The organism is Neobacillus sp. MER 74, from assembly GCF_023714155.1.
Window position 1 is genome coordinate 173,015 of record NZ_JAMAUV010000007.1, and the last position, 57,671, is coordinate 230,685.

A 57,671-nucleotide genomic window follows, 5' to 3' on the forward strand; every position below is an offset into this window, starting at 1 on the left:
CATTATTTTTCATCTAATTCTCCTTATTCTTATAAGTCATGAAACCTTCCCATCAATATCGTATGATAGTAATTTCCATCAGATAGGATCTTGTCCTTTTTTAAAATACCTTCCACTTCAAAACCAAATTTTTCATAGAGTTTAATGGCTTTATCATTGGTTTCGAGAACAGCCAACGATATTTTCTTAACTCCGTTTAAGTCCGCCCATTGGACAGATTCTTGTAATAAGTTTTTCCCGATTGCATATCCCCAGAATTCTCTTAAAACACAGACACCAAATTCCACTTTATGTGCAAATCTTTTCAATTTGCTTCCTTCGCATCTGGAAAAACCTACAATTCTCTCATTTACCTCAACAACTAAAAATATATTTCTCTTACTTTCTGTATCTTCTTTAATTATCTGTTTGAAACCTGATTCATCAATAAACGCTTCGCCTTTTTCTCTATCCAAATTCTCTGTTTCCCCATCGATCTGCAATCGAACTTCTGACAAGCTCATAGCGTCCGTCTCATTTGCAGACCTAATGATATAGCGTAAATTATTCACAACAAATTCCGTCGGTTCTACTCTCATAACGATCCCCACCTTTTAATAGGACCATATCCTCATAATTGGAGGGTCCTTCTCTCCTATGTTATAGCACATACGTTTAGTAAAAGAAATGGTTGATTTTCTTAATCCAAAAAGACAAGCCTTGAGAGTCATAAATTGCACATATGCAGCCTTTTCCCTGTATATAATGCAATAAGGCAATTATTGGGAAACGCAAAGGAGGTTGCCCCAATAGATGAATTCCCCATTAACGGAGCAGCAAATGCTGACCATCATTAGAAATGGTCTGAAGAAATCTCAAAATCCTAAACAGATTATTATCATTGGTGCAGGGATGGCTGGACTCGTCGCGGCCTCTTTATTAAAGGAAGCTGGTCATAGTGTTACCATTTTGGAAGCAAATGATAGAGTGGGCGGACGTGTTTATACAATAAGAACGCCTTTTAGCGAGAACTTATATTTTAATGCCGGACCGATGCGTATTCCCGAAAAACATCAATTAACCATTGAATATATTAAAAAATTTAAGTTGCCTACCAATCTATTTATAAACCGAACTCCAAATGACATCCTCTACGCTAATGGCATTAAAACAAGGCTTCAATTGTACGAGAAGGATCCCAGCATTTTAAAATACCCCGTTACTCCAAATGAAAAAGGAAAATCAGCGGAAGAACTTTTGTTATCTGTCGTCCAACCAATCATCGATTTTATAAACAAAGATCCAAAAAAGAATTGGCCTCTTATAGAAAAACAATATAGAAATCTATCGTTAGGCTCTTTCTTAGACTATTATTTTTCTGTCGGTGCAAATGATATGATTGGTGTGCTTATTGACTTGGAAGCTTATATGGGGATGACCTTTGTAGAGATATTACGAGAACTCATCATCTTAAACGGAACGAAGAATTTTTATGAAATAACGGGTGGAATGGATCTATTGCCTAAAGCCTTTCAACCACAATTATACGAAAATATTTTGTTTAACCAAAAATTAATGAAAATATCTCAACATCAAAACAGTGTAACCATTCATTGTAAGCACCAGAAGACCGATCGGAGCTTAAGCATGACTGGTGACCTTGCCATCGTGACTATTCCATTTTCAACGCTCCGGTTTGTGCAAGTCGAGCCCTATGAATCCTTCTCCTATTATAAAAGGACAGCGATTCGTGAACTCAATTATATGGGCTCCTCTAAGATTGCCATCGAGTTTAAAAGTAGATTTTGGGAGAAAGCAGGGCAATTAGGTGGTAAATCAATCACCGATCTTCCCATTCGATTTTCCTATTATCCAAGCTATGGTATTGGTTCAAAAGGACCTGCGGTTGTTATTGCGAGTTATACTTGGGCAGATGAGGCTTTAACCTTGGAGAGTCTATCTGAAAGAGAGATGATCCAAATTGCACTAAAGAACTTGGCTGAAATATTTGGGAATCAGGTTTATTCAGAATTCGTAACGGGAGCTGCTTTTAGCTGGAGTAAAAACCCATATTCTTGCGGAGGTTTTACCTCTTTTGAACCGGGTCAGGACGTTGAGCTATATCCGTATATTTCTACACCCGAGGGAAGAGTACACTTTGCTGGTGAACATACTGGCCTTACCCACGGCTGGATTCAAGGGGCAATTGAATCCGGGATCCGTGTGGCAAATGAAGTGAATGACATACCTAAGTAATTTTATATAAAAGGCTGCGAGGCAGCCTCTTCTATTCCTAATAATGATAAGTCTTATTTTAGCGTTTTTGTCATAATAAAATCTATTTGTTCCTCATCACCCATATAAAAAGAGTGGGCGCCCGTTTGAACAAACCCCATTTTCTTATAAAAAGCAATGGCATTTTCGTTTTTTTCCCATACGCCCAGCCAGATTTTCTTTTTATTACCTTCGATTGCTATTTCCATAGCTTTATTTATCAGATATTTTCCAAGCCCGTGTTTTTGAAATTTGATCCTTATATAAATCCTCTCGATTTCAAGTGATTCATCCCCCATTTCCTCAGACTGAGCCTCATTGGTATTGATTTTTAAATATCCAGCGACCTCTTTATTAAAATATACAAAAAAGAATTCAGAAGAAAGATTGGATAATTCTTTTTCTAATTGATTTAAGTTGAATGCCCTTTCTAAATAGGCTTTCATATTTTCGGGTGAGTTCTGGTCTTTAAATGTTTCATTAAATGTTTCGTAACTAATTTCTTGTAGTGTATGTAAATCTTCAAGGGTACACTTCTTTATGATTATAGTCATTTTAATTTTGCCACTCCTTTATTAACTAATAATTTCTCTTGTTCCCCTTTTTTACAAATTCCCAGTCTACTTCAATATTTTTTCGAACTCTTTGAAGAAGAGTAAACATGGTTTCTACTTCCCTTTCGGAAAAGCCCTCTAATGCTACCATGTTGGAATAATCATTTTCTCTTCTTATGAAAGGATAAACATAATTCCCTTTTTCCGTTGGAAAGAGTTTTTTTATTTTCTTGTTTTGTTGGTCCTCTTGTTTTTCTATAAAACCACTCATTTCAAGTTTTTTTATCGCACGAGCTGCAGTTGTTCTGTCTACCTTTATCATTTCAGCTAACTTCTCTTGAATGATTCCTGGATATTCACATATTCGAACAAGGTACAAATACTGCCCTTTTGTCAGGTCATATTCTTTAAATTCTATATTACTTATCGAATCCAAGGCCCTTGCGATCATTCCAATTTCGCGTAGAATTTCTTTCATGATTTTCTCCCTTCTTCATTTTTTGTTGCAATTACTACAAAAAGCAATGTAAATAAAATGTAACCTAATTTTATTGCATTTACAACAATTAAATAAATTTAAACAAATACAAAATCTGACAATGTTCGACGGTTACATTTGTTAGAATAGTTGTATAAATGTAATCAAACTGTAATCTATGACATAAATACATAGTTTAAGAGAATGAAATATTTAAAGCTTGGATATCATCAGATGTAGGAGGGAACTTTATGGAAAGCACAGCAGTAACTAAAGAAATGGACTTAAAACGCGAAAATTCAGTAAAGTGGTTCGCAAACTGGAGGTTTATTACCGGAAGTCTTCTCTTCATGATCATACTTTTGATTGCAGCAGTCTGGTACTATCAAGCAAACCATTTTAATTCAAATATCAAGATTAATGGGATAAACGTGGGTGGAATGACCGCTGATCAGGCATTAAAGAAATTAAAAACTACTATATTGAAAAATACCGTCTATGTCGGTAATCAACAAGTTTTCGATGGAAAAGATACAAAAATGGGATTTATGAAAAGTGACCTGCCCCAAGTCAAAAAAATACTAAAGGGCCAGTGGACGTTTTTTCCTTCTTCAAAAGCGTATAATTATTCCTTATGGCCTAGTAAACAAGATCAATATCGAAACCAAACGTTGAAAAAGCAAGTGGAAGAAAAGCTGTTAGCCATGAATCAAACGTTAAAAAAGCCAAAAGATGCGGAGGTTCGTTTAGTAAAAGGTCAAATTGTTGTCACTAACAGTGTTAGCGGAGATCAGTATGATGTCCCTAGTCTTTTGAAGGACTTTGAAAAACACAATTATGTTAGTGAAATCTATCTCAATCCAGTCTACATACAGCCCATTAAAGAATACAGCGAGTTTATAAAAAATCAACACAAAATGCTAGAAGAATTCCTTGTGCAGACCGTTGATTATAAAGTACAGAACAAAGTTTTTAAGTTATCCGCAAAAGAATTAATTAAAAATGCATCTATTACAAAAGATTTGCAGATTAAGATTAAAGATGAGGGTGAGGTTAAGAAAAAGATTGCTGAAATAAACCATTCTCAGTCCACACTAAACAAGGATTTCACATTCAAGACCCATTCAGGTTCGGTCATATCAGTTAAAGGGAAAGGCTATGGATGGGCCATAAATGTTGATAAAGAAATCCCCCGTATTGTGAAAGCTTTTGAAAGTGGGAAGAAATCAGTTTCCGCCTCGAATATTTACGGAAATGGATGGAAGGGTGAAGGCTACGGATATGACACTGTCAAGAACAATGGGATTGGCAATACGTATGCTGAAGTCTCCATAGCAGCGCAGCGAATTTGGATATACAAAAATGGGAAGTTAGTCGTCACAACGAATGTGGTTACAGGCAATCATAGTACCCAACATGATACATCACCAGGAGTGTGGTATATCCTTTATAAGCAAACACCTGCTGTCCTAACGGGCAGAGAAAACGGAAAAATTACGTATCAGACACCGGTTCAATATTGGGCCCCTTTTACGAATGACGGGCAGGGATTCCACGATGCCAACTGGAGGTCAAACTTTGGTGGTAATATCTATAAAAGCAATGGATCGCATGGCTGTGTCAACACCCCGCCTAGCGTTATGAAAACGGTGTATGACAATCTCAGCACTTATGATCCGGTTGTCGTTTATTGAGGTATTAGTAAAGACTGAAGGAACAGCCCTAGAATGATGTATGGCCCTTTTACGTCTTTGCTTAAAATCCTATATAAAAAGGAGAAACATTCCATCATGTTTCTCCTTTTTTAACGTATTATTTTAAGGGGTTTCATCGCTTTTGTACTCTAAAATATCTCCAGGTTGACAATCCAACGCTTTACATATTGCTTCTAGCGTGGAAAAACGAACCGCTTTTGCTTTCCCATTTTTTAGAATGGAAAGGTTCGCCATTGTAATCCCTACCCTTTCCGAAAGTTCTGTTACGCTCATTTTCCTTTTCGCAAGCATCACATCAATATTGATTATTATCGCCATTGTTCTCACCTCAGACCGTTAAATCATTTTCTGATTTTATATCAATCGCTTCTTGCAAAAGCTTCTGGAGAACAGCTGCAAAAACTGCAATCACAAGTGAAGCAAAGGGAACAATCAATCCGACAAAGATGACACCTGGGGCGTCGTCTTTATCCGCAAAGAGATAGAATAGCGGTAAAACGAGCACATGCAAGATACTGATTGTGATGGCACATTGTTTGATTTTCTTTAATGCATTTACAGACAATTCGGAGAAAGCCTCATTTTTGTCAATATGGCGTAACAGTTTGAATGCTTGGTACAAAGCAAAGTAAAAAGGAATCGCTGATGCATAAAAAATAATGGAAACGAAATATTTTATAGAAGAAAAATCAGGCAGCAATTTTGCTGAAAGATCTCCAAGTTCAGGTACCAAAAAGATGCACAATGCAAGAACTGGGATTCCTATAAAAATAACAGCCACTTTTAAAAAGAGTGTCGTAACTTGTTTCATAAAAGCACCTCACATAATTAATTATAATCTGATTTTAAAACATTATTTATCGTTTATCAATAAAAACTTATTGGTTTTAATTATATAGTTGTTGTTATAAGTATATTCTTTTATTTTTAAATAGTAAAAAGCATTCCTTCTTTGCAAAGAAATGCTTTTTTACTTGTATCGAGTTAATTTTATTATTTAATGTTTGTAGTTGTTTTGCGATTTCGGCCCTTTGTCTTAGGCTTTATAAGTTTGACTCACTTCAACTTTTACATTTTGTTTTTTTATTACAATCACAAATAGGCTGGCTAACAAGCAAAACATTCCTGCTAGAACAAAGGCCCATGTATACGATGTGAAGATATTATAGATAATCCCCGCTCCACCGGCTGCCACAGCAGAACCTAATTGATGGGCAGCAAAGATCCAGCCATAAACCACGACACTTTTTTCAATCCCAAAAATTTGCCGTGAAATGTTAATCGTTGGTGGTACAGTTGCGATCCAATCTAATCCATAAAAAACGGAAAAAATAATAAGTAGAGTAATAGAACCTTTGGATAGTGCTAAGGGAAGTAAGACGAGTGAAGCCCCTCTTAAACTGTAATACCAAAACAGCAGCCACCGGTTATCAAACCGATCCGATAGCCATCCAGAAAGAGTGGTTCCAATTAAATCAAAAATCCCCATAAACGAAAGCATCGAAGCCGCTGTAACTGCCGTAAATCCAAAGCCGATACAATAAGAAATAAAATGAGTACCAATTAATCCACTTGTTGAAAGGCCGCAAATAAAGAAACTGCCTGCAAGTAACCAAAATTCCTTCACTTTTACTGCTTCAAACAAGGTCCGAAAGGCAATAATGATTGGATTATTCTTTTCGACGATTTGCTGTACTGACGGTTCTTTTTCTAATCCATAACGGAGCAGACCTATTTCTTTTGGTGAATTCTTCATAAAGAGTAGGATGATAATCAACATAATGAGGCTCAGAATAAGAATAAAACCAATGGCCCATTTCCAGGAAGATTCTTCGATAATAATCGCTAACAGCGGTAGAAGGATTAGTTGTCCTGTCGCTGTACTCGCAGTCAAAATGCCAACTGCAAGTCCCCTTCTTTTTTCAAACCAATGATTGGCAACATAAGGGCTTAATATCGTTAAGAACAGCCCCGACCCTAAGCCAATGATTACTCCCCAAATGATCATTAATTGCCAAGGTTTCGTCATAAAAAGAGTGAGCAAAACTCCAACCATTAGTGTGGACATCGCCAAAACCATCATTTTCTTTAAACCAATTTCCTCTAACAGCGCCGCCATAAAAGGGCCAGAAAACCCATATAGCAGCAGGTTAAGGGCAAACGCCATCGAGATTAGTGAACGATCCCATCCGAAGGCATTTTCCAAAGGGACAATCAATACCCCTGAGGAGGATCGAACAATTCCTGCTACGATAATAGAAAAAAAGGTGATCAATAAAATAAACCAACTATAATGTATCCGTTTCAATTATTTTTATCCTCCGCTTGTTGGGAATTTTCAGAATAAGTTTATAATAACATACCTGTCAACAGTAATAGTTCATCCATAATTCCCTCCAAGTGTCCATGACAGTGCACCTTTTTTTAGTAGAAAGCTTTTGAAATGAAAAGCCCGATTTCCGCTTCAATTATGAAGCAAAATCGGGCTTGTTTTTTTTTGCAGTGGGAATCAATTTTTACTTCTTAGAATCTCATTCACGGTGGTTCTCATGGAATAAATAACGGTTTTCTTGTAATGTGCAGCAATAAAAAGAACTCGGATTTGTTCGGACCGCGATAGTTGTTTAAAACGAGGTTCTTGCTTTAAAAATGAGCGGACGATTGACCAGCTGGCCGGCATTAAAGGAAAGTCATCCAGGGGTTGTTTGTGACGGAATCGATGAAACCACGAAAACATTCCAGTGGAACTACTGCTTTTATCGACTATACAGGGAGCGTAAATATTTTTTGTATGTTTTTTAAGGGATTCGAATCGATCTTGCCCGCTAACAATAATATAATTGCCATCTTTGCGATTTTTTTTAACAACCAACACAAACATGCAATCCCACATGACTCTCTGCAGTCTCTTAAGATGCTCTGTAATTTTCATCGATAAATCTGGCTTGATTTTGGTTAGAGGAATATACTGGATCGTGAATTTCATACTCGGCCCCTCCTATGTTTTCATTTTCCTTCCCTCAGTTTCTTATAGCAGGTGCGTTATACTAGTGAAATCCGTTTTTAAGATCCCTATTTAAAAATGTATGATGAAGGGCGCATGTCACATACGAAGTAAGTAAAAAACAATTCAAGAGGTTTCCGGTTATTATAAGTCATGTGTTAGGCCCCGAGTTGATAAATAGACGGAAAATTTCCGCTTAATTTGTAATTATCATTAAAAAAGGCTTAATTAGGCGGAGAGATTCCGCTTATTTTCTCATAAAATTTGAAAATGTGAGATTTTTCTTTACATAACCGGAAAAACTCCGCTTATTTACCCCGAAACGAGCTCCATTCTCCATTTAACCGGAAATTCTCCGCTTATTTCTTCTGCTGGTTAACTATTAAAGAATCAAGTGGTCTTTTCTCTACAGCTCTTCTCCCCGAGTCTCAATAATATGCTTATACCAATGGAATGAAAGCTTTTTCTTTCGGTTTAAGTGATCCTTATGATCCACGTAAATAAATCCGTATTGCTTTTTGTACCCATTTAACCAGCTCAAAAGATCAATCACAGACCAGGCATAATACCCTTTCAGATGGATGCCTTCTTTAATCGCACGCTTAAGGACTTTTAAATGTTCCTCAATATATTTTATCCGTGGCACATCAACAATTTCACCCTCGATGATCGGATCTTCATCACCCAGGCCATTTTCAGTGACATACATTTTAATATCTCCATAACGATCTTTTAGCATATGCAGTCCGTCTAAAAATCCTTGCGGCGAGATTTCCCAGCCCCATTTTGTATAGGTTTTATCCTCCATCTTCACAGTTCGATAGAAATAATCAAAAGACGGGTTTCCTGGTGCTAAAGTAGAGGTTTCTCGTGAGTGTTCCAACGATGATGCAGTTTCATGATTTTTTTCCACTCGGATTGGCTGATAGTAATTAAGTCCAATAAAATCATTTTTACTTGCATTTCTTTTTAACGCATTTAGCTCTTCTTCTGTCCAGATTGGTGTCCAGCCCTTCTCCTCTAACTGCTCAACCACATAGGACGGATATTCTCCTTTTAAAATAGGGTCATAGTACCAAAAAGTTTCATATTCATTGGCATGTCTTGCTGCTAATAAATTCTCAGATTGATTATCCACACTGAAGCCAGGTAAGAACACATGGGTAATCCCGATTTCTCCGTACTGATTTAGTTCCTTATAAACTTCAACCGCTTTCGCATGGGCATAAAACACATAATGGGTTGCTTGGAAGTATTTTTTCTCATCGTTTTGAATTCCAGGTGGATGTGCTCCTTTTAAATAGCCTAATCCTGTAAACATCACTGTTTCATTAAAGGTAATCCAATGTTTTACACGATCCCCGAATACCTGATAACACACTTCTGCATACTTCACAAAAGCTTCTGCTGTTCGTTTATTCGTCCATCCTCCATCTTCTTCGAGCGTCAATGGCAAATCCCAATGATACAGGGTAACAAAAGGAACGATTCCATACTTTAAACATTCATTAATGATATTATTATAAAATTCCAAGCCCTTTTCATTAACGTCGCCGTCCCCTGTTGGTAATATCCTCGCCCAAGAAATCGAAAACCGGTACGATTCAAGCCCCATCTCTGCCATTAATTTAATATCTTCTTTGTAACGATGATAATGATCAATCGCTACATCTCCGTTCGTCCCCTCATAAGTTTTCCCTGGAATCTTCGAAAAGACATCCCAATTGGTAACACCTTTCCCATCTTCATTCCATGCACCTTCTATTTGATACGAAGCAGAGGCAGCTCCGAATAAAAAATCATGTGGAAACTTCATTTTATACCCTCCTTTCCTCAAAAATATGACTACAGAAATCTGATAAAACACAAAGATAGTATCTACTGTAATGGAATACTTTAATGCAATTTCATTCTAATTAATTGCTGATTAAGCTATTGTAATTTACTTTGAATGGTAGAGCTCAATTAGGAAATATTAAATTTGTATAATTAACAGAAAAGTGGAGGTCATAGTATGGCAAGAAAAAAAGACAAGTTTGCCGTATATTTGGGAAATATTGCGACGAATTTAAAAGAAAGTGCAAACTATTTCGCTGATTATAAACTGAAAAATGTGAGTGACCTGAAGATTTTTTCCGAAAAAATGAAGGATTATGAAAACAAGGGGGATTCTTTAGTCCATGAGGTGATCAAAGATTTACATAATGCTTTTATCACCGTTATCGAACGTGAGGATATTTTAACACTGACAATGAGCATGGATGATGTTTTAGATGGCTTAGAACATACTGCTGCCTTGTTTGAAATGTATTCAATTATTAATGCTGATGATTATATGCTTCGGTTTGTTGAAGCCATCCAAAGCTGTACGGTTGAAATTGAAACAGCTGTTGAAATGTTGGCATCAAAGAAATTACAAAACATGAGGGAGCATGCCATTACCATAAAAGATTTGGAATCGAAATGCGATGCTATATTACGAGAATCCATTACACATTTGTTTGCAAATGAAAAAGATCCGATTCGTATTATTCAATATAAAGAAATCTATGAAGAACTTGAAAACATTGCAGACTTCTGTCAAGTCGTCGCCAATACATTGGAAAGTATTATCATGAAAAATGCATAATCACCTTCCTGATAAAACTTAGTAAATTCAAGTCAGTCCATTTTGGAGGAATAAATGACGATTATCGTTATCATCCTTATACTTGCGTTAATCTTCGAATTCATTAATGGTTTCCATGATACCGCTAACGCCATTGCGATGTCAGTTTCTACAAAGGCCCTATCACCAAGATTTGCTGTTTTTTATGCAGGCGCCTTAAACTTTGTCGGTGCTTTAACTTCACAAGCGGTTGCTAAATCAATAGGCGGAAAGATTGCCGATCCTTTTCAAATTGATAATGGATTGTTAATCGTCATTGCTGCACTGATTGCCGCGATTTTTTGGAACCTTTTAACCTGGTACTATGGGATTCCTTCTTCATCTTCCCATACGTTAATCGGTTCAGTGGCAGGTGCAGTTATATTTGGATCCGGTTTTGATGCAATAAACTGGGAAGGATTCACCGATATTATTAAAGCCCTAATCATTTCGCCCTTTTTAGCATTTGGTGTTGGATTTATCATCATGAAAATATTAGCGATTATCTTTAAGAATGCCAATCCATATCGGGCAACGAGAGGTTTTCGGGGATTCCAAATCATCGCCTCTGGGCTAGCGGCATTTTCTCACGGAGGAAACGATGGCCAAAAAACGATGGGGATCATTGTCTTCGCTTTGGTGGCAGGCGGATTCCAATCGACATTGGATGTCCCGTTTTGGGTACAAGTCCTCTGTGCTGGTACTATCGGTCTTGGTACCATGATTGGTGGAATGCGGATTATTAAAACCGTTGCTAAAAAAATCTTCAAAGTAAAACCAATCAATGGATTTGCCGCAGATTTAACCTCATTTGCCGTTTTACAAGGGGCAACCATGTTTGGACTCCCCGTATCAACGACACATGTGTCTTCATCTGCGATATTAGGCGTGGGATCGTCCAAGCGGTTTAAGGGTGTGAACTGGGGAGTCGCGATACGAATTGTTACAACGTGGGTGATTACATTGCCTATATCAGCATTGATAGCCGGGTTGGTAATGATGGTATTAAAACTTTTCATATAAGAATATATCAATTATTGTAAACATAAAAAGAGAGGCCAAAAACAATTAAAAATCAGTTGTTTTTGACTCTCTTTTTTAAAGTTTAAGGAGCCTGTCCCTATAAAGCTACAATGTTTCTGTTTCTAGTCGAAATCCTTCCACGATGACATCTTCATCGATTTCCAACAATAAGCATCGTTTTCCTTGATACATAATATATTTTATGTTTTTAAGGTCTTTTGGGTCGATAGATAAATTTGCCACATTTGTATCGATCTTTATCTTTTTAGGAATTAAATTGCTCGCTTTGAACTCATGGGTTTCGTCTGCCAGCACATCTTTAAAGGCGTGTTCCACTTGGGCAGTATCTACGTTTTCGACCCCGCTTACTTCTAAGATGCGTCCAATGTCTTTATAATCCAACATAGGGGCTGCACTTTCTTCGTTTTCTTCATTCTCTTGGATCACTTTATCAATTTCCTCATAAACATTGGAAATGACTTTGGAATCCACTTGATCCCCAATTACTTTTTTTAAAATTAGTTCAAAACCATCTTTATCTTCGTCTGCCGTGATGATTTCCTCACAATTAAGGACCTGTTCAATAAACGTAAAATCCGGTTCATTGGCTTTCCCCGCACAATAAAGAATATGGTTTACGTCTGAAGAATTGTCATTAAAAGCAGGGAAAAGAAAGCCAGACATTGGAGATTGCAAATTAATGATTGGATCAAAGACCGTATTCGATTTAAATTCTTTCTCGACATAATCAAATAGCAAGGCCTTTTTCGGCTGATCCGTTCTATTAAGACTGCAAAGAATAAACTGGTTGGAATAGACTTCGTCATCCCCGCCTTCTTCTGATTCTGAATCCCGCTTCCTCGTCGGTTTACGATATTCTCCGCGGATAAACGTCACGACCGTATCAAATTCATACACCGTATGAGCAAACATTTTTCCAACCATAGCGAACATGTATTCCAGCCAATCTTCGGTTGTGTCAGCCTGTAACCCATCATAGAGAATCGACTGAGTGCTGTCTTCAGCATCACGCTGGAATTTTAGCTCGAACAGTTTGGAATCAAGTTGACCGGTCAAAACCTTTTTAAAATTTCCTAAAAACAATTCTTGTGTTTCCAGTTCTAACATTTGAAACGGTTGACAAACGTGATGATAAATCTCACCTGATTCTTTCTGAACATAGACATTGTAGATTTCATGAATGGCCAAGAGATCATTATTTAATTTAAATTGCTTGCGAATAGCAGCGACGTCGTTTTTATTCATCTATCTCAACTCCCATCCCTGATTATACTGTGCAGACACAAAAATAGAAATACATACAACTTCATGGGTTAACGATTTTGGAAAATTAATGAATGAAATCACCAATAGACTTGAATATCATTAATTCCAGAAACATTAACGTTTAAAAATAAAGTAAAAGAAAACGCACATTTTGGACCAGCCAAATGTGCGTTCTTTATTTAAAGCCGTATTATTTTTTTTGCAGTGTTGCAATATACTTTTTAACCACTTCATAAACATAATCCTGATTAGCCTCAGCTGTATTGGGGTTGTATGCTCCGCCATTTGTTTTATTATTAGAAAGAACGCGAATACCCAAGAATGCGACATCATACGCATCAGCAATTTGTGCTGCAGCCGCACCTTCCATTTCCTCTACAGATGTACCATAATTTGTATGGAACCATTTAATCCGATCGACTTCATTGTTCCAGACATCTGCTGAACCGATAGTCCCTTCAACCACTTTGCCTTTGGTGTATTTATCTTTAACGGCATTTGCTGCTGCAAGAAGCTTCTCGTCGCCATAGTAGTAACGAACTTTTTCTGCATTCGGATCGGACCCGCTTCCTTCAGAAGCCATCAAGTCCATAGGCTTCCAAATCGATGGATCCATACCTTCGTTTTCTGCCATATTTCCTGTTTTTAACGAACCAATATTTGTTGTTCTCTTTCCTAATACAATATCAAATACGTTCAAACTTGGGTCATGCCCACCTGAAGTCCCTTGATTAATAATCGCGATTGGGTTGTATTTTTCAATGGCTAATGCTGTTGCAGCCGCTGTATTTTCCATTCCTTTACCTGTTTTAGCAACGATAACTGGATAATTGTTCACCTTTCCTTTGTAAAAGACAAACGTTCCCGACTTTTCTACTTTCACTTTTTCTAATTTTTGTGCAAACTTTTCGGCTTCAATAGGCATCGGGCCTTGAATGAGGATAGGTCTCGCTGCCCCTTCTACTTTTTCTTCTACTAGTAAAGTAGAATTACGGAATGCAAAGAGCGATAAGAATAATACAGCAATAACAGCTAATGGAACGAACTTCTTTAAGCTTTTGTTTTTCATAAAAACCTCTCCCATTTCTTTTGATGTTTGATCCACTCGGGTAGCCTTGTCCAAAGAAAAAGGTCTAGAAATGTAGATTGATATCTACCTTCTAGACCTACGAAAGTCAAAGTATTGATAATATAGCAACAAAAATAAATCTTTGCTAAATTAATGAATGGCCGAGGCACAAAAAAACGCCTAATCGAAGCCGAATACTTTAACTCGTAGTCTAGTTCTTTCAATGGGAACCAGGTAGAGACACTCAGACCATATTTCCGAGTTTATACGAGTAAGGATATGTCAGTTATTACTTTTTTAATATAACAAACTTAATATGGATTGACAACAAAAAGGTGAATATTTTCAAATAAAAATATGTCAATGTTCGTGTTTTCTGGATTATTAATAAAAAAAAGAGGCTAAACATATAAATAATCAACGAAAAATCAAAAGTCGTGTTCACGAAGACAAAATCCTATATACCAATTTTGCCCTCGTGAATACTCTCTCTAATTCCTTGAGGCTAAAATTTCTTGCATCTTCCGTGAAACGAGCGGATAAAAGTTTTGAATAGCACTGGCAGTGGAATTCCCGCCGAAAAATCCAGTTCCCGGGCACGTTTTTACATTATAATTTGGACCCCTGTCCAGCACTCGTTCCTTTGTTCGTAGATTCCACCAATGATGATAAGTAATACTGTCAATGGACGGCGTCAGGCCGAATTTAATCGACAGGGCCGCTGAAATATACACAATCGTTTCCTTCTGTGCCTCTGTCATCACATCATGACCTTTATCGAAGTTGCCAACATTTTCAATTGCGATTCCTGTGGCATTCGCCCTTGGCCCTATGGTACCTTCGGGGGCTATGTTAAAGGGTCTAGAAACGGCTATTTTCCCATCCGGAAAGGTGGTAATATTTTGAGCAATATTACTCCAGCCCATTTTTCGCTTGTGGAAATTTTCCATTCCCATCAACATCTGAAAATGATTGGACCCATTAAATTGCTTGTAGGACGGCTGCCAGGTGTGATGCTGTTGGATGAGCGTCACTTTCCTCTTAATCTGTGCATGAAATAACCAATCCCTAAATTCCTCCCGTGTCATCAAAATATGCTGCCCTTGCATCGTCATTTTTTTAGGAGGGATCTTTAATATTTGCCCAATAAACAGTCGTTCAGTAGAAAGTCGATTTTTGGCTTTAATAAGATGGACGGAAGAATGGAATGCCGACGCTATTCCTCTCAGTGTATCCCCAGCCACCACTTCATACGTGATTGGAACCCACAATTTTTGGCCAACCAATACTGAATTCGACTGCAATCCATTGGACCTTTTTAAGTCATTGACGGAGGTTCCAAATTGATCAGCGATTCGCGGCAACGAATCGCCTTGCTTTACAACATATATATTTCTTGGCTTATACTCAGTGGCATGGGCAGGAAGACTAGTAAATAGGATGATAAACAACAAACTGCATACAATCACCAAATGTTTTCTCATGTTTGATATCCCTTCACTCTATTTCTGCATTCATAGTTTGCAGAATAGCGTGGAGATTATTCTTCGCTGATTAGAAAGTAGTTCTGTTTACTTCGGATTCACTTCTTTACCAGTCTTAATATCTAATACTTTTGTAGGATCTTGTGGGGATGGAATGACTTTACTTTTAGGTGCCTTTTTATGATGTTCCACCCAGTCCACGAGTAAGTCAAAAGCTTGGTGGGCATACGGAAGCAATGGCTGCAGCTCTTTATTCGGATCCGTTGGATTGTTCCAGACCAAGCTGTCGACATGGTTTCCTTTTTCAACGGTATAGAGTCTGTGTAATTTGCCCTTTCCGACTTTGTTTACTAGCTTGTCGTAAGCATCCGCATGGATGGACGGAAAAATTAACGAGTCCCAGGAACCAGTTATACTAATCAACGGCACATCAATATCACCCGTATTTTCAATTGCTTTTACATTTTGTTTGACTGCGCTTGGGCGTAACATATAATTGTAATCTTTAAAAATGTTATCGTAAGTTCGATCACGAGTACCATCCAGCTTATAATTCAAATAGTTTCTCCAGTCAATTTGGTTAGGTGCGATTGGGTCAAGTTCATCCCGATAAATATTTAAGGTGAGGAACCAGTAGACTTGATCATGATAACTCCAAAGTTTTTCAGAACCTCTAGGTAATCCAGCTTTATACATTTCTTTCATTGCCGTTTGCTTTTCTTTACCTGTACCGTAAAGGGCTTTCTCCGCATGATTAACGACTGGGGTTAATGAACTAATTAAATTCGGATCCTTCGCACGCCATAACACGCCTTCCCAATCCACTCCGCCATCATATAGTGCAGGTTCCCCGGTCTTATCTGGACCGTCGTGTTCCAGTGCATAACGGACGACATAACCGCCATTTGAAATTCCCATCGCATAGGTAGGCACTTTGTGTTTTTTTGTTATCAATTTGCTTGCTGGATTTTTCCGATCTTTCTCTTTAATCAGTTGATCCCGATAATTTTCAATTAAGTATTTTTGCGCTGCAATGGTCAATTGGCGAAAGCGCTGATTCCATTCAGAAACGCTGTCATCCTCTGCAGCTAATGCGTTCTTTGCTTTGGCGAATGGATCGTTAGTGTCCATTTCCCCTTGTGTCCCTTTATCTGTTGCCGCAAACGCATAACCCTTTTCTAAAACATAATCACTAAACAGTAAATCGGTCGCCGTTTCATTTCGAGTTGCAGGGATTCCCCCTACAACTAATTTCCCATTCCAGTTGTCTGGTACACGAATGACAAATTTGGCATCGTCAAACATACCGTTGACTTGAACGCCGCTTACTGACGCAGGGTTGTACATGCGATGCCAACCTGTTCCCTCTTCCTTATTCCCCCAATTATAAGGAGCGAGCCCTATATTCCCAAAGACAGTGGCTGCAGCATATTGAGACGGATTTTTTGTTGTTAACCAGTTTCCGTTTGTCCCATCATATTCGCTCACCGTAACTTCTTGTGCCCCCGGTACCACTGGAGAATACGATGCGGAAACATTTTTTTGCAAATATGTCTGAGGAACAAGCGGAAACATTAATGCAGAGGCAGCAGCTATCGCTAAGAGTTTACGTTTCACCAAAAAATCCCCTCCGATTCATAATTCTGATTTTGATTTACACAGATACAGAGTTAACGAGCAATTCCGGACAAATTGTAAATGAAGCTTCTGTTTTTCCCTTAACTTCCTCAAGGCTAACTCCTTCTTGGGTTTCCACTAAGACCATTCCTTCAGGCGTAAAATCAAAGACAGCTAACTCAGTGATTAAGCGATGAACAACCCCTTTCCCTGTTAAAGGCAGGGTGCAATCTTCTTTAATTTTAGACTCGCCATATTTATTGACATGTTCCATAATCACAACAATGCGCTTTGCCCCATTGACAAGGTCCATCGCTCCGCCCATACCCTTTACCATTTTCCCTGGGATCATCCAGTTGGCAAGATCACCGTTTTCTGAAACCTCCATACCGCCAAGAATGGCTAAATCAATATGGCCGCCGCGGATCATAGCAAAGGACTCGGCACTATCAAAATAAGAGGCGCCATTCACTGCTGTAACTGTTTCTTTCCCAGCGTTGATTAAATCAGGATCCACTTGTTCCTCATCCGGATAGGGTCCGATCCCCAAAAGACCATTTTCCGATTGAAGCAAAACGCTGTATTCAGCAGGTATTTCATTTGCTAAAAGCGTTGGTATTCCAATACCCAAATTGACATTCATCCCATCTTTTATTTCCTGCACCGCCCGCTTGATAATCCTTTGACGTACATCCATTGAAAATTCTCCTCCTTATGCTTGAATAACCGTCAGTCTCTCAATTCTCTTTTCATAACCTTCCCCTGCTAAAAGTCGCTGAACATACACGCTTGGTGTATGAATGTGATCGGGATTTAACTCACCAGCACCGACAATTTCTTCTACTTCTGCAATCGTGATTTTTCCAGCCATTGCTGCCAACGGATTAAAATTTCTAGCTGTTTTGTGGTAAACTAAATTCCCTAGCGAATCTGCTCTCCACGCCTTTACTAAGGAAAAGTCGCCAACAATAGCTTTTTCAAGGATATAGGTTTTTCCGTCAAAATTTTTGTGTTCCTTTCCTTCGGCGATCGGAGTTCCCACCCCTGTCGCAGTATAAAATCCAGGAATACCGGCCCCGCCTGCACGGATTCGTTCTGCCAGGGTACCTTGTGGCACGAGTTCCACTTCTAATTCCCCGCTTAAAAATTGCCGTTCAAAAATCTTGTTCTCGCCCACATAGGAAGAAATCATTTTTTTAATTTGTTTATTCGCCAGTAATAATCCGAGACCCCAGTCATCGACACCACAATTATTACTGACAATTGTTAAGTCTTTAACTCCTTTATCTCTTAAAGCCAGAATCGCCTTTTCAGGGATCCCACATAGACCGAATCCTCCGACAATAATCGTGGCTCCGTCATGGATATCCTCGATGGCTTGATCAAACGAATCCATTATTTTCCCATTCTTCATGCTCGTTTCTCCTTTTTTATAGAATCATACCTGCTGAACATTCCAATAAGGCATTCCTTTATCGACATATATGATTGGAACAACCAATTCACAGAAAACGTTTACAATTTTCTAACCTCCTATTCTATAAAAACGATGATACTCATTTAAGAAGCAAGTTTTATGCCAAATCTATTTTATTATTCAGAATGAAGGAATAAGGGAAGAAGTCCTTAAGTACTTTCACATTTTGGGTTAAATAAAATAAATATTTTCCGCTTTTTCGGAATTATATCTATGTCCCTTTTCCGAAAAACAGGAATTTTCCGTTCTTCCGGAAAAGGTGTAGCAATTATCCATTTTCGAAGATACCAAAAAAGGGTTAGTCCCTCAAAGGAATGAGAGACTAACCCTTTTTTAGCGTAATTGTGATATCCTTACATAAAAAAAACCTCCTCAAAGGAGAAGGTCTTACTCTTTCTCCCTAATAAACCAACCCTCAGGTTTTTTTTCTATCGTAAACAGATCTTCATCGAATTTTTTGCGAAGTGCTTTATATTCCTCATTTTCAAATTTAATCTCTGAAACTCTGATTTGTTTGAGTGTAATTTCGGGCTTTTTAACTTCAAATATTAAATCTTTAAAAATAAAAAAGGTTTTTTGTCGTTTCATTCTCTCCAATTCCTCCCTTTATTATTTCTTACGTATAGAATTAGGCAAAAATGAATGAAACCCTTTAAAAATTCTATGTAAATTTATTGTAACAAATTTATAAATCTTTCCGTAATTTTCTTAGCATCTGGAAGATCTGACCTCGATGATGGGATTCATGTTCAATCAAATGATACACAACCCACTCAGGTGTGACATCATATGGTTCCAGTACTCTAGGTTTACGCCAATCTGTTAGGTCCATTGATTGAAAATGGGAAAGAAATACTTCACGAACTTTATTTAGACGGTAAAAATGTTCTTCTAAACTTTGTCCCTCCACGTGAGCTAAAGAGCCATCTGCGGACCTGTGTTCGAACGGAAACATCGAGAGTATTTCGGGATCCCATTCGGTAACAAGTACCTCTTCATATAACCAATCTGCCTCAATCAAGGCAATGTGATACAGCAACGAGCCAATCGTTTGTCTTTCATCTATTTTGGTATCGAGGATTGTTTGGCTGATACCGGTTAATTCCGTTAAAAGAGTACGGCGAACATCCTCTAGACACCATAGCCACCGGCCAATTTCTTCATTAAATCCTGGTAATGGAGAAACCAGTAAAGTTCTTCTATTCAATAGGATCATCCTCTTCTTTATCATAATTGATGAGCTTTATGAGCGAATTTTGAGTTCCAATGGGCGAATTCTAGGCCTCAATGGGCGAATTTCGGACTCCAATGAGCGAATTTGAAAATCAACAATCTAATAAGTCCAAAAAAAAGATGCAATACAAAGCATCTTTCTTTAAAATTCCACTATGTTTTACTTGAATTTACGTTTCATATAAATAGTAATCTTGAGAATGGTAGCTTCTAAATCCACATGATTCATAGAGCCTAAGCGCATTGGCATTTTTAGCCTCTACCTCGAGAAAAATAGGGTATCCTTTTTGATGCTCCCTGATGACTACATTCGATAAGGCTTTTCTTCCAATCCCCTTTCCCTGGAGTTCAGGAAAAATGGCAAAACCATAAATCCAGGCTTCACCATTCGATTCGGAAACGCGTATTTTTCCGGCAATTTTTCCTTCCGCTTCAATAATGAAACGTTCGTCACCGCTGGTTTCCCTAATCGTTTGGTTAAACGCTCGTGCCGCCTCTTCGTTGATTCCGAACCCTAAAAAATCGAGTTGGATTTCGGCTTCCCAATCCTCTGGAGAAATTGACGGACGCAATGTAACAGTCGGGTCCTCAGACAATTGCGTTTCCTGCCATTTCATTTGATACTCAGCAATCGAAAAAGCACATGGAACGCTTTTCAAAAACTGCTTGGCTGATTGAGATTTTGTTGGAGCATTTAACAAAATCGTAGGATATCGTTTTTCCGACTCTAGCAGGCCACTTTCCATCAAATAAGAAAAGATTCCTCTTCTTCGGTAATCAGGGTGCACCATTCCACATAGTTCTACTTTATCCCCAAAACCATAGATGCCAAGAAAGCCGACAAGCTTCCCGTCTTCATAATGAAATAAGTCTTTTTTTTGTTTTCCAATCCGATTTTCAAGCATATCAAAATTTAGCTTCAGGTTAAATCCACCCTCTTCTTCACAAACCCCCTGAAGCTCTTTTATTTCCAATAGATCTTCACGTGTAAGCATTCAATTCACCCCTGTTCATCTTCACCTATTTCTATTCTTGATTGTGGGTTGTCATTCCTTCTTTTAATATATTCTTACACAAAAAAAAGCCACCGAGATGGCAGCTTAATTCTTATGAATGGCTCTCATTTATTAAACTCTTTTTTTCATTGCTACAATCCGAAAATACAAGTATATTCAACCTAAAAGGTATGTGAAGAAAAGAGTGATTCGTATGACTAGTGACCACCATCAAAAATCTAATAAATCATCTTACATGAGGTTGGGTTATGTGTTCGCTGTTATTCTCACCATTATACTTGGCCTGGCCTCAAGAAAATTCTCTCAACTGCTTCCGAACCTTGTTGCGGAGAATGCCGGGGATGCATTGTGGGCGATGATGGTTTATTTCGGATTTCGTTTCTTGCTGGTGCGAAAGAGCCTCCTAACAGCCATCATCCTTAGTTTATTATTCAGTTATGGCATCGAATTCAGTCAACTCTATCAAGCAGAATGGATTAATCATCTGCGCGGTACATTGATTGGAGCGTTAATACTTGGTCAAGGTTTTCTTACAGTGGATTTGATTCGGTATGCAATTGGGATTATAGTGGCTGCTGTAATAGATAAAATGACCCTTAGTGCAAAAAAACATGAATCTTAGAAATCCCATAGCCTTAGTTACCTAATGCTATGGGAATTTCTAACGTATTTATTTTTGAACCATCTTTTGCGGAATATACAAATAATTCTAATTTACCTGTAGTTGTAGATAGTGACTCCTTAGCAAATGTGATTTCAAATTCACCCCAAGCTGGTGCGCCCTCTGTCTGGTAGTTCCCTTCTTTAACGACTTTTTCTCCATCATATAGAGCATATTGAAAGACCCCTTCAAAGACTTGGGCTTTCCCTGTTACAAGGATTGTATCAGCCTTTTCTGTAACGACGACATCTTTAAAGACTTCATTGTGATATACTTCTTCCTCCGGTTCCTCTGAAACAGGTCCATTGGGATTTGAAGGATTTTCTCCATCTGGTTCTATTACCGGTGGTTTTTCACTTTCCACATCCTGTTGTGAAGTACAAGCAGCTAATCCCATTGAAACCAACAATACAGCGATCAAATAAGCCATCTTTTTCATCATGTTATCCCGCCTATTTTTTCTTTTCATTTATTATATTTTATTATTTTTTGAATAATCCTGTGTGCTGGAAAAATAATTAAAAATAAACAAACTAATAAAAAATAGACTGAGCTGGTTCTTCCTTTTGGGAAGCCCAAGTCCGTCTTTTTTACAACAGAAGAAGTTAACTATTTTTGCTTTTTTTGGGTTTGAAGGTTTTACAACAGGTTTCGGCTGAGGTACCTGCCGTATCCACATGATTCTTTTCACCTAATTCGGAAGAAAATTCTGTATCATAGCGGGCATGGTTATCAATTTCAACCATAATTTTATCTGCTGTACATACATTACCTTCTCCATAAAACGAACAGTTGGCGATTGAACAAGATACTTCAACTTTAGGCATTGTCAAACCTCCTAGTTAATGAACTGTTGCTTTTTTATATTTTGTAAAAACAATTTTTTCATTCACTGGATTATTTTTTACTCTAATGAAATGGAGACATTTTTCCAAGAAAACACGAAAGGCAACGACCCCTTTGGGTTCGCTGCCTCCTTTTAATAACGTTCACTATTAACTTGCTTGTGTCTCTGGTGAAAGATTGTGAACCTTCCCATGATTGCTTTTTTTCTTCGTTTTTGGATTTCCAACATTCGGCGCCTTAATGGTCATGGCGATGAGTAAGGATACAACGCTCAGTACGGCTATAAGCTTAAATGTAGGAATAAAACCACCTAAGGCAGAAGCAATAAATGATCCAGAAATGGCTCCAATTCCGAAACCTTGATAAATGATGCCGTAATTTTTGCTTTGATTTTTCAAGCCAAAGAAATCAGCGACAATAGCCGGGAAGATCGTAATATTCCCGCCAAAACAGAAGGCAATCCCAGCAACACAGGCAAAGAACAAGGCATAATTAAGTTGGACAAAGCTTAATACGGTCACAGCTGCTGCAGTTACAAGAAGGGCAAATGAGACCACTCGTAAACGACCGACTTTATCCGATAAGGCCCCGAGAATGATACGACCGCTTGTATTAAAGATAGCAACTAATGCCACAGCATTACTAGCCGCTTCCACATCAAGTCCAGCCATTCTCACGCCAATATCTTTCACGATTCCAATTAAGAATAATCCACTCATACACGCGGTGAAGAAAATGACAAATAGTAGATAAGCTTGCTTGGTTTTAAGCATTTCTTTCACAGTGAAATCTTTTTGGACGCTGGCACTAAGGGTTTGCACTGCTTGACCCATTTTTGCTTCTCGTACCAGGAATGAACCACCCACAACTAATATCATGACGATTAATCCCCAGTAAAAAAAGGCTTGAGACACACCAACGGATTGAATCAGTGAACCGTTTATAAATTTGAATAACAAACTTCCCGTACCGTACGCACCAACAGAAATTCCTGAAATAAGTCCTTTTCTCTCTGGAAACCACTTAATTAAATTTGATAATGACGTAATATAAGCTGTACCGTCTGCTGCCCCAACGACAACACCAACTAAAATATAAAGCATCCATAAAGATGATACTTGGGAACTAAGAATTAATCCTGCTCCTAGTACAAGACCTGCAACACCAATTAAACGGCGAAGCCCCCATTTATCCTGCAACTTTCCAGCAAACAGCGTGGAAAATGCCAAGGCAAAGCTGGTAATAGAAAACGTAATAGCAACTGAATTTAACTTCCAATGAAAGAGTTCTACCAACGGCTGGTTAAAAAGACTCCACGTATAAATGGTACCTAAACCCATCTGTACAATAATCGTTCCTAACACGATCAGCCATCGACGATCTGTTCTTGATTTCATTGCGATCTCCTCTTTTCTTCCATGTAAAAATGATAATGTTACATTTAATAATCTTTAATTGATTTTGTTTACATCATCATCATAGCATCGAAAAAGAGAAAGAAATCGGTTTCAGAATGAGATGCCTATTATTCGGAATGAATGGCGGTTATAGATGCATAATTTGTCGAAACGCTTTCACCTTACTTCTACTGACCGGAATTTCCTCAGAAAGATCTTTTAAACGAAGCATATAGGTTTGATTAAACCATGGAACGATTTCGCGGATTTTGGTCAAGTTAACCGTATAAGAACGATGACATCGAAAGAATAGGTTCTCTGGTAAAAGTGCGTCAAATTCCGTGATGCTCATCGGCATGATGTACTCCTCCTCTTTCGTATACACCAATGTCACTTTTTCACTAGCAATCGCATAATAGATATCATTGGCGTCTGTTACGATAATTTTATCGTTCTTTTTCAAATTGATTCGATTAGACGCCTGTGAAGAGTTTTCCCTTTGCTTTCCCAGCGGATTCTGATGAGATACGAGTGTCCCCTCGGGGAGCAATGTTTCAGCGTGATCTCGTTTAAAAGCAGATTCCAATCTGCTTAACATCGCGGCAATCCGCTTCTCATCATAAGGCTTTAAAATATAATCAAAAGCTTCAAGTTCAAATGCTTGAGCGGCATGCTCTTTATAAGCTGTAGTAAAGACAATATATGGCCTTTTTGAAAATTTACTGATAGTACTCGCTAACAACATCCCATTAAGGGAAGGAATATTAATATCTAGAAAAATGACATCTGTTTCATTCTCCTGCAAAAATTTTAATACATCTAAGCCATCATCAAAAATATGGGTCACTACAATTTCACTATAGGCTTCAACTAAATACTCCAGTTCTTCACGTGCAGGTATTTCATCCTCGACAATAATTGCTCTCATAGGTTCTCCTTTACTATATCAAAAAAGACTTCTGTTCCAGGTGACAGTCGGTGAATGACCAGTCCATGTCCATAAATGAGTTTCACTCGCTGGTGAACATTATACAAGCCAATTTTGTTGGCCGGTACATTATCATGGAGTAAATGATGAATGACATCCTCACTAATTCCGGCTCCGGTATCCTTCACACTAATTCTTACTTTGTTTTCCAAATTCTTGACCGAAATAGTTACCTTTCCGGGTCCTTTTATCTTTAAGACTCCATGGATAATGGCATTTTCGACTAAAGGCTGAATGAGAAGACTTGGTATGTACACATTTACATCATCTACCTCATATTCCACTGTTAATCGGCTCCCAAAACGCGCCTTTTCTATTTCCACGTAATCTCGGACTTGTGCCAATTCTTTATGGATATCAATCAATTCATCACTAACTTCTAAATTGTAACGCATATAGCCAGAAAGATTAATAATCAGCTCACGCGCCTTGTCCGGATTTTTGCGTGTGGTGGAGGCAATGGCATTGAGGGCATTAAACAAAAAATGTGGATTAATTTTTGTTTGCAGTGCCTTTAATTCTGCCTTGTTCGCAGCTTCCCTAATTTGTTCAATCCGGGAAACCTCCATTAGTGTGGAGATGATTTGCGATAATCCGATCGCCATTGTCTGTAGTGAATAGGTCATTTTATAAGCTTTCCGGTAATAGATTTTAAGGGTGCCTGTGACCTCACCATGCTCCTCAAAAGGAACAATGAGCAGCGAGTGAATTTGCGGTGTATGGTGATCCTGAACTTGATTCCGAATGATAAATTTCCCACTGTGAATGGCCTCTTTGGTCAAATCACTAATGATTTCCTGTCCAATGACATATCGTTCTTCTCCAAAGCCCACATATGTGAGCACGTTATGAGTATCTGTTATCGCTACCGCGTCTGCGTTGATATCATTTTTAATAATACGACAAATCTCTGTCAAGGAATCCGAATTAATCGACCGAAAATAAGGAAGTGTCTTGTTCGCGATATCCAATGCTAACTTCGCCTGTCTCGCTGCAATCATTTCCTTTTCACCTTCAACGCTCATCACAAGCAAAACAATTAAACCAATATTGACCTCTCCTATAATCATCGGGAAGGCGATTTTTGAAACAATGTCCAAACCTAGTTCGTACGGATTTGCCATCACTAGGATTAACACCATGGTTAAAATTTCCGACAACATTCCGGCTGCTATTCCATAAATCCAGCGCAAAGACCGTTTCACGCTTCGATTAATATACCCCGAAACAATCCCTGCAAAAATGCTCGTAATTAGGCACGGGATGGAAGTGATGCCACCAATATCAATGACATATCGATGGACTCCTGACACAATACCGGTAATAATTCCTACCCAAGGTCCAAATAAAATTCCACCCGAAACCACCGCAATAATCCTGACATTTACCAGTGAACCTTCCACATTGATCCCGGAATACGTACCAAATATGGCAAATAAGCAAAACACAAGTGTAATGACAACACGCTCTGTGGCAGAATGCTGGTCTTTTTGAAGCGATTCCTTAAATCGTGGGATTCGTATCATAAAGAATAGGCAAATCAAGAGTAAAGCTGCCCGTTCAAATAAATCAATAAGCATTTCTAATGATGTGTTCATTTAACGTTCCCTTCTTCTGTATGTTTTCTAAAAACCTCATCCATAACTTCAATATTATACTACTAGCTGGTTTCGAAAAGGAAAAAATGGAATGTAATGAAATCACCCAATTCTATCCATTCTTAATAGCTTGCCTATTTTTCTCTTGAGAAATATAAACAGGCTTTTTTATTAGGACAACGTCTTCCCGTGATACATATACATGCAGTATAAATTTAATTGTGGAATGTAAGGGGAGAATTTTTATGGATAGAGACATCATGAAAAAGTTCATTGGCAAAGTAATCAAGATTAATAGAGGAGGACCTGAATCCAAAATTGGGATGTTAATGGATACCGGCGACGATCATATCACCATTCTCACCGAAGTTGATGGAATTGTTTACTACAAAACGAATCATATTAAAAGTTTTACAGATAACATAAAAGAGAGTATGTCTTTCGACATAGATCTACCTGAAAATTTAACATTTATAAAAGGTGCTAATCTCCAAGAACTGCTTGGCTCAATGAAATACAAATGGATTAAAATTAATCGTGGCGGCCCTGAGACCATAGAGGGAGTACTCGCAAATGCAGATAATGATTCTATTTTTTTAATCAATGGTCAGGAACTCGTTCGTCTTTCCATGAACCATATTAAAAGTATTAGCTATGGTTTAAAAATTCAAAAGACCAATAGTGAAAACACTTATACACAACAATCACAACAAAGAGAAGGAAAATCAAGTAATAGCAGTCAAAATAAAAAAAATAACAGTCAAAAAAACAAAAATAAAAATAAAAATAAGAAAAACCGCAATAAGAGATCTTCACAAAAAACAACGGATAATGATGCGGAAACGAATATAGCAAATCCATTATCCATAACGGGAATTTCGTTTGAAACAGATATGGAAGAGGCTGAAATGAATCAATCATTGCCTAAATTCACAACTGAAACTTCGCAAGGAACGCCTGTTGGAGAGGATGACGGTAGTCTTTCCATTCCATTGGCCACAATAGAAACTTCTAAAGTAATGCCTATTGTAGAGGATGAAAGTAATCTAGCCATTCCACTCTCGGCACTGGAAGCTTCGCAAGTAATACCTGTATTTGAGGATGAAAGTGATTTATCCATTCCACTATCCACATGGGAAACTTCGCAAGAAACACCTGTTGGAGAGGATGAAAGTGATCTAGAAACTCCTCTATACACAATGGAAACTACAAAAGTAACAACTGGTGAAGACATGCTAATTGATCTAGCAGTTCTAATTACTCTAATGAAAAAGTTTATAAGAAAATATTCAAACAATACCCAAAATTAAACCGTTATTCCTTTTGTTTTGAAATATTTGGAATTAATCACTCTCACACATTACAAAAAAGAAAGACCATCATTTGGTCTTTCTTCTTCTATGTTACTATCCATCGATTTTCAATCAAATGAACCCATTGTTTGGAATAATTCTTCATTTGATTTTGGAGTTACATAAATGGTTCGACTTGGAAACGCTATGTCTACTCCCTCTTCCTCTAATATCGCCATAATGGCTAAATTGATTTCATGTTTAATTTTAACGTGCTCTGCCCAGACAGTAGAATTCGTAAAGAAGTAGATAAGAATATCGAGACTACTCTCATTATAATGATCAAATGCAACCATAATCGTATCAGGATGGATTTCTTCATGTGTGGTTAATAAATGTTCAATCCGTTTAACCACTCGTTGAATTTGTTCTTTCGTCGTTTGATAGTTAAGTCCTAAGTGAAAAGAAATTTTTCTCTTCCCCATTCGACTCCAGTTGGTAATGGCTTCATTGGCAAGTGTTGCATTGGGAACGGTAACTAGCGCCTGACTAAACGTACGAATTTTCGTGCTTCTGAAATTAATATCTTCGACAATCCCTTCGACACTAGGTGTTAAGATCCAATCTCCAATCGAAAAAGGTTTTTCAGTGACAATGACGATTCCGCCTATTAGATTTCCTACCGCTTCTTTTGCAGCTAAAGCAAAGGCTAGACCCCCTAGCCCTAGACCAGCCACCAATCCGTTGACGTCATAATCAAACTCTTGGCCAATAATACTAATGCTGATGGCAATAATGATGACGCGGATCGTCCTTGAAATGAACGGTAATAGAATTAAATCAATCTTATTGTTGATCTTTTGATTAACACTTATTAAAATCCCCTCAGTTGGAGATGACAAGTTAAACAAGCCCCAAGTAATTAATACGATAACCATAGAACGGAGGAATTTTAAAAATAACGTATTATGCTGTTCGATAAACGGGAAATAATCCATGGCTAAATACAAACCTACAATGATAAAGAACCATCCCAAAGGACGTTCAAATCCTAAACAAATTTTAGTAAAAACATCAGTTGGTGTTTTCCGAGATAATTTTACAATCAACTGAAATACATACTTTGTAAATAGGTTTCTAAAAAGGATAAATAATACCAAAATACCAATAGAAATTCCTAAATTTTTTAACATGTCATAGTCTAATCCCGCCATTGAAAAAGCCATGACAAATGAACCAAAAGACATTCTAAAATACCTTCTCTCTTTTTACGATATATTTTTTGCAGAATTACATTTTCATATAATAACTGCTTCCACAAAATTTTTAAATACAACTATAGTCTTAGATTGAAAAAAAATAAAAAAGATGAAGAACGATGCCTCCATCTTTATTGCCTTTTGATTAATTTTGTTTTACCGAAGCGCTTTTTTTATTTTCAATCCTTTGTAAAATACCAATTGGAAGATACGTAATGAAAAAGACAATCAGGGCGGCGATCTCTAGATTTATATAATACATAATTCCACTGCCGAAAAAAGTGAGGATCGTTTTGGCTTCTGTCGGACTCGCTAAGTAGAAAAAGTTGGTGCCAAGCAGCACATTTAAGAAAAAGATGGGGACAGCGATCAGGTTCACGGTTAAGAAACTAGATATCATCGCTTTCATCGGTACCCTAAAATCTTCATAAAGTATAAAGTAAAAGGCGGCTAATGGAATAACGGAATGATGTAGGAAGTATTCAATATAGCGAAAATGTGGGAAATTGTAGGTCATTTCAGGTGTAACCATTGCTAAAATGGGGGTTAATGTACCAAAAAAATACAACAAGTAAAACACTTTTTTGTTCCTTTTGAAGAATAAAAACATCGCCAAAAATGAACTAATTGAACACAGTTGTAATGGAAGATCACTCACAGCCCATTGATGGGTAAGTATTAACCATAATTGCAAAGAAATCTCACAGGTTGGCAAAAGTATAAACAAGGTCCATTTGATGCTCTGTTGGTATCGCTTCTGTTGATTTCTGAAATACACCAATGCACCACATGCGGCGAAGAATAACACTAACGTAACAATGTGGACTGTTGAAAACATCTTGAATCCCTGCATTCCTGTAGCAGAAAACATGATGCTATCACACCTCTCCCTGTACATTGAAATGCTGCTATTCTAAATAGTATTCATTTACCGAAAAATCTGACACGATATTCTTTAGTTCGAACCGATTAGATCAAGTGACTCGATACAGAAAAAAGTTGGTACCTTTAGAACCAGGCACCAACCCTTTTTCTCTTATTTTTTCTTACACTTTCTGTAGTAGTGATCCTTCCTCATACCTTTTCGCATGCTCCTAATAAGTTCTCAGTCTGTTCAAGTACTAAGAACAGCTCATCCCAAGAATTTTGTGTCGTCAAGTTCTGGGCATGTGCTAAGTTGTTTCGTAAACCCTCTAATTGTTTAAAGTATGTTTTCCCTTTGCTCTTTGATTTAATCCCTAAAAGTTCCCGTAACGGATTCTCATTCAGGACGATGTCTCGTTTATCACAAATTTGTAGGCAATCACATAATTGAATGGCTTCGTTCCGTGACTTTCTAAGTGAAAATAATTCTTCAGCTAATTGAATTCGATGGCCACTTAAATGTTTTTTCCAGGTATTATCAGGGAAAAAATCATTAATAATTCGATATAAGTGCATCTCTAACAAGGTAATCAGCCCAAATAATAACATGCGAATCGGTGGTTTTTGGAGATCTGCCAGCGTTACTACTTTTGTTACCCTATTCCCTTCCAGGATAAATACTCGCTCTTTCTCTTTTAAAAAAAATAAAGTATCAATTAATGGTGTGGATTCCGAGACAAGCTCGGTCGGACTAAAACTCCGGTAATACTCTTCACAGATTCCTACATTTAATTCATTTCTAATAACATACCCGATAACCACTCCATGATCTTCCACACCCATCACATCATAGTCTTTCATATCCATCATGTTTTTTATCCTTTGAGCATCATCCGTAAGATGACACGTGTCCATGGTTTCAGAAATACTGTTCACTGTTATGTTTTGCTCATACAACGACCGAAGATTTTTATAAGAACTTACTTTATCACGTTGCTTTGTTGGCATAAATGTCAAATAAATCTCCTCCCATAAGTTCTTCTTGATGACCTTTCACTGTGGATTGAAGAAAAAATACACCATTGTTGGTGTATTTTCCATTTAATTTAATCCATATTCTTTTATTTTGTTATACAATGTCCCTCGTGAAATACCTAAAAGGTTAGCCGCCGCGCTTTTATTTCCATAGGTTTTTCTTAATGCTTCCTCAATCTCAATCACTTCAGGATTTATTCGAACATCTTCCAGATGAACAATTTCTTCTTTTGGACTGGTAGTTTGTTTCACGGTTAACTTACTCTTTATATTATCAGGCAAATGTTCATCGGTAATGACAGATTTGTCAGTAAGGAGAACCAAACGTTCGATTGTGTTCCTAAGTTCACGGATATTACCTGGCCAGTCATAGTTCACCAACAGGTTCATGGTTTCAGAAGAGATTTCCTGCACTGGCTTTTTATACTTAGAGCTGAATTCCAGAATATAGTTCTGGATATGGGCAACGATATCCTTTTTTCTAGTTCTTAAGGGCGGGATATCAATGGTAATAACGGATAAATGAAAATAAAGCTGCTCGTTGAAATGTCCTTCTTTCACGAGTATTTCAATCGATTCTGACGTGGATGTGATTATTCGGGTTGGTGAGGTAATTTTCTCTACTCCTCCGACCCGGTAAAAACAGTGATCGACCATATAATTTAGTAGTTTTCCTTGAATCTGAAGCGGCATCTTGTCAATATTTTCTATAAATAATGTACCGCCTAGAGCTTGCTCGATCCGGCCGATTTGTAAGGTTTGCTGTTCCGCTGTAAAGGTTTCCTTTTGAAAACCGAAAAGTTCCATTTCCAACAAGGCAGGAGGAATGACAGAACAGTTTAGGGTAATAAATGGCCCTTCGGCTTTTGTGCCTCCATAATGAATCGCTTGTGCTAACATTTCCTTTCCAGATCCAGGTTCCCCTGTTAAGTGAATCGGAATATCGGCATGGGCAACCTTTTGCGCAATCTTCAACGCTTCCTGAAATTTAGGACTCTCACTTACCATGGTTGAAAAGGGACTGTTTTTTTGAACAAGCACGGATGAATTGGAATCCAATTCTTCGTTTAGTCGGATAATATTCGTGATATTCTGTTCGGTAGCGACCCCGCCAATAATCTTATTTTCGATGATGATGGGTGAAGCATTAATGAGAACATGTGTATCCTTATCAGGTCGATGATATTGCCCTCTTACCGGCCGTCCCTCATTTAAAATTCGGTGCAGGACAATCGATTCATCACGAAAGTGCTCCCCTATTTTTTTCCCAAGGATGTACTCTTTTTTAATCTTATAGGTTTCCTCCGCTGTTGTATTCCAATAGACCACGCGTCCCACCTGATCGACCGCTGTAACTGATTCATTAATCGTTTCTGCTAAGGTCTGAAAATAAGCAGAAATCTGGCGGTTTTCATCTTCTAGCATTTCCATCCGCTTTTCAGCTGAAAGAACCCCTAGAATCCCCTTTTCATCTTTAACAAGAACCGGCCTCCGCCAATCAACCGGCCCATCGTCACCATGGACATCCGAAATAACAGATGAGGGCAGCCAGTGAAGCTGTTCAAGCCAATTATCTATGGGTATAGAGTCGTCACCTAAATTCATCAGACTTTTTTCATAATTAGCAATGATCAAGTATATTCCACCTGACACAATAACAAAATGGTACTCGTTCAGTTTCTTTTTAATTTCTAGTAATGGTATATGTTGATTAACAATTGTAAAGGAATCATCCAGTATCAATTGAACACTTTTGAACATACTAAAATCCTTTCATGCTTTATTATCACATTAACATTATCATAAATTCAACGGCTATTCTAGCAAACCAGACCTTTTAAGTGCCATAGATTAGGACTCCCCGATAGGAATGAACATGAATGAAAAAAGCTGAACCCGAAACTGAATTCGGGTATCAGCTTTTTTTCACAAACATATACTTTAACCCTATGATCAAAATTTGACTTTTTGGTCAACGTGTTAAAAGGTTATGCTGAGTGTTTATATTGATCAAATTCTCTTTGTAATTGCTCACTTGGTTCGGGAGTCATTAAGCTGACGATCCAGATGGCTGCCAAACCGACAATAAATCCTGGGATAATTTCGTATAAATTGTTTTTTAATACGGGTACACTGGCCCATATGATGACCGTTACGGCACCGCCAACCATTCCGGCAAGAGCCCCCCATCTGTTCATCCGTTTCCAGTATAGGCTCATCAGAATAACTGGCCCAAACGAAGCTCCAAAGCCAGCCCAAGCGTATCCGACCAGCGATAAAATGGTTCCATTTTTATCAAAGGCTATGACTACAGCAATGATCGAAACAACTAGCACAGAGAGTCTGCTGATCATCATGAGTTCTTTATCTGTTGCTAAGCGGCGGAAGAACGTCTTATACACATCCTCAGTCAGCGAGCTTGCAGTCACAAGAAGCTGGGAAGAGATCGTACTCATGACCGCCGCTAATAATGCGGCCAGTAAAAATCCAGTAATCAATGGATGAAATAAAATGCGGCTTAGTTCAATAAAGACGGTCTCAGGATCTGCTAGTGTGAGTCCCTGTTTAGAATAAAAGGCCAAACCAATAAAACCGGTAAACATCGCACCACCAACCGAAAAAATCATCCAGCCCATCCCAATTTGTCTTGCTTTTTTAATTTCTTTCACGGACGAAATCGCCATAAAGCGGACAATAATATGCGGCTGGCCAAAGTAACCCAACCCCCACGCCATCAAGGAAACAATGCCTAACACGGTAGTCCCTTTAAAAATATCAAATAACTTCGGATCGATTCCCTTTATTTCCTGAAATGCGGGACCAATGCCGCCGACTTCCATGATCGTTACAATTGGGACCAAAATAAGTGCAGTAACCATAATTAAACCTTGTACAAAATCGGTCCAGCTTACAGCCAAAAAGCCGCCAAATAAAGTATATGCAATTACGACAGCAGCGATAATCCATAGCCCTGCCTGGTAATGCAGATTAAAGGTTGATTCAAACAGAACCCCGCCTGAAACCATTCCCGATGATACATAGAAAGTAAAAAAGACAATAATGATGAGTCCAGAGGTCAAACGCAGCAGATTTGAACCATCTGCAAAACGATTCTCCAGGAACGCAGGAATGGTCATCGAATTGTTGGCGTTCTCTGTATAGGTTCTTAACTGCGGTGCTACATAAAGCCAGTTTATATAGGCCCCTATGGTTAACCCAATGGCGATCCATGAGGCACTCAACCCTTGAGAAAACATGGCCCCAGGAAGACCCATAAGCAGCCAGCCGCTCATATCAGATGCCCCTGCACTTAGCGCTGTGACAGCTGGGCCCAGCCCTCTTCCACCTAACATATAATCTTCAAGATTAGACGTACGTTTGTACGCAAAATATCCAATAATCAGCATACCTGTCATATAAATACCAATAGAAATTAGAATCTGTATATTCAAAAACCCATCCCCCATTCTGTTTTCGAATCCCATGAAGCGCTTACAATAAAATTTTAAACACGATTGGTTTTGGGAGAGTTCCCCCCTCTTGATGAGGAGGGTTCCCCGTTTCTACTATTATTAAAGTTTTCTAGATTTCAGTTTAGCTTGAGTAAATAATAACAAGTAATCGTATCCACCAGCTTTTGAATCAGTCCCTGACATGTTGAATCCGCCAAATGGATGGGCACCAACTAATGCACCCGTACACTTTTTATTAATGTAAAGATTTCCACAATGCATGTTTTCAAGGGCATACTGAATTCGTCCCTCATTTTGCGAGTGATAAGCACCTGTTAAGCCATAATCGGTATCATTATAGATCTCAATCGCTTCCTGCCAGTCGGCTGCTTTCGCAAGGGCAAGGACAGGACCAAAGATTTCCTCCTGCATGATCCGGGCTTTTGGCTGAACATCCGCAATAACGGTTGGTTCAATGTAGAAGCCGTTCCCCTCTGCTCTAGAGCCGCCTGTAAGCAATCGGCCTTCTGTTTTACCAATTTCGATATAGCCCATGATTTTATCCAGTGATTTTTGGTCGATTACTGGTCCAACCGCATAGTTCTCTTCAGGAAGTCCAATGGTTAGATTTTTCGTTAATTCGGTTACTTTCTCAACGACTTCATCATAAACCGATTCCACAATAATCGCTCGAGAACCAGCGGAACATTTTTGTCCTTGGAAGCCAAAAGCGGAAGCGACAATCGCCGCTGCGGCTGCATCTAAGTCGGCTGTTTCATCAACAACCACTCCGTCTTTGCCGCCCATCTCAGCAACGACACGCTTTAACCACAATTGTCCTGGCTGAACCTTTGACGCTTTTTCATAAATACGGCAGCCTACTGCCCGTGAGCCTGTAAAAGAGATAAAACGAGTGCTTGGATGTTCAACCAAATACTCCCCTACATCAATTCCATCACCTGGTAGAAAGCTAAGGACACCTGAAGGAAGACCCACCTCTTCCATTAATTCCACAAATTTGGCTGCAATCACAGGAGTAGCATCCGCTGGTTTCAAAATCACCGTATTTCCTGAGACAATGGCTGCGACAGTGGTTCCCGCCATAATCGCCAATGGGAAGTTAAACGGAGAAATAACAATCCCAACACCAAGTGGAATATACGAAATTTGATTGTCTTCTCCTTCGATGTTCACAAGCGGTTGATGAATGCTTGTCTCGCTTAGGCGGATCATTTCTCTTGCATAGAATTCCATAAAATCGATGGCTTCGGCTGTATCAGCATCTGCTTCAGCCCAGTTCTTCCCTGATTCAAGGACAAGGTACGAAGAAAACTCATGCTTGCGCTGTCTCATTAAAGCTGCCGCTTTGAATAGATATTCCGCACGCTCTGCGGGAGCTACCTTTTTCCAGGTTTCAAAAGTTTTCAACGCTTCCTGCATCGCTTTTTCAGCTAATTCTTTATTCCCTTTGCTTACCGACCCGATGACTTCATCGACATTTCCCGGATTAGTAGAAATGGTTTGTTCCTCAGTAACTAGCTTTTCATTGCCGATTACCAGCGGGTACTTCCTGCCTAGTTCTGTTTTCACTTTCGCAAGGGCTGCATACATTAATTGCTTATTTTCCTCGAGAGAAAAATTTGTAAAAGGCTCATTTTTAAATGGTGCATGTTGTGTTACAGTTGTCATAATTTTTCGACTCCTTTTTATGTAAAATTGCTATTTTAATAGATTTTTGAGAACAAACCATACATTGGCGGGTCTTTCTGCCAGCCTTCTCATAAAATAACCAAACCAGTCTACTCCGTAAGGGACATAAACTCGGACATTAAACCCTTCTTTTACAAGCTTAGCTTGAATATCCTCGCAAATTCCATAAAGCATTTGGAACTCGAATTGGTCTTTAGCTATTCGGTATTCACTGACTAACGTTTTTGTATATTCAATCATTGCTGCATCATGGGTGGCTACCGCTGTATAGTTCCCATTTAATAGATGCTGCTTAATAATCTTTTTAAAATTCTCATCGACATCTTTTTTCTCCGGAAAAGCAACCGTTGGAGACTCTTTATATGCCCCTTTTACGAGACGCAAGTTTGCGTTCAGTTGATTTAAGTCGGCAATATCCTGTTCTGTTCTAAAAAGGTAGGCTTGAATAACAAGTCCGACATTGTCATATTCCTTCCGAAGCTCTTTATAAATATCCAAGGAAATTTGACAATGATCAAAATCTTCCATATCGATTCTGACAAAATTTTGATGCAGCTTTGCCCTATTAAGAATTTTACGCATATTCTTCATACATAACTCTCTGCTAATATCAAGGCCAAGTGATGTCATTTTAAGTGAAAGATTGGACTTGACCCCAGCTTCTGCAATTGCATCGAGGGTTTGAATGCACATGGCCGTTGATTCCTGCGCCTCTTCTTCTGTATAAACAAATTCCCCAAGATGGTCTAAGGTAACCATTTTCCCATCACGATTTAACCTTTTCACGGAATCGATGGCAGTTTGGATCGTTTCCCCTGCCACAAATCTCCCAGCTCCAAAGCGCAAACCGTATTTTTTTGCTAGTTTATTAGCTGAGGTATTCTTCCCAAGTGATTGAAACATATTTCTCATTAATAATTCCATTGCTTCAAACCTCCTTCATAGAATGAACAAAAATGTTTATCATGAAATTTCTTAACACAATCTTATAACATTTTATACAAAAGTGTCTATATATTTTTATAATTTAAACAAAGTTGTTAACTTGTTAATCCGAATATACGCGTTGTTTACTATTTTTTGAACAACATTGTAAGAAAATCAGACATAGTTTTTCTCTATTAATAACAATCTATAAAACTTACTATTAATTTACTGGAGGTTTTCTTTGAAAAATGCGATAGGAAAAAAGTCTAAAGGAAAATTGATGGATTTACTTTCCACTTGCATTTCTTAAAAATAAAAAGTAAAGAGTTGGAAAGGACGTGTTCTGATCGATGCTTTATATACGAGATATTGAGAAAATCATTGAACATACATTGCTAGAACATAAATTAACGATTGAGTATGAAATTAGCAATACCCTGCCCGCCCCGATGAGTTTTAACGTTTCTACTAATATGATTAAATTTAACTATTTAAAAATTAATGGATATATAGCAAATATTAACTTTAAAATTAAAGAAACAGACGAAGATTGTGTTAAAATTATCCTATATCATCAGCTCGGTTATTATTTGGATTTTAAGAAAAACAAACATGATTTAAGGATCATTAAGTATGGCGAGGATGATGAAAAAGCGCAGCTTCTAACATTAATAGAAACGAATGCTTGGGAATATGGCAGGACCTTGGTTCCTGAGAGACTATTAAATTCCTATGATAAAGTCCGTCAATTAGACAAAATGCTGATAAAAAGCTACTAATAAAATATAAGATCTGATAAATAAGGAGAAATTCAATGATTTGGTTAATTATTTCCACGTTACTAGCTGCCTCTGTCGCATGGTTAACTTATATCGTTAAAAAGGAAAAGGCTAAACAAAAAGAAATGAGAAACGACCATTTCCAAGAGCTAGAGGCTCTTAAAGAAATTCAAAAGGCTTCGATGGAAACGGCAGCAACGAAGTACGATGAGAAGATTATGAGTTTAAGCGAATCTTACCAACGTGAAATTGAGAAACTTGTCATCGAAAATGAAGAAATCCGGAAAAATTATAATAACCAAGGAGAAATCGTCACCCATCAGATACTAGAAAATTTCAAATCCGATTTAATTCGAAAAAAAATCCTTCCACCAGATGAAATGATTATCATGCCGAACATTTATATACCCGATGGAAACGGTAATACTCGGCAGATTGATCACCTTGTCCTATTATCAACTGGTATCTATGTTATAGAAACCAAATACTGGAAAGGTCACATTGTTCTGGGATTAACAAGAAATAACAGCCAGAGATTTTCTTTTTTATCAGATATAATAGATAGTGAGAAAGAGGAAACACTGATTTTCGGAAAATCGGTGTCAGGAGAATTAACGGTAAAAACGTGTGAAAATCCAATCAGCCAGGTTCAACAGACGGCCTTCATCTTATCCAATTATTTAGAAAGTCAAGATATAACCTCTTGGATTAACACCCTTGTATTCTTTAATTACGATGTAAAAGAGCTTCACGATTGGTCAGATAACAGCATAGTACATCGGGTGGCCAACAAAGAGCAGTTACATCAGTTTTTTATCAATGAGCTTACGTCCAAAAATAGAATTTATGGTGCTTTTCAGCTTAATACGATCAAGCATCTGATCGAAAACGCGAATTACCATTGAGATGCCCGTAAAAAAGGAGAACACCTTCGCTTCTAAACGAATAGTGTTCTCCTTTCCAATCAACTATCGATGAAATAGCGTTTTAATATTTTCAGACTTTCTGCTCATGATCAATGTATTTCATTCCTCCAAAGCCCGTTCAAATGCTTTTGGGGGTGATTCCAACCATCCTTTTTGAATCAAGATATTCATACCATCATCAACAAATGCCCCAATGTTGATAAGAGTCCTAATATACAACATATCGATATCTCTTCTTGCCGTTACAGCCAATGAGTTTCCAAATGCCCTTACCTTCATGGCGAACATATCCACTTTATGAAACAACATTATTTTATCGGAAAAAGGTGGATAAGTAGATGTGGTAACCAAATGGTCTAGGTAGTCAGGTGAATGGATACTTTCAACATGAAGTTTTTCCTTATACTGTTTTACAGCTTTATCCGTCATTTCTAGACCTCTTTTAAACAACGCCCTTATCTTGTCATCTTGAACGGTTTGATGAAAGCCCAATAATAAGGCCATACTTGTAGCATTATTCTCGATATTATCCCAGAGATGAATGATTTCTAATGCTTGTAACGGCCGGACATCTCCAAAAAATCCATTTAAGAAACTTTGTTTATCAATTTTTTCAATTCCATCTGGTGTCGGGATGGTGGGAGGTTTGGCAATAAATTTATTTTCCATTAAAACATTATTAATTTGCCCTAACAGGACAGTCGTGCATTCATTACAATAAATAAAGAACTCTCGTACGTCCTCCCTCATGATTAATGGAACGGCCACGGCGTAAAGACTCATCCCTGCCTTAGAAGCATATTTTAAATAGTGAACATAAAATTCATCTTGGTATAAACGAGGGGCACCTAGATTGACATCATCTTTTGTAAATCCAATAGGAATAGGGAAATTCTCCTTTTTAAAAAACGCTTCGATCCTCTGCATGAAATCTTTGGATAATGCTACACCATTTTCTAATAGCACGCGAATATCTTCTTCTTCACAATGATGCAGAAAATAACTTAAAATTTGAATGGACATACTATTTCCCATATATGTAGCCCAAAGTTTTCCTAATTCAAATGCCGTAAAAGGCTGGGTCTCATCTGAAATTTTTGGACTTATATTCAATGCTTTCATTACATTCATTGGATTTAATTCCTTATCCGTGGTCATCACTATTCCCCTTTTCCCGCATTTTGCTTATCTTTTCCATAGGGATAGAATTTAATTCCAACAAATCATTGCGCTCTGTACATCAAAAATATTTGATCCGCGATATAATCTGAACTAAAGTAAAGCCCCTTTTTGGGGAATGGGGTCTGCCTATTATGGGGAGCCCTCCTCATAATTACTATCTAATTGGACATACCAAATATTATATAAGCCCCGGAGCTGTACCTGTTTTTCCCTATTGGGCTCCGTTTCGCTATTACACCGTGTAACAGCGAAATGGCAAGCCTTTTTAAGAGCCCTAAAAAAATGATGTCTATTCTTATTTTTTTAAATGGTAAGGAACCGTAGTGATAATCACGTTTTTCCGAAACAGCAAGTAGGCACGAATGAGTAAACTTGATTGATTATGAAGAATATTGTGCCAGCCTTTTTTCGGGATAAATTGCGGAATGATTACAGTCACTCGGTAGTTCGCTTCACTCGCTTTATGTTCGATCGTATCCACAAATTTGGTAAGAGGATTAATGATACTTCTATAATGCGAGTGGAGCGTCACGAGTCTTACATGCGGCTGCCACTTCTTCCACTTTTCTTCAAAGTTCTTTTCATCGTCTCTTTCAAAGGAAACATATACAGCGATGATATGTTCTTGAGAAAGGGATTTAGCATAGTTTATCGAATTCGCCACCACATTGGTCATACCAGCCACAGGAACGATTAGTACATTTCCTTCAATTGGCATCAGAGGTTCACAAGTAGCCAGGCTAAGTTGTTCCCCAACTGCTTCATAATGCTTTCTAATGCGATAGAAAACAAATAGAATCATAGGTAAAAAGACTAGTACTGGCCATACTTGAGTAAATTTAGTTAAAAAGAACATCATGGTGACAATGAAGCTAATCATTGCCCCTATTGTGTTAATGAATAGTTTGGGAAGCCAGCCCTGTGGCCTCTCGCGAATCCATTTAACGATCATGCCCGTTTGGGATAAGGTAAATGGAATAAACACCCCGACAGCATAAAGCGGGATCAGATGCTCTGTTTCCGCATGAAAAGCAATAATTAATAGGATGGACGAGATGGCTAGCATGATAATGCCATTTGAGTACCCCAATCGGTCTCCTCTAATTAGGAACATCCTTGGTATAAACTTATCTTTGGCAAGATTAACTGCCAGCAATGGGAATGCAGAATAACCAGTGTTTGCCGCCAGGATTAAGATTAATGCTGTCGTACCTTGAATAAAATAGTACATGACATTCCGACCGAAAGTTTCCTCTGCAATCTGTGATACCACCGTTACCTCTGCCCTCGGAGTAATCCCATAATAGTAAGCTAAATAAATAATCCCTGAAAATAATAAGCCAAGCAACACACCCATCATCATTAACGTTTTAGAAGCATTATTTGGTGCCGGATTTTTGAAATTAGGTATGGCGTTGGATATCGCCTCAACCCCAGTTAAGGCGGAACTTCCCGAAGCAAACGCCCTCAAGAGAATAAACAAACTGATTCCTGCTACTGGTGTACCAATTGGGTGATGTAATTCAGGCGAAACTCCTCCTGATAAAATATGATAAAAACCTACACCGATTAAGATGAATAACGCTAAAACGAACAAGTACACGGGGTAGGCTAATATGGATGCAGACTCCGTAACACCTCGTAAATTTAAAATGGTAATCAAAATCACGAAAACAATGGCAATCTCAACATTAAATGGATGCAAGGCAGGAAACGCAGAAGTGATAGCGTCCGTACCTGCAGACACACTTACCGCAACCGTTAAGATGTAATCTACCAAAAGGGAGCCCCCGGCGATTAAACCGGGATTTACACCTAGGTTGTTTTTTGAAACTACATAGGCTCCCCCGCCGTGTGGATACGCAAAGATGATTTGCCGATATGACAGAATAAGGGCTGTTAAAAGGATTAATACACCCACGGCGATTGGAATCGAATACCAAAATGCGGCGGCCCCTAGAGTAACTAAAACAATCAGTATTTGTTCAGGACCATAGGCCACGGACGAGAGTGCATCGGATGAAAGGATCGCCAAGGCTTTGGTTTTGTTAAGTTTCTGTTCTCCTAATTCGTTGGACTTCAACGGACGTCCAATTAAAAACCTTTTTAATACAGAAATCATTTATTTTTCGCCACCTAATAGTTTAAAAGATTAATATTGCCCTTTTACAATGTGATCTAACTTTACATAAATAAAAAAAGTGCCTACAAGTCATAGTAAATAGACCTGTAGACACATCATTTTTCTCGTGTCACAAGTTCCACCTTCCTTCTCATATAACGCTTACGAGGTTAGCTGTCGGATTCGGACCTTTGAGTAGCCCTACCTTAAAAGGATTCACCCCTTGGGATAAGTCATATCCCACAAAAATGGTTCCCCCGTACCTATTGGTTTCAGCGATTTAGAAATTTGAAACTGTGTTTATATTACTCCTATGTTCAGCGAATGTAAATGAATTTTTTTCCAAGATCTTCACACTCCATAAAACGGAAATGTTAGGACCGTATTTAACCTATATAGAAAAACATTAAAAAAAATAAGTGAAAACGCTCACAAATAATTATGGTAATCGCTTACATAATCGTATATAATTATCTTAAAATTACAACTTGTGAGGTGACACAGCATGAAAGAATATATTTTTCTTCTAGAAGAACCTGTTGGTACGAGAGAAATAAAAATTTTAGCATCAGGAATGATGGATGCCTTCAAAAAGGCAAAAGAATTTCAAAAAAATATTGTCCATGAGACGAAATCAAAGGTCAATATGATGCTAAAGGGTGTTAGATATACCGATTAACCTTGTAAAAATATATTGAGAGGAAAAATCCTAACCTATATGTTCTTATTAAGATTAATAGTAGACAAATAAAGGAGAACACATTCGCTCGTTAACGAAATGTGTTCTCCTTTTTATTCTTTAGATACTTGGTTTCTTAACTGAGCGTTGGTCACCCGATAGCGGGATCGGGAGGGATGCTTTTTGTACCAACACAAAGTAGGAAAGGAAAGCAAGAATGCTAGAGCATAAGATGATGACACCCATCGGAACGCCTGTATATGCCCCTGCTATTCCTACAAGCGGAGCACTTAATGAGCCAAGTACAAATGGCAAAACACCTAATAAGGCCGAGGCGCTTCCCGCAATATGGCCTTGCGTTTCAATCGCTAAAGTAAATGAGGTGGTGCCAATCATACTGATGGAAGCGATAAAAAAGAAAATGGGAATGGCAACGGCGAAAAGTGGTGCGTTTAATAGTAATGCAATGAGTAAAACGGCACCAGCTATATTAGCGATGGCTAAACCTATTTTTAAGAAGGTCCGCTCCGGAATGATGTCTGTCAAGCGGCCAACTAACTGACTTCCAATGATTAATGCTAATCCATTGGTTCCAAATAAGAAACTAAATTGCTGCGGTGTGATATGATAAATATTTTGATAGACAAACGGAATCCCAGATACATAGGCAAAGATTCCTGCCGTCGTAAAGGCTTGCGTGAGTGCGTATCCCATGAATGTTCGATTTCTGAATAAAGAACCAAAGTTGCTCATGATTTGTGGCAGATTGCTTGGAACACGGTTTTCATCTGGCAAGGTTTCTTCTAATTTGAGTGTAACCGTGAAGAGCAGCACCGCACCAATACAAGCTAAAGCAAGAAAAACCCCATGCCAATTGGTAAACGTAAGAATCCCGCCTCCAACAATTGGTGCAGCGATCGGCCCGAGATTCCCTACTAACACCATCAGCGTAAAGAACTTGGTCAGTTCCTTACCACTAAAAAGATCCCTGACAATCGCTTTTGAAATCACAAGTCCGCCGGCAGCAGCAAAACCCTGAACTAGACGAGCAAGAATCAGGAAATAGATATTAGGCGCCAACGCACAAGTAATAGAAGCAAGTAAGTACAAGGTGATAAAGATGAGCAAGGGCTGCCTGCGTCCTTTCACATCACTCATCGGACCAATAACCAGTTGCCCTAATCCGAGACCTAATAAACAGGAGGTTAAACTAATCTGTACAAGTGAAGCCGTCGTATCAAAATCTTTTACAATCGTTGGAAAAGACGGTAAATACGTGTCGATTGTAAATGGTCCTAACAGTCCAAGTGATCCCAGAAGGATGGCAAGCTGTATTCTTTTTTTTCCACTTAATATATTCAATGTCCATCGCCTTTCTATATAAATAAATTGTATTTTGGGCATTTATTTCGGAATCCTAAATTTAATAAACCTTATTATAACCTGAACCTTGCTAAAGGGTAAACAAATATAATTAGGGGAAGCGGTTCCATTTTTTCGGGACTTGGGTGAACGTGGGTTCTCTTCAGTTTTTGAGATATTTTAAGATGTTTTGTCCTTAATCGAGTAACTAGCAAAAGTAAATTAAGCGGAGATTTTCCGGTTAAATGCAGATTGGAGCTCGTTTCGGGGAAAATAAGGGGAAGATTTCCGCTTATGCAAAGCAAAATCCTCCATTTTTGAATTTTTCGAGAAAATAGGCGGAATTTCTCCTTCTATTTTCGTCTTTTTTATTAATAATTACGAATTAGGCGGAATTTCTCCGTCTATCTATCAGCTCGGCTGCTTCACCTGATCCCACAACCGATATGTGCAACCCCTTAAATATAAAGGAAGTTTTTTCCTTACAGGACAGTTTTTTCTCCCAACGACTCTTTCAAGAAAATGGTTAAATAATCGACATTGGTAATTTTCTTGTTACATTCTTCGCTATCAAAGCACATATAGTTGCCGATCGCTTTATAGTAATCAGGATTTTTAGCTTTTTTTGCCTTTGTAACAGTGGAGATATAGGCTACCTGGCCAAATCGATTACAGAAGGAACAGATATTGTCCTTAGGAAGGATGGTGTATTTGCATTCAATTCCAACCATCTTCTCCTCTAACTCGAACACAATAAATTTCTTATTTGTGCTGATATCTACCCAACTTAAATATGACATCTGATCTAGATTCATTTTGTCTAAATCAGGAAGCTTTAATTTTTTATTTTTGGGAAACATTTTTTTCAATTGGGCCTCAGGGATCTTAGGTAATGGTAACCGAGAGTCCTGAAGCCGCCTCATGTATTTGTCATATTCTTGGTCGGTTTTATACGCAGAAAGATCTAACATTTTCTGTTGCTCGTTCGTTGCATTTGGATATAGTTCGATAATTTTCGCGTTCGCTAAATCCTTTACGGCCTGAATTACATTTGGGGCCACATTCTTTTTGTAGCTATCTTTTATCAGGGCTACCTGATTTTGTATAAAATTAAAATCCGCATTTTTAATAAACTTTTCGGTCATTTCTTCACCCTCCTTCCGTTTATTTTAAAGAATATCACTGTATGGGAAAATGTAAAATTCCACTGAGAAATGTTTTATACATAAAAAAGCACGGAGAAATCATCCGTGCTTTTTGTACACTATTTTTTTGATAGTTTCGATGGAAAGGAAATATTCATCCGCTAAATCCTGAATATTTGTTCCGCTCATAAAGGCGCTTTTTATTTTAGAATTGCGCTGATCGAGGAGCTTTCTTCCACCGCTTATAGTGCCCCATTTACGAAAAGTCGTTTCAGGTTTTGGGATATAAATCGTTTCCCCTTGTACATATTTTTGAATTTCTTTTATAAGATTCTCAGGTAATATGTTGCTTGCATTTACATATTTCAAGACTGCCAGCTCCTTATTTATGAATGAATTAAATAAGGTGCAAAGCCAGGATGAAATAGGCGATATGAATTTTAAGTTAGTTTTGCCCCACGCAAAGTATCGCCGTTTCCATAATAGGCTTTGCATGAGTGGCAGAAGTACCAGACAATCTTGAAGGATTCTCCAACGTGTAGCACCCCCTTCTTGACACCATTATAACAATACCATGGGCATGGTGGCGATTAATTTTGTTAAAAGTTTTTATAAAAAACTATTGTGCCTTATTGTACACAATTGAAAATCTTTTTTCACCCAGCCATTTTTCACCTTTGTAGTCGATCGTAATGGCAGCCGTATAGTCCCCTTCCATTTCGAAATCAGCTTGTCCAACATACATACCCTTTCCTGTTTCCTCCATTTTCATGGAAATATCTCCATGACTCATCCCTTGCATATCCAAATCAACGCTGACTTTCGCACCTTCGACTGGTTTACCCTCTCGATCTAAAATCTTCATTTGAATGGGAGTAGCTTGATCAGGTGTAAAGGATTTGGGCGTAGATAGCTTGATTTCAAAATCATTTGCACTGCAGCCTGTTAACAATATGAAAATGAGACTAATAAGTAAACTCGTAAACTTTTTCAAAACGTTCTATCCCTTCTATATTTCATCATATTAAGATATACATACCATCTTTTCTGACAAAAACATACCATTTTTTATTTCAATAAAGTGGCGTAATATAAAAAGCTGCCATTATGACAGCTTGATTTGCAAATCTGTTGTTCTTGTAGTGCACCCTTGTTAAACAAAAATCTTACCGCTCAAAAGACAACTAGAACGGTGCAAACATTAATAGTTGGATGTTATCAGTAATTACAATATTTCAATATACCCCTCTGTCCCATTCACGCGAATTCGTTGCCCGTCTTTTATCAGTTTGGTAGCATTTTCAACTCCGACAACGGCTGGTAATCCATATTCACGTGCGATCACGGCTCCATGGGTCATTAGTCCACCAACTTCGGTGACTAGACCTTTTATGGATACAAACAATGGGGTCCAGCTAGGGTCCGTAAAGGAAGTGACCAATATATCTCCCTCTTCTAGATCCGCATCTTCCATATTTAAGAGGACACGCGCCCGTCCCTCGATTACGCCCGCAGAAACAGGCAGACCCGCAATCGCTTCAGCTGGGAGATTTTCTCGTTTGTACGCACCTGATAGTGTTTCACCATCCGATGTGATTACCCGCGGGGTAGTCAGTTTTTCATATAATTTGTACTCATCTTTCTGTTTGTTAATCAACTGGTAATCCAGTTTTTTAGTGCGGACGGTCTCGCGGAATTCTTCAAATGTGAGATAGTAGATATCTTCTTTTTCATGAATCACGCCCGCATTCACGAGCTGTTCGGCTTCCTTCAGTAAAGCCTGCTTATAAACGAAGTAGCGATTAATCATGCCGTATTTTGGATATTCCCGGTACCCGATGAAATTCCGGATTAGATCAATCATTCGTTTTGTTTCATTCGCTTTTTTTTCACCATCCGGTAATTGTTTCAATCGTTCTAATAACTCATTTTCCTTTTCCAAAGCAACACGCAGTCCTTGTTCGAATTTCCGCTTGCCAGCATGGGGCTCAAAGTTTTTGATGTTCCCAAGTATCAAAGGGACAAGAATCATTGGATTTTCGCTCCAACGTGTTCTCGTTATATCAATTTCACCGGCACATCGCATTCCATATTTAGTGAGAAAAGCATGGAAAGCGTCTCGGGTTTCCCTTCCTCCATCAAACTGATCCAATACATTCAAAAAGTTGTCATCTTTTACATTCTGTAAAAAATTAATTACCTCTGGATATGGTCGAATCACATCGGCAACATCCAATAGCGCCAGACCCATTTCCGAAGTAATATTATTTGGTACAGATTGAGAAAGCGTGTCTGCTACGTTTTTTTCATCTAACCATTCATTCATTTTTTCATTCATCCATGTGGAAGCATTCATCGCAGCCATAAATGTCGCTGTACTTTGTGGGTCAAATAAAATCTTCTTTAATTCCTGTATATCTTCTAGAATAAAATCAAATAAATCTGATCCAGATTTCGTTTGGATGTTTTGTTTTAACTCTTCTATCGATGTTTGATTTTTCTTAATCAATTCGGAAACGATCGAGGGATTATTTTCGAATGGTTCCGGCATAGCCGTATTGCCTCTGACTGGCCTCGGTGCTTCTTTTTCATTTGGTAATAATTTAATAAAATCTCCACGCTCAATAATGTTCATAATGGCGTCTTTCATGAGTGGATCGTGTTGCCCCATCATATTTAATAACATGTTTCTACTAGCAGGTGATGCCAATTGACGTGCGATATCAACAAACAACCTTCCACCAGCCTTACGCATCGGTGCATTCGTTGTTAATAGGAAAAAAGACAATCCCAATGGTCTAATGGGGTCGGTCATCATTTGTTGGTGGCCGACAGAGATATAGACGTGATTTTCCTGGTCATCCGCTTCAGGGATCGGGAAAAGCGTGGTGATTGGACGGCTCTGGACGATATAGAATGTATCATCTACCAAACACCATTCGATATCTTGCGGCTTGCCAAAATGTGTTTCAATCTGTCTTCCAATCCGTGCTAATTGTAAAATTTGTTGGTCAGTCAGTGTTTGCGTCTTTTGCTGATCAGCATCGATTGGTACGGTCTCTGTTCCGCCTTCTTCAAGTGCATAGATAGCCAATTTTTTGGCTGCGATCATTCTATCTGTGATTTGATCATCCTGGACTTTGTAACAATCGGCAGAGACCAAACCAGAGACTAGTGCTTCTCCAAGCCCAAAACTGGCATCGATGGATAACAGCTTGCGGTTTCCAGTAATCGGATCAGCGGTAAATAAAATCCCTGAAGCCTGTGGGAAAACCATCTTTTGAACGATTACGGATAAATAAACTTGTCTGTGATCAAATCCATGTTGAATTCGGTAAATTACCGCTCGATCGGTAAATAGTGAAGCCCAACATTTTCTGATATGCTGGAAGATGGCTTCTTTTCCAATGATATTTAAATAGGTGTCTTGTTGCCCAGCAAAAGAGGCATGCGGCAAATCTTCCGCGGTTGCACTCGAACGCACAGCATACGCATGTCCTTCTCCAAAGCGGGAGAGATAGTCAGCAACTGAGGACACAACATCGGAAGGAATTTCTACTTCCATAATGATTTGACGAATCTTCTGACTGATTTCACCAATTGGTTCACGATTGTCCGCTTTTAGCATCGTTAGTTGGTCCAATAATCTTTGAAATGAATCGTTATCTTCGATGGCTGTTTGATAACCCACGGTGGTAACGCAAAAGCCCTCCGGCACTTGTATTCCTTGAATTTTCGATAATTCCCCTAAATTCAACCCTTTTCCACCAACAAGCATTAATTGCGTTTTTTCCATTTCCTGAAAACCGAGAACCAATGAACTCATTCAATCCCTCCAACAAATGTCATTAAAGTTTCTATTGCATTTTAGCAGTTGTAAATGGGAATAAACAGTCTATATTGACCTTTTTTAATATGGTATAATTAATATAGGAGGGGTACGAAAAAAATTAAAAGACCTTACCAATCAATTATTATCTAATCCTAAAATACTTGAAAGTGTGTCATCAGCATCATCATTGAATGGTTCAATGACAGTAAGTGAACCAACATCAAATTTAATCTCATACATAATTTGAATTAAATGCACTTGTCTTAGGTTCGGCTGGTTTGGATCTTGTGCCACTCTCGAGCGTTAGATGTATTATTTTTTGATTTTTTCGTTTTCTAATCTCAGTAATATCACTTTTTGAAGCTTGACGCCCCAGAATCTATACTAGTTAATTTCACGTTGTATTTGATTGGAACTTCACTAAATGTTTGGTCCCAATCTTTTTGACTTTTTCCCATACTCTAGGATGTTCAATTCTCAATCGATTTCCGAAGCCGGCAACGTCGACTTGGTAATCCTTTTGCATTTTTTCTCCTACATTATTTACCAATCGATTCACTTCTTCTTCAGTCGCTTTTTCAGCCCTTTTTAAAAATTTTTTCCGGAATTTTCCTCTGAAACCACCCAATTTTCAGAAATACGCCCTTCTGATTCGATTTTTACATCAAAAGAAATGTTGTTCCCATTAATATGAGGAGTGATTTTGCTTTTCATAGACTTTACCTCGTAAATGATTGGCTGATTTGTCTCTTTATCAAAGTTTTTCACCAAACCGCCTTTTCCCTGTCCAGTCATCCACGTTAAGCCATCCAATTCCTCTTCATTCAAAAAACCAAGCAACTTTTTTGTCTTTCCTGTAATCACGGCAGCTCCTGAAAATTTAACTTCTCCGTTCAAAGTAACCTGTTAAATTTTCATAAGGCTTATAATCTTCCTTATTTTCACTTTCAATTGCATGTTTTTTTGTTTTTCTGATCTTTGATCTCCACATTCTCATCACTCTTCCTTTGAAGTACTGATCCAACTAAAAAATCTCGAGATAGAACATGGGATGAAAAACACAATAAATGCTTGCATAAAAACAATCCAGTCTAGAAGATAGGAAACTATATTTTTCCACATATTTATCAACTAATGTCCCCTGCCTGCAATTAACAAAAGGACCATCTTTTATAAAATGTTGTTATCTTTTTTAAAATAAATTCATCTTTTTCTGACAGCATTATTATTACCTTATATAGGGAAAAATCGGAATCTACCTGAAACTGATATCCTTCCCTTGTATGATTTAAAAAAAATTAGCTTGCATATGGGAAAATGAGAAATTATTATTGCTTGGAGCGGTAATTCTTGATGAAGCCAGAAAGAAGGCAAATGAATTCTTCAACGAGATTAAAGATTAAGGAGGGGGAATATCGGTTGAGTCGCATTCTTGAGGTTTTAAAGGTTTCGACCCGTTTAGGACTCACATCATTTGGAGGTCCAATTGCTCACTTAGGATATTTTCATGAGGAATATGTGAAGCGGCGTAAATGGCTAGATGAAAATAATTATGCTGATTTGGTCGCACTTTGTCAATTCCTCCCTGGACCAGCAAGCAGTCAAGTCGGTATTGCTATTGGAATTCAACGAGCTGGATTGATTGGTGGGCTTATGGCATGGCTTGGATTTACGCTTCCTTCTGCCATTGCACTCATGGTATTTGCTTGGCTGCTACAAGGGCTAAATATCCAACATGCGGGTTGGTTACACGGTTTGATGATTGTAGCTGTAGCTGTTGTGGCTCAAGCGGTCTGGGGGATGGCAAGTAAACTTGCAACAGGGGAAATGCGAGGTACAATAGCAATAATTTCTGCTGTTGCCACTCTATTGATCCCTACATCAATGGTTCAAGTGCTTATAATTATTATATCAGGACTTCTTGGTTGGATAATCTTCAAAAAAAATACGGCACAGGAAATCCGGCCTATGCAAATACCAATCAGTAAAAAAACAGGCATTACCTTTCTTATACTATTCTTTGCATTTTTGATTGTTCTGCCTCTCTTTAGGCTTGTTATTCATAATCAGGGACTCGCAATGTTTGATAGTTTCTATCGTGCAGGAGCATTAGTTTTTGGTGGCGGACACGTAGTTCTGCCGTTATTACAGCAAGATGTTGTACCAACAGGATGGATGACGAATGCCCAATTCCTAGCGGGTTATGGAGCTGCACAAGCGGTGCCAGGTCCTTTATTCACCTTTTCTTCCTACCTTGGTTTTGTATCGAAGCCGTACCCTAATGGGATAATTGGAAGTTTACTTGCACTGATTGCCATTTTCTTACCTGCATTTTTCCTTGTTGCAGGTACACTACCATTCTGGAATATCCTTCGTTCTCGACCAGGATTCCAATCAGCACTTTCTGGGATTAATGCAGCTGTTGTCGGGATATTGATTGCTGCTTTGTATAATCCTGTTTGGACGAGTGCCATTAAAACACCTTATGATTTTTGCCTCGCAACTATTGCTTTTGCTTTACTTATGATTTGGAAGCTTCCACCTTGGATTGTTGTAATTATATCGGCACTCGGTGGAATCGTCATATCTGTTCTTACTTAGGAGGTTTTTTCACAATAAAACAACGCTTTCTCTTAATCTGAACCACAGGAAAACCGTGGTTTTTTAATCTCAATGAATTACCATCCTAAACTAATCTCTCATTTCAGGCATTATAAAGGCAAACCATACCGTAAAATTTGTAAAGTTTCTCATACTATAGAAGGTTTTGATTTATTTGTAGAGTTTCTGGAGGTGGTTATGAGAGAAACTGGTAAGAAGCAGCCTATTGTTCTAGTAGCGACAGGACATTATCATTCCTCTGTTGTTCAATACTTGGCGGACCGTGGGTATTTATTGATCATCCTGATTGCTGTGTTATAAATTGAATGTTGATTTCACTGTGTTTGAAAAATAAACGGAAAATTTCCGTCTAAACTGAAAAATACCCATTTTTTCTTAAAAATAAAGGAAGTTTTTCCGCTTATATGATCCAAATCTTTGGATTTTGTCTTATTTAGAGCAATTAAGCGGAATATCTCCGGTTATATCTGCCTGTTTAGAGTCCACTATAAACATTAGCCGGAAATTCTCCGCCTATGGATCCTCATACCTAAACGAAAATCAACAATGAATAATAACAGAGCCTTTCCGATAAAAAATCCCGGTTCAATACCGGGATCCTTTATCGAAAAAGCAATATTCCAAATGTATTTTATGAGTAATCTTTCCCCTTATCCCTGAGCAGCCAGGATAAAGTCTTCCAGTTGCTTGGGCTGTCCTGTTTCCGCTGAATGGTTAGCCGCCAATGTGACAGCTAATGTTTTCACCGCATCGGAGTAGGTAGAAAGGATTCGTTCCTTATTATTGGATCGGATTGCTTCTATAAATGCCTTGTCCTGTTCCTCGTAGAAATCCATTTCACTTTCGAACGTGACTTTGTGATCTTTCTCAATGATATGCAAGGATGTTCCATCGATAATCAATCTGAAATCACGGCCCATGAATTCAATTCCCGTTTGATGGTCTGGTTGGGTAAAAGTGCATGAAAGATTGCCAACAGCACCAGACTCCATCATAAAGTTAACAGACGTCACATCCGGAATATCGATATCAGGGATGTTACTCATGACATTCAATGCCGAATTAGTGTACACGGATCGAAAACCCCCTCCCAGATAGCGAATTAAGTCAACGGTATGTGTGGATTGTTCAACCAATTGACCACCAGACAAAGCCATTTTCCTGTACCATGGTGTCGGGACAAACATCGTCAGATAATGGGCACGTATCATGGCAATTTGTTTTCCTGCCAGGTATTCTTTGGCTTTGGCTACCGTATCCAGGTACCGTAAGCAATATCCCGTTGCACATATAATGCCTGAGTCCGCAATCACTTTTTCCTTTCCCTTAACATTCGGCAGATTGAGTCCCACTGGTTTTTCAACCATGAGGTGGATGCCGCGGCTGGCCGCTTTTTCCTCGATCACACCGTGGGCAAATGGAGGAACACAAACGAACAATGCGTGCAGTGACTCATTTTGCAGCATATCATCAACATTGACATAGGTATTTACCCCGTATTGTTCCCCTGCCTGCCGGACTCTGTCAGGGTCGATATCACATACAGCAACAATCGAGGCATGCTCATTATTATGGATGTTCTCCAGATGCTTGGCAGCAATACCTCCCACCCCAATGAAACCAACATTAATTTTTTCCATCAATCCGTTCACGCCCTTTCAGTTGTTATAAGGGAGTTAAAGATCACATCCAGATGACGTGAAGTATCATGTGCTAAATGATAAGGAGAAATCGAATAAGCCGGGATTTCAGCGGTAACGATATCATGATATCCAATCTCATGAAGAGCGGTTAGGACCGCTTTCCAATTCACGTCCCCAGCCAGCAATGGAACAAAACCTGTGATGTTTCCAACACTTCGTTTAAAATCCTTCACATGAACTTTCCTGATATGCTTCCCTAAAATCTGGATCCATTGCTCTGGATAACCAAACTGAAGCACATTTCCTGCATCGAAATAGACCTCGGCATAATCAGAATGAAGCTCTTCAATATACCGCTTCATTTCAAGTGGTGATAACAAAAATTTGTTCCAGACGTTTTCAACTCCAATATGAACGTCAAGCTGTTCGGCAACTTCCAATAGTAATCGAAGCTCGGCATGGCTATTTTGATAGCAATCCTGATAGGAAGTCTTCTCATCCACGATTCCCGGAACAACCAAGACAGTATCCATTCCCATTACATTTGCTAATTCCAGCTGCTTTTTGACAATCGCTCTTCCCCGCTCCCTGGTGCTTTCATCATTCGAAGAAAGGGGGGCTTCCCACAAAAGTCCGGTAGACAGGCTTCGCAACTGGAGGCCATAACGGTCGGCTAACTTTCCAATCGTTTCTGCCTCCTTGGCGGAGGTATCTAATGTTAACCCAATTCCACCCGGCTGATACAAATTTAATTCAACGGCATCAAACCCAGCTTCCTTACTATATCTAAAAACATCCTCCAGAGATGTATCCTCTGGATAACACCATTGGTTGATTCCTTTTAACATGTGGTCCCCACCTTTTTTAGATTTCCCACGATCATTACTTCAGCTTGACAGGCTGCCTTTTCTCGGCAGATTCATAGGCCGCTAAGGCAACCTCAAGTGCCCTTAAACCATCTGTCCCTGTAATCGATGGTTCTTTCCCGGTTGCCGCACTATTCAAGAAGTCACTTATCAATCCAAAATCCATGTTGTCTCCCCAATAATTCCAATTCGCACCACTCTTGTCATAGACATCTAACTTTTGGGCGAACGCATCGACCTTAAGGGTTCCTTCGCTGCCGATAATTTCTAACGTCACATCCCCCCAGGTTGGATACGTTTCGTTCCGTGACCAGCTGCAATCCAGAGTTGAAAATACATCATTGTCGAACCCAATGGTGAGGATCCCACAATCGTCGATATCATATGGTGAGATGGAATGGTCAATTTCTGCATATACTTCCCTTGGCTCAGACCCCATAAACCATCTCATGATGTCGACAACATGGACGGTATGATCAATGACCGCTCCTCCCCCTGAAAGCTTTGGATCGACAAACCATCCGCCCGGATTAGTTCCGCGGTTCGTTCCTTTAATGGCGAGGATTTGCCCAAGATCCCCATTTTCAATGATCTTTTTGGCACGAAGAATGGCTGAGTTAAAGCGGACCGGGAAGGCTGTTTGCAAAATGACTTGATTTTCCTTACAAACTTTGATCATCTCTTGTGCATCTTCCACCTTAGAAGCAATGGGTTTCTCACACAAAATATGTTTACCAGCCTTTGCTGCAGCCACCACATGTTCGCGATGTTTGCTATTCTCAGATGTGATGATCACTGCATCGATATCCTGCTCTAGTAACTCTTGATAACGGCTAAAATATTGAGTATGATAGGTTTCTGCTGCCTTTGTCCCACGATAGACATCATCATCTGTGATTCCTACCAATTGAACTCCATCGATCTTGGTTAATGCATCAGCGTAACTATTGGCATGACCATGAGCAAAACTGATAATCCCTACCTTCATCGGATTTGTGCCTCCTCTTTTTGGTTTTCATTAATGACTACCTCTCTTCCCGTTTCAATGGATTGTAGTGCAGAAAGGGCAATTTCCATGGCTTTATAGGCATCTTCTGCCGTGACAACCGGATCGTTGCCGGTTTCAATACAGTGAATAAAATGGTCCAATTCAACAAAATAAGGATTGTGTTTTAACGGACTTTCCGGAACGGCTACGCCGCCGCCAGATGTGCTTTTCTTTCTTCCTTCAAATACAACAGGGACAGACTTAGAGCTGTCATGTTCAATAATTCCGCTTTGACCCGCAAATTCAAATCGAGTCGTGAAGGTTTGATGGGCCCAGGATCCTTCGACATGGGCGATCACGCCGTTTCTAAAGCGAAGCGTCACCAACGAATAATCAATCCGCTTCAGATTCCCATCCTTGATGCTTTTCGCATAAACCCGTTCCACGTCCCCAAAACACCATCGCAGGAAGTCGAAGTCGTGGATAATCATATCTAACACCAATCCACCGCTCTTTTCATAGTCCGCATACCAGTCATCTGAACCGAACGGGAAGCCTCCCCCTCTAAACGTACGGACAACAGCTGTATTACCGATTGTCCCTTCTTCAATAATCTTTTTGGCACGGACATACTCAGGAAAGAAGCGCACGACATGACCAACAAAAAGCTTGACGTTTTTTTTCTTGCAATACTCAATCATTTCTCTGGCATCATCCAGGTTCCTGGCAAGCGGCTTTTCACATATGACATCCAGCCCTTGATCGGCAGCTTTTTTCAAAAATGGTTTATGGAATGGAGTCGGTAAACAAATCGATACGACATCGACTTTATTCAAATTTTCGATGGCTTCTTCAAATGTTTGGAACGCCTTTGTTTGTAATTTGCCGGCCAGATTCTTGGCCTTATCCAAATTTTTATCGACGATTCCTGCAAGAACGGCATTTTCCATCGTTGCGAAGGCTTCACCATGCACATTTCCCATCGTGCCAGCCCCAATTAATAGAACATGTAACACTGTCATCTCTCCCTTTGTTTTATAAAATGGAAACATCCCCAAATCTAATGAGGCAGGGCCGCTAGTTCATCGGCCTTGCAAAAGAACAAACCGGTTGCCCCCACGACACATGCGTAGCTGCCTAGAGTTGATTTCTCGATTTTTACCTGCTCCACCATACTTTGAATGCCATGCTTTTGAACCGTGCTTCGAATCGATGGAAGAATCAATTCTGATTCGCTCATCACACCACCGCCCAAAATCACCGCTTCTGTATTAAAGAGATGGATTAGATTAATTATTCCGAGCCCAAGGGATTCTCCAACCTCTTTAAGCAATCCGATTGAAAAAGAATCGCCCATTTTGGCTGTTGCACAAATATCAACGGCGGTTAGCTGATCCAATTCCTCGGTAAAGTAAAGACTGACTTCTCCATTGGCAAGCCGTTGCCGGGCGATATCGGCAATCGCAGTTCCTGAAGCGTAGTTCTCTAAACAACCTTTATTTCCACAAGGGCATACAGGACCATGAAGATTAATCGAGATGTGCCCAAATTCTCCGGCGCTATCATGACTTCCTGTTAAAAGGCTGTCATTGCTGATGATCCCAGCCCCAATCCCAGTACTAACCGTTATGTAGATGAGATTGTGTTTTCCTTTTCCACTGCCCCACAGCCATTCACCTACGGCGGCAGCATTGGCATCGTTATAAAGCTGAACAGGAAGACCAAACCTCCGTTCTAGAACGTTGCCGATTTGAAAATTTTCCAATCCTAAATTGCTTGCATAAAGAATTTCCTTCTTTTTTGAATCGATCACCCCAGCTGTAGCGATACCAATGCCTTTGATCCGATTCATCTCGATGGCATCTTTTTCTAGGAGGGATTCAATCGCAAAAATGATTTGTTGACTGAAGTTTTCCGCTCCCCCCTTTGTGTCACACTGGATTTTCGAAACAACTTCTCCGTTCTCTGAAACGAGTGCGGAAAGGATCTTCGTCCCTCCAATATCTAAACCGATGGCAAATTCTTCTGTTGCTTTCACTTATGTCCCCCCTTGCTTTTTTGAACAACCATCTACTTACGGACACCGCTTAACGAAATACCGGCAATCAGATGTTTCTGTAAAAAGATAAACATAACAATCATCGGAATCGTAGATAACAGGGCGCCTGCCATGAGCAATGGATAATTTGTCGAATACTGGCCTTGGAATGAAGCGATCCCAATCGACAGTACTCTTACACTTTCAGAGTTTGTCATAATTAACGGCCACAGGAAATCATTCCATGACGCAAGAGCCGTGAAAATACCGAGAGCAATGAGGGCAGGTGTGGCATTCGGCAGCAGCACCCTCCAATAAATCCCCCACCAGGAACATCCATCGATAATAGCTGCTTCATCCAATTCTTTGGGGATCCCCATAAAGAACTGCCGCAGCAAGAAGACTCCAAATGCACTGAAGATGCCCGGAATAATTAAGGCATAAAAGGTATCAATCCAACCCAAATTTGTCATAATCGCGTAGTTCGGAATTAAAATGACTTGTGGAGGAACCATCAAAACAGACAAAATCACAATGAAAATGACATTTTTAAACGGAAATTTCATCCGTGCAAAGGCGAATGCCGCCATGGAACAAAGAA

The 57,671-nt window shown here is 38.8% G+C and carries 55 protein-coding genes, 1 pseudogene and 2 riboswitches (2 of these 58 running past the window's edge); of the genes and pseudogenes, 11 read left to right on the forward strand and 45 right to left on the reverse strand.

Annotation, left to right across the window (positions count from 1 at the left end; all coding sequences use genetic code 11):
• Together M3610_RS14280 and M3610_RS14285 are read right to left on the reverse strand one after the other, a co-directional pair.
• Positions 1-13: the beginning of an AAA family ATPase gene (locus tag M3610_RS14280; RefSeq protein ID WP_251459964.1), read on the reverse strand. It extends 1,280 nt beyond the left edge of the window; only the first 13 of its 1,293 coding nucleotides appear in the window; its start codon is at positions 11-13; its stop codon lies off the left edge, out of view.
• A 16-nt stretch (positions 14-29) separates the two neighbouring features.
• Positions 30-578 carry a GNAT family N-acetyltransferase gene (locus M3610_RS14285; protein ID WP_251459966.1) on the reverse strand — a complete coding sequence of 183 codons (549 nt, stop codon included), beginning with the start codon at positions 576-578 and terminating at the stop codon, positions 30-32.
• Positions 579-792: 214 nt separating this feature from the next.
• On the opposite strand from M3610_RS14285, the gene M3610_RS14290 reads away from it, so the two are divergent.
• The gene (locus M3610_RS14290; RefSeq protein ID WP_251459968.1) at positions 793-2,235 is read left to right on the forward strand and encodes a flavin monoamine oxidase family protein; all 1,443 of its coding nucleotides are present in this window, start codon (positions 793-795) and stop codon (positions 2,233-2,235) included.
• A 53-nt stretch (positions 2,236-2,288) separates the two neighbouring features.
• Here the strand turns inward: M3610_RS14290 and paiA are convergent, their stop codons facing one another.
• Both paiA and M3610_RS14300 read right to left on the reverse strand, forming a co-directional pair.
• On the reverse strand, positions 2,289-2,807 hold the full coding sequence (gene paiA / locus M3610_RS14295; RefSeq protein ID WP_251459970.1) for a spermidine/spermine N(1)-acetyltransferase: 519 nt from the start codon (positions 2,805-2,807) through the stop codon (positions 2,289-2,291).
• A gap of 25 nt (positions 2,808-2,832) precedes the next feature.
• The gene (locus M3610_RS14300) at positions 2,833-3,285 is read right to left on the reverse strand and encodes a MarR family winged helix-turn-helix transcriptional regulator (RefSeq protein ID WP_098574678.1); all 453 of its coding nucleotides are present in this window, start codon (positions 3,283-3,285) and stop codon (positions 2,833-2,835) included.
• Between the two features lie 251 nt (positions 3,286-3,536).
• On the opposite strand from M3610_RS14300, the gene M3610_RS14305 reads away from it, so the two are divergent.
• Entirely contained in the window at positions 3,537-4,979 is a 1,443-nt protein-coding gene (locus M3610_RS14305) for a L,D-transpeptidase family protein (RefSeq protein WP_251459972.1), read from the forward strand.
• Between the two features lie 123 nt (positions 4,980-5,102).
• On the opposite strand, the gene M3610_RS14310 is transcribed toward M3610_RS14305, so the two are convergent.
• The 5 genes from M3610_RS14310 to M3610_RS14330 form a co-directional block, all read right to left on the reverse strand.
• On the reverse strand, positions 5,103-5,318 hold the full coding sequence (locus M3610_RS14310; protein WP_098574680.1) for a helix-turn-helix domain-containing protein: 216 nt from the start codon (positions 5,316-5,318) through the stop codon (positions 5,103-5,105).
• Positions 5,319-5,328: 10 nt separating this feature from the next.
• The gene (locus tag M3610_RS14315) at positions 5,329-5,811 is read right to left on the reverse strand and encodes a DUF2975 domain-containing protein (protein ID WP_251459974.1); all 483 of its coding nucleotides are present in this window, start codon (positions 5,809-5,811) and stop codon (positions 5,329-5,331) included.
• Positions 5,812-6,036: 225 nt separating this feature from the next.
• Complete coding sequence (locus M3610_RS14320) at positions 6,037-7,308, reverse strand: MFS transporter (protein WP_251459975.1); 1,272 nt, start codon at positions 7,306-7,308, stop codon at positions 6,037-6,039.
• Between the two features lie 201 nt (positions 7,309-7,509).
• Complete coding sequence (locus M3610_RS14325) at positions 7,510-7,986, reverse strand: hypothetical protein (RefSeq protein WP_251459977.1); 477 nt, start codon at positions 7,984-7,986, stop codon at positions 7,510-7,512.
• 424 nt (positions 7,987-8,410) lie between these two features.
• On the reverse strand, positions 8,411-9,820 hold the full coding sequence (locus M3610_RS14330) for a GH1 family beta-glucosidase (protein WP_251459978.1): 1,410 nt from the start codon (positions 9,818-9,820) through the stop codon (positions 8,411-8,413).
• A gap of 198 nt (positions 9,821-10,018) precedes the next feature.
• On the opposite strand from M3610_RS14330, the gene M3610_RS14335 reads away from it, so the two are divergent.
• Together M3610_RS14335 and M3610_RS14340 are read left to right on the forward strand one after the other, a co-directional pair.
• Positions 10,019-10,633, forward strand: a complete 615-nt coding sequence (locus M3610_RS14335) for a DUF47 domain-containing protein (protein WP_251459980.1) — start codon at positions 10,019-10,021, stop codon at positions 10,631-10,633.
• Positions 10,634-10,687: 54 nt separating this feature from the next.
• Positions 10,688-11,674: an inorganic phosphate transporter gene (locus M3610_RS14340; protein ID WP_098574686.1), complete on the forward strand. Its 987-nt coding sequence runs from the start codon at positions 10,688-10,690 to the stop codon at positions 11,672-11,674.
• 105 nt (positions 11,675-11,779) lie between these two features.
• Here the strand turns inward: M3610_RS14340 and M3610_RS14345 are convergent, their stop codons facing one another.
• The 9 genes from M3610_RS14345 to M3610_RS14385 form a co-directional block, all read right to left on the reverse strand.
• Positions 11,780-12,940 (reverse strand): DUF4317 domain-containing protein, encoded by a 1,161-nt coding sequence (locus tag M3610_RS14345; protein ID WP_251459982.1) that lies wholly within the window; start codon positions 12,938-12,940, stop codon positions 11,780-11,782.
• 211 nt (positions 12,941-13,151) lie between these two features.
• The gene (locus M3610_RS14350) at positions 13,152-14,030 is read right to left on the reverse strand and encodes a 5'-methylthioadenosine/S-adenosylhomocysteine nucleosidase (RefSeq protein ID WP_251459984.1); all 879 of its coding nucleotides are present in this window, start codon (positions 14,028-14,030) and stop codon (positions 13,152-13,154) included.
• A gap of 187 nt (positions 14,031-14,217) precedes the next feature.
• Positions 14,218-14,321: riboswitch (purine riboswitch) on the reverse strand.
• 200 nt (positions 14,322-14,521) lie between these two features.
• A complete protein-coding gene (locus M3610_RS14355) occupies positions 14,522-15,514 on the reverse strand; it encodes a LysM peptidoglycan-binding domain-containing protein (RefSeq protein ID WP_251459985.1) in 993 nt (330 codons plus the stop codon).
• A gap of 87 nt (positions 15,515-15,601) precedes the next feature.
• A complete protein-coding gene (locus M3610_RS14360; protein ID WP_251459987.1) occupies positions 15,602-17,131 on the reverse strand; it encodes an alpha/beta hydrolase in 1,530 nt (509 codons plus the stop codon).
• Between the two features lie 37 nt (positions 17,132-17,168).
• Positions 17,169-17,828 (reverse strand): 3-oxoacid CoA-transferase subunit B, encoded by a 660-nt coding sequence (locus M3610_RS14365; RefSeq protein WP_251459989.1) that lies wholly within the window; start codon positions 17,826-17,828, stop codon positions 17,169-17,171.
• Between the two features lie 15 nt (positions 17,829-17,843).
• Positions 17,844-18,545, reverse strand: a complete 702-nt coding sequence (locus M3610_RS14370) for a CoA transferase subunit A (protein WP_251459991.1) — start codon at positions 18,543-18,545, stop codon at positions 17,844-17,846.
• Between the two features lie 450 nt (positions 18,546-18,995).
• Positions 18,996-19,196 carry a hypothetical protein gene (locus tag M3610_RS14375; protein ID WP_098574692.1) on the reverse strand — a complete coding sequence of 67 codons (201 nt, stop codon included), beginning with the start codon at positions 19,194-19,196 and terminating at the stop codon, positions 18,996-18,998.
• Positions 19,197-19,293: 97 nt separating this feature from the next.
• Positions 19,294-19,824, reverse strand: coding sequence for a DinB family protein (locus M3610_RS14380; RefSeq protein WP_396953649.1), 531 nt, complete (start codon positions 19,822-19,824; stop codon positions 19,294-19,296).
• Between the two features lie 187 nt (positions 19,825-20,011).
• Positions 20,012-20,836, reverse strand: a complete 825-nt coding sequence (locus M3610_RS14385) for a GNAT family N-acetyltransferase (protein WP_251459995.1) — start codon at positions 20,834-20,836, stop codon at positions 20,012-20,014.
• Between the two features lie 214 nt (positions 20,837-21,050).
• Here M3610_RS14385 and M3610_RS14390 point away from each other — a divergent pair, with 214 nt between their 5' ends.
• Positions 21,051-21,479 carry a ribosomal maturation YjgA family protein gene (locus M3610_RS14390; protein ID WP_251459997.1) on the forward strand — a complete coding sequence of 143 codons (429 nt, stop codon included), beginning with the start codon at positions 21,051-21,053 and terminating at the stop codon, positions 21,477-21,479.
• Between the two features lie 13 nt (positions 21,480-21,492).
• Here the strand turns inward: M3610_RS14390 and M3610_RS14395 are convergent, their stop codons facing one another.
• From M3610_RS14395 to M3610_RS14415, 5 genes are all read right to left on the reverse strand, one after another.
• Positions 21,493-21,960, reverse strand: coding sequence for a Gmad2 immunoglobulin-like domain-containing protein (locus M3610_RS14395; RefSeq protein ID WP_251459999.1), 468 nt, complete (start codon positions 21,958-21,960; stop codon positions 21,493-21,495).
• 163 nt (positions 21,961-22,123) lie between these two features.
• Positions 22,124-22,345, reverse strand: coding sequence for a DUF1540 domain-containing protein (locus M3610_RS14400; RefSeq protein ID WP_251460001.1), 222 nt, complete (start codon positions 22,343-22,345; stop codon positions 22,124-22,126).
• 168 nt (positions 22,346-22,513) lie between these two features.
• On the reverse strand, positions 22,514-23,761 hold the full coding sequence (locus tag M3610_RS14405) for an L-lactate MFS transporter (protein ID WP_251460002.1): 1,248 nt from the start codon (positions 23,759-23,761) through the stop codon (positions 22,514-22,516).
• 148 nt (positions 23,762-23,909) lie between these two features.
• Entirely contained in the window at positions 23,910-24,689 is a 780-nt protein-coding gene (locus M3610_RS14410) for a LytR/AlgR family response regulator transcription factor (RefSeq protein ID WP_251460004.1), read from the reverse strand.
• Entirely contained in the window at positions 24,686-26,347 is a 1,662-nt protein-coding gene (locus tag M3610_RS14415) for a sensor histidine kinase (protein WP_251460006.1), read from the reverse strand. Before M3610_RS14415 ends, M3610_RS14410 begins: the two co-directional genes overlap by 4 nt.
• A 245-nt stretch (positions 26,348-26,592) precedes the next feature.
• On the opposite strand from M3610_RS14415, the gene M3610_RS14420 reads away from it, so the two are divergent.
• Complete coding sequence (locus tag M3610_RS14420; protein ID WP_251460008.1) at positions 26,593-27,657, forward strand: hypothetical protein; 1,065 nt, start codon at positions 26,593-26,595, stop codon at positions 27,655-27,657.
• A 110-nt stretch (positions 27,658-27,767) separates the two neighbouring features.
• Here M3610_RS14420 and M3610_RS14425 read toward each other — a convergent pair whose 3' ends face one another.
• The 7 genes from M3610_RS14425 to M3610_RS14455 all read right to left on the reverse strand — a co-directional run bounded on the left by M3610_RS14425 (position 27,768) and on the right by M3610_RS14455 (position 36,883).
• The gene (locus tag M3610_RS14425; protein ID WP_251460010.1) at positions 27,768-28,886 is read right to left on the reverse strand and encodes a mechanosensitive ion channel family protein; all 1,119 of its coding nucleotides are present in this window, start codon (positions 28,884-28,886) and stop codon (positions 27,768-27,770) included.
• A gap of 157 nt (positions 28,887-29,043) precedes the next feature.
• A complete protein-coding gene (locus M3610_RS14430) occupies positions 29,044-29,769 on the reverse strand; it encodes a YwaF family protein (protein WP_251460013.1) in 726 nt (241 codons plus the stop codon).
• Between the two features lie 203 nt (positions 29,770-29,972).
• The gene (locus M3610_RS14435; protein WP_251460015.1) at positions 29,973-30,779 is read right to left on the reverse strand and encodes a hypothetical protein; all 807 of its coding nucleotides are present in this window, start codon (positions 30,777-30,779) and stop codon (positions 29,973-29,975) included.
• Positions 30,780-30,863: 84 nt separating this feature from the next.
• Complete coding sequence (locus tag M3610_RS14440) at positions 30,864-32,558, reverse strand: sigma-54 interaction domain-containing protein (protein WP_251460017.1); 1,695 nt, start codon at positions 32,556-32,558, stop codon at positions 30,864-30,866.
• A 227-nt stretch (positions 32,559-32,785) separates the two neighbouring features.
• Positions 32,786-34,243 (reverse strand): sodium/proline symporter PutP, encoded by a 1,458-nt coding sequence (gene putP / locus M3610_RS14445; RefSeq protein WP_396953651.1) that lies wholly within the window; start codon positions 34,241-34,243, stop codon positions 32,786-32,788.
• A 126-nt stretch (positions 34,244-34,369) separates the two neighbouring features.
• Entirely contained in the window at positions 34,370-35,938 is a 1,569-nt protein-coding gene (gene pruA / locus M3610_RS14450) for an L-glutamate gamma-semialdehyde dehydrogenase (protein WP_251460021.1), read from the reverse strand.
• A gap of 30 nt (positions 35,939-35,968) precedes the next feature.
• Positions 35,969-36,883: a proline dehydrogenase family protein gene (locus M3610_RS14455; RefSeq protein ID WP_251460023.1), complete on the reverse strand. Its 915-nt coding sequence runs from the start codon at positions 36,881-36,883 to the stop codon at positions 35,969-35,971.
• Positions 36,884-37,236: 353 nt separating this feature from the next.
• On the opposite strand from M3610_RS14455, the gene M3610_RS14460 reads away from it, so the two are divergent.
• Together M3610_RS14460 and M3610_RS14465 are read left to right on the forward strand one after the other, a co-directional pair.
• The gene (locus tag M3610_RS14460; RefSeq protein ID WP_251460024.1) at positions 37,237-37,665 is read left to right on the forward strand and encodes a hypothetical protein; all 429 of its coding nucleotides are present in this window, start codon (positions 37,237-37,239) and stop codon (positions 37,663-37,665) included.
• A 35-nt stretch (positions 37,666-37,700) separates the two neighbouring features.
• Positions 37,701-38,570, forward strand: a complete 870-nt coding sequence (locus M3610_RS14465) for a nuclease-related domain-containing protein (protein ID WP_251460026.1) — start codon at positions 37,701-37,703, stop codon at positions 38,568-38,570.
• A gap of 120 nt (positions 38,571-38,690) precedes the next feature.
• On the opposite strand, the gene M3610_RS14470 is transcribed toward M3610_RS14465, so the two are convergent.
• Together M3610_RS14470 and M3610_RS14475 are read right to left on the reverse strand one after the other, a co-directional pair.
• Positions 38,691-39,749, reverse strand: a complete 1,059-nt coding sequence (locus M3610_RS14470; protein ID WP_251460029.1) for a DUF3231 family protein — start codon at positions 39,747-39,749, stop codon at positions 38,691-38,693.
• Between the two features lie 319 nt (positions 39,750-40,068).
• Positions 40,069-41,895: an APC family permease gene (locus M3610_RS14475; RefSeq protein ID WP_251460031.1), complete on the reverse strand. Its 1,827-nt coding sequence runs from the start codon at positions 41,893-41,895 to the stop codon at positions 40,069-40,071.
• A 143-nt stretch (positions 41,896-42,038) separates the two neighbouring features.
• Positions 42,039-42,183, reverse strand: a riboswitch (cyclic di-AMP (ydaO/yuaA leader).
• 217 nt (positions 42,184-42,400) lie between these two features.
• On the opposite strand from M3610_RS14475, the gene M3610_RS14480 reads away from it, so the two are divergent.
• Positions 42,401-42,574: a hypothetical protein gene (locus tag M3610_RS14480; protein WP_251460032.1), complete on the forward strand. Its 174-nt coding sequence runs from the start codon at positions 42,401-42,403 to the stop codon at positions 42,572-42,574.
• A 120-nt stretch (positions 42,575-42,694) separates the two neighbouring features.
• Here M3610_RS14480 and M3610_RS14485 read toward each other — a convergent pair whose 3' ends face one another.
• The 7 genes and pseudogenes from M3610_RS14485 to M3610_RS14515 form a co-directional block, all read right to left on the reverse strand.
• Positions 42,695-43,936, reverse strand: a complete 1,242-nt coding sequence (locus M3610_RS14485; protein ID WP_251460034.1) for a Bcr/CflA family multidrug efflux MFS transporter — start codon at positions 43,934-43,936, stop codon at positions 42,695-42,697.
• 482 nt (positions 43,937-44,418) lie between these two features.
• Positions 44,419-45,081: a FusB/FusC family EF-G-binding protein gene (locus M3610_RS14490; protein WP_251460036.1), complete on the reverse strand. Its 663-nt coding sequence runs from the start codon at positions 45,079-45,081 to the stop codon at positions 44,419-44,421.
• Between the two features lie 99 nt (positions 45,082-45,180).
• A complete protein-coding gene (locus M3610_RS14495; protein WP_251460037.1) occupies positions 45,181-45,450 on the reverse strand; it encodes a CD3324 family protein in 270 nt (89 codons plus the stop codon).
• Positions 45,451-45,700: 250 nt separating this feature from the next.
• Positions 45,701-46,075: a FixH family protein gene (locus M3610_RS14500; RefSeq protein WP_251460039.1), complete on the reverse strand. Its 375-nt coding sequence runs from the start codon at positions 46,073-46,075 to the stop codon at positions 45,701-45,703.
• Between the two features lie 231 nt (positions 46,076-46,306).
• Complete coding sequence (ppsA, locus tag M3610_RS14505) at positions 46,307-48,907, reverse strand: phosphoenolpyruvate synthase (RefSeq protein ID WP_251460041.1); 2,601 nt, start codon at positions 48,905-48,907, stop codon at positions 46,307-46,309.
• A 141-nt stretch (positions 48,908-49,048) separates the two neighbouring features.
• On the reverse strand, positions 49,049-49,207 hold the full coding sequence (locus tag M3610_RS14510) for a hypothetical protein (protein ID WP_251460043.1): 159 nt from the start codon (positions 49,205-49,207) through the stop codon (positions 49,049-49,051).
• Positions 49,208-49,263: 56 nt separating this feature from the next.
• Positions 49,264-49,807, reverse strand: a pseudogene (locus M3610_RS14515) (Ger(x)C family spore germination C-terminal domain-containing protein); the annotation flags it as partial.
• 480 nt (positions 49,808-50,287) lie between these two features.
• On the opposite strand from M3610_RS14515, the gene M3610_RS14520 reads away from it, so the two are divergent.
• The gene (locus tag M3610_RS14520; RefSeq protein ID WP_251460083.1) at positions 50,288-51,514 is read left to right on the forward strand and encodes a chromate transporter; all 1,227 of its coding nucleotides are present in this window, start codon (positions 50,288-50,290) and stop codon (positions 51,512-51,514) included.
• A 198-nt stretch (positions 51,515-51,712) separates the two neighbouring features.
• Positions 51,713-51,835, forward strand: a complete 123-nt coding sequence (locus M3610_RS28010; RefSeq protein ID WP_285851233.1) for a hypothetical protein — start codon at positions 51,713-51,715, stop codon at positions 51,833-51,835.
• 350 nt (positions 51,836-52,185) lie between these two features.
• Here the strand turns inward: M3610_RS28010 and M3610_RS14525 are convergent, their stop codons facing one another.
• The 6 genes in view from M3610_RS14525 to M3610_RS14550 are tightly spaced (at most 44 nt apart) and all read right to left on the reverse strand, a layout consistent with a single transcriptional unit that may run on beyond the window.
• Positions 52,186-53,175: a Gfo/Idh/MocA family protein gene (locus M3610_RS14525; protein ID WP_251460085.1), complete on the reverse strand. Its 990-nt coding sequence runs from the start codon at positions 53,173-53,175 to the stop codon at positions 52,186-52,188.
• 8 nt (positions 53,176-53,183) lie between these two features.
• Complete coding sequence (locus tag M3610_RS14530; RefSeq protein WP_251460045.1) at positions 53,184-54,026, reverse strand: sugar phosphate isomerase/epimerase family protein; 843 nt, start codon at positions 54,024-54,026, stop codon at positions 53,184-53,186.
• A gap of 34 nt (positions 54,027-54,060) precedes the next feature.
• Entirely contained in the window at positions 54,061-55,032 is a 972-nt protein-coding gene (locus tag M3610_RS14535) for a Gfo/Idh/MocA family protein (RefSeq protein ID WP_251460046.1), read from the reverse strand.
• Positions 55,029-56,048 (reverse strand): Gfo/Idh/MocA family protein, encoded by a 1,020-nt coding sequence (locus tag M3610_RS14540; protein ID WP_251460048.1) that lies wholly within the window; start codon positions 56,046-56,048, stop codon positions 55,029-55,031. Before M3610_RS14540 ends, M3610_RS14535 begins: the two co-directional genes overlap by 4 nt.
• A 44-nt stretch (positions 56,049-56,092) precedes the next feature.
• A complete protein-coding gene (locus M3610_RS14545; RefSeq protein WP_251460049.1) occupies positions 56,093-57,070 on the reverse strand; it encodes an ROK family protein in 978 nt (325 codons plus the stop codon).
• Between the two features lie 32 nt (positions 57,071-57,102).
• On the reverse strand, positions 57,103-57,671 hold the 3' portion of the coding sequence (locus tag M3610_RS14550; protein ID WP_098574764.1) for a carbohydrate ABC transporter permease. The gene runs 193 nt beyond the window's last position; only the last 569 of its 762 coding nucleotides appear in the window; its start codon lies off the right edge, out of view; it ends in the stop codon at positions 57,103-57,105.

What these genes read in the sequence shown, in the direction of transcription:
- M3610_RS14285 (WP_251459966.1), bottom strand. Translation starts at nt 578, where the DNA reads ATGAGAGTAGAACCGACGGAATTTGTTGTGAATAATTTACGCTATATC.
- M3610_RS14290 (WP_251459968.1), top strand. Translation starts at nt 793, where the DNA reads ATGAATTCCCCATTAACGGAGCAGCAAATGCTGACCATCATTAGAAAT.
- paiA (WP_251459970.1), bottom strand. Translation starts at nt 2,807, where the DNA reads ATGACTATAATCATAAAGAAGTGTACCCTTGAAGATTTACATACACTA.
- M3610_RS14300 (WP_098574678.1), bottom strand. Translation starts at nt 3,285, where the DNA reads ATGAAAGAAATTCTACGCGAAATTGGAATGATCGCAAGGGCCTTGGAT.
- M3610_RS14305 (WP_251459972.1), top strand. Translation starts at nt 3,537, where the DNA reads ATGGAAAGCACAGCAGTAACTAAAGAAATGGACTTAAAACGCGAAAAT.
- M3610_RS14310 (WP_098574680.1), bottom strand. Translation starts at nt 5,318, where the DNA reads ATGGCGATAATAATCAATATTGATGTGATGCTTGCGAAAAGGAAAATG.
- M3610_RS14315 (WP_251459974.1), bottom strand. Translation starts at nt 5,811, where the DNA reads ATGAAACAAGTTACGACACTCTTTTTAAAAGTGGCTGTTATTTTTATA.
- M3610_RS14325 (WP_251459977.1), bottom strand. Translation starts at nt 7,986, where the DNA reads ATGAAATTCACGATCCAGTATATTCCTCTAACCAAAATCAAGCCAGAT.
- M3610_RS14330 (WP_251459978.1), bottom strand. Translation starts at nt 9,820, where the DNA reads ATGAAGTTTCCACATGATTTTTTATTCGGAGCTGCCTCTGCTTCGTAT.
- M3610_RS14335 (WP_251459980.1), top strand. Translation starts at nt 10,019, where the DNA reads ATGGCAAGAAAAAAAGACAAGTTTGCCGTATATTTGGGAAATATTGCG.
- M3610_RS14340 (WP_098574686.1), top strand. Translation starts at nt 10,688, where the DNA reads ATGACGATTATCGTTATCATCCTTATACTTGCGTTAATCTTCGAATTC.
- M3610_RS14345 (WP_251459982.1), bottom strand. Translation starts at nt 12,940, where the DNA reads ATGAATAAAAACGACGTCGCTGCTATTCGCAAGCAATTTAAATTAAAT.
- M3610_RS14350 (WP_251459984.1), bottom strand. Translation starts at nt 14,030, where the DNA reads ATGAAAAACAAAAGCTTAAAGAAGTTCGTTCCATTAGCTGTTATTGCT.
- M3610_RS14355 (WP_251459985.1), bottom strand. Translation starts at nt 15,514, where the DNA reads ATGAGAAAACATTTGGTGATTGTATGCAGTTTGTTGTTTATCATCCTA.
- M3610_RS14365 (WP_251459989.1), bottom strand. Translation starts at nt 17,828, where the DNA reads ATGGATGTACGTCAAAGGATTATCAAGCGGGCGGTGCAGGAAATAAAA.
- M3610_RS14370 (WP_251459991.1), bottom strand. Translation starts at nt 18,545, where the DNA reads ATGAAGAATGGGAAAATAATGGATTCGTTTGATCAAGCCATCGAGGAT.
- M3610_RS14375 (WP_098574692.1), bottom strand. Translation starts at nt 19,196, where the DNA reads ATGAAACGACAAAAAACCTTTTTTATTTTTAAAGATTTAATATTTGAA.
- M3610_RS14380 (WP_396953649.1), bottom strand. Translation starts at nt 19,824, where the DNA reads ATGATCCTATTGAATAGAAGAACTTTACTGGTTTCTCCATTACCAGGA.
- M3610_RS14385 (WP_251459995.1), bottom strand. Translation starts at nt 20,836, where the DNA reads ATGCTTACACGTGAAGATCTATTGGAAATAAAAGAGCTTCAGGGGGTT.
- M3610_RS14390 (WP_251459997.1), top strand. Translation starts at nt 21,051, where the DNA reads ATGACTAGTGACCACCATCAAAAATCTAATAAATCATCTTACATGAGG.
- M3610_RS14395 (WP_251459999.1), bottom strand. Translation starts at nt 21,960, where the DNA reads ATGATGAAAAAGATGGCTTATTTGATCGCTGTATTGTTGGTTTCAATG.
- M3610_RS14400 (WP_251460001.1), bottom strand. Translation starts at nt 22,345, where the DNA reads ATGCCTAAAGTTGAAGTATCTTGTTCAATCGCCAACTGTTCGTTTTAT.
- M3610_RS14405 (WP_251460002.1), bottom strand. Translation starts at nt 23,761, where the DNA reads ATGAAATCAAGAACAGATCGTCGATGGCTGATCGTGTTAGGAACGATT.
- M3610_RS14410 (WP_251460004.1), bottom strand. Translation starts at nt 24,689, where the DNA reads ATGAGAGCAATTATTGTCGAGGATGAAATACCTGCACGTGAAGAACTG.
- M3610_RS14415 (WP_251460006.1), bottom strand. Translation starts at nt 26,347, where the DNA reads ATGAACACATCATTAGAAATGCTTATTGATTTATTTGAACGGGCAGCT.
- M3610_RS14420 (WP_251460008.1), top strand. Translation starts at nt 26,593, where the DNA reads ATGGATAGAGACATCATGAAAAAGTTCATTGGCAAAGTAATCAAGATT.
- M3610_RS14425 (WP_251460010.1), bottom strand. Translation starts at nt 28,886, where the DNA reads ATGTCTTTTGGTTCATTTGTCATGGCTTTTTCAATGGCGGGATTAGAC.
- M3610_RS14430 (WP_251460013.1), bottom strand. Translation starts at nt 29,769, where the DNA reads ATGTTTTCTGCTACAGGAATGCAGGGATTCAAGATGTTTTCAACAGTC.
- M3610_RS14440 (WP_251460017.1), bottom strand. Translation starts at nt 32,558, where the DNA reads ATGTTCAAAAGTGTTCAATTGATACTGGATGATTCCTTTACAATTGTT.
- pruA (WP_251460021.1), bottom strand. Translation starts at nt 35,938, where the DNA reads ATGACAACTGTAACACAACATGCACCATTTAAAAATGAGCCTTTTACA.
- M3610_RS14455 (WP_251460023.1), bottom strand. Translation starts at nt 36,883, where the DNA reads ATGGAATTATTAATGAGAAATATGTTTCAATCACTTGGGAAGAATACC.
- M3610_RS14460 (WP_251460024.1), top strand. Translation starts at nt 37,237, where the DNA reads ATGCTTTATATACGAGATATTGAGAAAATCATTGAACATACATTGCTA.
- M3610_RS14465 (WP_251460026.1), top strand. Translation starts at nt 37,701, where the DNA reads ATGATTTGGTTAATTATTTCCACGTTACTAGCTGCCTCTGTCGCATGG.
- M3610_RS14470 (WP_251460029.1), bottom strand. Translation starts at nt 39,749, where the DNA reads ATGACCACGGATAAGGAATTAAATCCAATGAATGTAATGAAAGCATTG.
- M3610_RS14475 (WP_251460031.1), bottom strand. Translation starts at nt 41,895, where the DNA reads ATGATTTCTGTATTAAAAAGGTTTTTAATTGGACGTCCGTTGAAGTCC.
- M3610_RS14480 (WP_251460032.1), top strand. Translation starts at nt 42,401, where the DNA reads ATGAAAGAATATATTTTTCTTCTAGAAGAACCTGTTGGTACGAGAGAA.
- M3610_RS14490 (WP_251460036.1), bottom strand. Translation starts at nt 45,081, where the DNA reads ATGACCGAAAAGTTTATTAAAAATGCGGATTTTAATTTTATACAAAAT.
- ppsA (WP_251460041.1), bottom strand. Translation starts at nt 48,907, where the DNA reads ATGAGTTCATTGGTTCTCGGTTTTCAGGAAATGGAAAAAACGCAATTA.
- M3610_RS14520 (WP_251460083.1), top strand. Translation starts at nt 50,288, where the DNA reads ATGAATTCTTCAACGAGATTAAAGATTAAGGAGGGGGAATATCGGTTG.
- M3610_RS28010 (WP_285851233.1), top strand. Translation starts at nt 51,713, where the DNA reads ATGAGAGAAACTGGTAAGAAGCAGCCTATTGTTCTAGTAGCGACAGGA.
- M3610_RS14525 (WP_251460085.1), bottom strand. Translation starts at nt 53,175, where the DNA reads ATGGAAAAAATTAATGTTGGTTTCATTGGGGTGGGAGGTATTGCTGCC.
- M3610_RS14530 (WP_251460045.1), bottom strand. Translation starts at nt 54,026, where the DNA reads ATGTTAAAAGGAATCAACCAATGGTGTTATCCAGAGGATACATCTCTG.
- M3610_RS14535 (WP_251460046.1), bottom strand. Translation starts at nt 55,032, where the DNA reads ATGAAGGTAGGGATTATCAGTTTTGCTCATGGTCATGCCAATAGTTAC.